The organism is Phocaeicola oris, from assembly GCF_021295095.1.
In the GTDB taxonomy this organism is placed as follows: Bacteria; Bacteroidota; Bacteroidia; order Bacteroidales; family Bacteroidaceae; genus Phocaeicola; species Phocaeicola oris.
Window position 1 is genome coordinate 1 of sequence record NZ_JAJLQX010000003.1, and the last position, 57,671, is coordinate 57,671.

The 57,671-nt window shown below is 40.5% G+C and carries 44 protein-coding genes, 1 tRNA gene, 1 pseudogene and 1 CRISPR repeat array (1 of these 47 running past the window's edge); of the genes and pseudogenes, 27 read left to right on the forward strand and 19 right to left on the reverse strand.

Annotated elements, in window-relative coordinates; all coding sequences use genetic code 11:
- Positions 1-139 precede the first annotated feature (139 nt).
- The 5 genes and pseudogenes from LO761_RS12575 to LO761_RS02585 all read right to left on the reverse strand — a co-directional run.
- Positions 140-382: pseudogene (locus LO761_RS12575) on the reverse strand (transposase); the annotation flags it as partial.
- Between the two features lie 488 nt (positions 383-870).
- On the reverse strand, positions 871-3,237 hold the full coding sequence (locus LO761_RS02570; RefSeq protein ID WP_272816761.1) for a TonB-dependent receptor: 2,367 nt from the start codon (positions 3,235-3,237) through the stop codon (positions 871-873).
- A 27-nt stretch (positions 3,238-3,264) separates the two neighbouring features.
- Positions 3,265-3,756: a DUF4625 domain-containing protein gene (locus LO761_RS02575; protein WP_272816762.1), complete on the reverse strand. Its 492-nt coding sequence runs from the start codon at positions 3,754-3,756 to the stop codon at positions 3,265-3,267.
- Between the two features lie 28 nt (positions 3,757-3,784).
- Positions 3,785-4,897: a DUF4625 domain-containing protein gene (locus LO761_RS02580; protein ID WP_272816763.1), complete on the reverse strand. Its 1,113-nt coding sequence runs from the start codon at positions 4,895-4,897 to the stop codon at positions 3,785-3,787.
- Between the two features lie 75 nt (positions 4,898-4,972).
- Positions 4,973-7,114, reverse strand: coding sequence for a TonB-dependent receptor (locus LO761_RS02585; protein WP_272816890.1), 2,142 nt, complete (start codon positions 7,112-7,114; stop codon positions 4,973-4,975).
- A 787-nt stretch (positions 7,115-7,901) separates the two neighbouring features.
- Between LO761_RS02585 and cas12a the strand changes: the two genes are divergently transcribed.
- The 4 genes from cas12a to cas2 are packed head-to-tail and all read left to right on the forward strand — an operon-like array spanning position 7,902 to position 13,464.
- Positions 7,902-11,651 (forward strand): type V CRISPR-associated protein Cas12a/Cpf1, encoded by a 3,750-nt coding sequence (gene cas12a / locus LO761_RS02590; protein WP_272816764.1) that lies wholly within the window; start codon positions 7,902-7,904, stop codon positions 11,649-11,651.
- On the forward strand, positions 11,651-12,217 hold the full coding sequence (cas4, locus tag LO761_RS02595; protein WP_272816891.1) for a type V CRISPR-associated protein Cas4: 567 nt from the start codon (positions 11,651-11,653) through the stop codon (positions 12,215-12,217). The genes cas12a and cas4 overlap by 1 nt, the downstream gene beginning before the upstream one ends.
- Positions 12,204-13,184: a type V CRISPR-associated endonuclease Cas1 gene (gene cas1, locus LO761_RS02600; protein WP_272816765.1), complete on the forward strand. Its 981-nt coding sequence runs from the start codon at positions 12,204-12,206 to the stop codon at positions 13,182-13,184. Before cas4 ends, cas1 begins: the two co-directional genes overlap by 14 nt.
- Positions 13,185-13,191: 7 nt before the next feature.
- The gene (gene cas2, locus LO761_RS02605; RefSeq protein ID WP_272816766.1) at positions 13,192-13,464 is read left to right on the forward strand and encodes a CRISPR-associated endonuclease Cas2; all 273 of its coding nucleotides are present in this window, start codon (positions 13,192-13,194) and stop codon (positions 13,462-13,464) included.
- A gap of 176 nt (positions 13,465-13,640) precedes the next feature.
- Positions 13,641-14,255: a CRISPR direct-repeat array (repeat unit 36 nt; unit sequence GTCTATGAGACTCATTTAATTTCTACTATTGTAGAT).
- A 214-nt stretch (positions 14,256-14,469) separates the two neighbouring features.
- Here the strand turns inward: cas2 and LO761_RS02610 are convergent.
- Both LO761_RS02610 and LO761_RS02615 read right to left on the reverse strand, forming a co-directional pair.
- Entirely contained in the window at positions 14,470-15,939 is a 1,470-nt protein-coding gene (locus tag LO761_RS02610) for a Gfo/Idh/MocA family oxidoreductase (RefSeq protein WP_272816767.1), read from the reverse strand.
- 337 nt (positions 15,940-16,276) lie between these two features.
- Positions 16,277-17,170: a DNA/RNA non-specific endonuclease gene (locus tag LO761_RS02615; protein WP_272816768.1), complete on the reverse strand. Its 894-nt coding sequence runs from the start codon at positions 17,168-17,170 to the stop codon at positions 16,277-16,279.
- A 195-nt stretch (positions 17,171-17,365) separates the two neighbouring features.
- Here LO761_RS02615 and LO761_RS02620 point away from each other — a divergent pair, with 195 nt between their 5' ends.
- The 3 genes from LO761_RS02620 to LO761_RS02630 are packed head-to-tail and all read left to right on the forward strand — an operon-like array spanning position 17,366 to position 19,183.
- Positions 17,366-18,115, forward strand: coding sequence for an MBL fold metallo-hydrolase (locus LO761_RS02620; RefSeq protein WP_272816769.1), 750 nt, complete (start codon positions 17,366-17,368; stop codon positions 18,113-18,115).
- A 47-nt stretch (positions 18,116-18,162) separates the two neighbouring features.
- Complete coding sequence (locus tag LO761_RS02625; protein WP_272816770.1) at positions 18,163-18,714, forward strand: glutathione peroxidase; 552 nt, start codon at positions 18,163-18,165, stop codon at positions 18,712-18,714.
- A 19-nt stretch (positions 18,715-18,733) separates the two neighbouring features.
- Positions 18,734-19,183: a MarR family winged helix-turn-helix transcriptional regulator gene (locus tag LO761_RS02630; RefSeq protein WP_272816892.1), complete on the forward strand. Its 450-nt coding sequence runs from the start codon at positions 18,734-18,736 to the stop codon at positions 19,181-19,183.
- 244 nt (positions 19,184-19,427) lie between these two features.
- Here the strand turns inward: LO761_RS02630 and LO761_RS02635 are convergent, their stop codons facing one another.
- From LO761_RS02635 to LO761_RS02655, 5 genes are read right to left on the reverse strand one after another with little or no spacing between them, the layout of a single operon-like run.
- The gene (locus LO761_RS02635) at positions 19,428-20,513 is read right to left on the reverse strand and encodes an ABC transporter permease (RefSeq protein ID WP_272816771.1); all 1,086 of its coding nucleotides are present in this window, start codon (positions 20,511-20,513) and stop codon (positions 19,428-19,430) included.
- Entirely contained in the window at positions 20,513-21,598 is a 1,086-nt protein-coding gene (locus tag LO761_RS02640) for an ABC transporter permease (protein ID WP_272816772.1), read from the reverse strand. The genes LO761_RS02635 and LO761_RS02640 overlap by 1 nt, the downstream gene beginning before the upstream one ends.
- Positions 21,599-21,600: 2 nt before the next feature.
- Positions 21,601-23,061, reverse strand: a complete 1,461-nt coding sequence (locus LO761_RS02645) for an ATP-binding cassette domain-containing protein (protein ID WP_272816773.1) — start codon at positions 23,059-23,061, stop codon at positions 21,601-21,603.
- Positions 23,058-23,951, reverse strand: coding sequence for an HlyD family secretion protein (locus LO761_RS02650; RefSeq protein ID WP_272816774.1), 894 nt, complete (start codon positions 23,949-23,951; stop codon positions 23,058-23,060). The genes LO761_RS02645 and LO761_RS02650 overlap by 4 nt, the downstream gene beginning before the upstream one ends.
- Positions 23,952-23,955: 4 nt before the next feature.
- Positions 23,956-25,227, reverse strand: a complete 1,272-nt coding sequence (locus LO761_RS02655; protein ID WP_272816775.1) for a TolC family protein — start codon at positions 25,225-25,227, stop codon at positions 23,956-23,958.
- A 158-nt stretch (positions 25,228-25,385) separates the two neighbouring features.
- Here LO761_RS02655 and LO761_RS02660 point away from each other — a divergent pair, with 158 nt between their 5' ends.
- Positions 25,386-26,282: a helix-turn-helix domain-containing protein gene (locus tag LO761_RS02660; protein WP_272816776.1), complete on the forward strand. Its 897-nt coding sequence runs from the start codon at positions 25,386-25,388 to the stop codon at positions 26,280-26,282.
- 67 nt (positions 26,283-26,349) lie between these two features.
- Here the strand turns inward: LO761_RS02660 and LO761_RS02665 are convergent, their stop codons facing one another.
- On the reverse strand, positions 26,350-26,784 hold the full coding sequence (locus LO761_RS02665; protein WP_272816777.1) for a Fur family transcriptional regulator: 435 nt from the start codon (positions 26,782-26,784) through the stop codon (positions 26,350-26,352).
- A 717-nt stretch (positions 26,785-27,501) separates the two neighbouring features.
- Between LO761_RS02665 and LO761_RS02670 the strand changes: the two genes are divergently transcribed.
- The 7 genes from LO761_RS02670 to LO761_RS02700 all read left to right on the forward strand — a co-directional run bounded on the left by LO761_RS02670 (position 27,502) and on the right by LO761_RS02700 (position 36,633).
- Complete coding sequence (locus LO761_RS02670; protein WP_272816778.1) at positions 27,502-29,871, forward strand: TonB-dependent receptor; 2,370 nt, start codon at positions 27,502-27,504, stop codon at positions 29,869-29,871.
- A 17-nt stretch (positions 29,872-29,888) separates the two neighbouring features.
- Complete coding sequence (locus LO761_RS02675; protein ID WP_272816779.1) at positions 29,889-31,127, forward strand: YncE family protein; 1,239 nt, start codon at positions 29,889-29,891, stop codon at positions 31,125-31,127.
- A gap of 183 nt (positions 31,128-31,310) precedes the next feature.
- Positions 31,311-31,700 carry a hypothetical protein gene (locus LO761_RS02680; protein WP_272816780.1) on the forward strand — a complete coding sequence of 130 codons (390 nt, stop codon included), beginning with the start codon at positions 31,311-31,313 and terminating at the stop codon, positions 31,698-31,700.
- Between the two features lie 124 nt (positions 31,701-31,824).
- Positions 31,825-32,421 (forward strand): outer membrane beta-barrel protein, encoded by a 597-nt coding sequence (locus tag LO761_RS02685; RefSeq protein ID WP_272816781.1) that lies wholly within the window; start codon positions 31,825-31,827, stop codon positions 32,419-32,421.
- A gap of 68 nt (positions 32,422-32,489) precedes the next feature.
- Positions 32,490-33,104 (forward strand): TetR/AcrR family transcriptional regulator, encoded by a 615-nt coding sequence (locus LO761_RS02690; RefSeq protein ID WP_272816782.1) that lies wholly within the window; start codon positions 32,490-32,492, stop codon positions 33,102-33,104.
- A gap of 25 nt (positions 33,105-33,129) precedes the next feature.
- Positions 33,130-34,884: an ABC transporter ATP-binding protein gene (locus LO761_RS02695; protein ID WP_272816783.1), complete on the forward strand. Its 1,755-nt coding sequence runs from the start codon at positions 33,130-33,132 to the stop codon at positions 34,882-34,884.
- A 21-nt stretch (positions 34,885-34,905) separates the two neighbouring features.
- On the forward strand, positions 34,906-36,633 hold the full coding sequence (locus LO761_RS02700) for an ABC transporter ATP-binding protein (RefSeq protein WP_272816784.1): 1,728 nt from the start codon (positions 34,906-34,908) through the stop codon (positions 36,631-36,633).
- Here the strand turns inward: LO761_RS02700 and LO761_RS02705 are convergent.
- Both LO761_RS02705 and LO761_RS02710 read right to left on the reverse strand, forming a co-directional pair.
- Positions 36,572-36,820, reverse strand: a complete 249-nt coding sequence (locus tag LO761_RS02705; protein ID WP_272816785.1) for a hypothetical protein — start codon at positions 36,818-36,820, stop codon at positions 36,572-36,574. The two genes, LO761_RS02700 and LO761_RS02705, sit on opposite strands and share 62 nt — an antisense overlap.
- Before the next feature lie 192 nt (positions 36,821-37,012).
- Entirely contained in the window at positions 37,013-37,390 is a 378-nt protein-coding gene (locus LO761_RS02710; RefSeq protein ID WP_272816786.1) for a hypothetical protein, read from the reverse strand.
- Between the two features lie 352 nt (positions 37,391-37,742).
- Between LO761_RS02710 and LO761_RS02715 the strand changes: the two genes are divergently transcribed.
- The 8 genes from LO761_RS02715 to LO761_RS02750 all read left to right on the forward strand — a co-directional run bounded on the left by LO761_RS02715 (position 37,743) and on the right by LO761_RS02750 (position 48,688).
- Positions 37,743-40,103: a TonB-dependent receptor gene (locus tag LO761_RS02715; RefSeq protein WP_407951536.1), complete on the forward strand. Its 2,361-nt coding sequence runs from the start codon at positions 37,743-37,745 to the stop codon at positions 40,101-40,103.
- Positions 40,104-40,138: 35 nt separating this feature from the next.
- Positions 40,139-41,395 carry a hypothetical protein gene (locus LO761_RS02720; RefSeq protein WP_272816787.1) on the forward strand — a complete coding sequence of 419 codons (1,257 nt, stop codon included), beginning with the start codon at positions 40,139-40,141 and terminating at the stop codon, positions 41,393-41,395.
- Between the two features lie 351 nt (positions 41,396-41,746).
- On the forward strand, positions 41,747-44,188 hold the full coding sequence (locus tag LO761_RS02725) for an efflux RND transporter permease subunit (protein ID WP_272816788.1): 2,442 nt from the start codon (positions 41,747-41,749) through the stop codon (positions 44,186-44,188).
- Positions 44,189-44,596: 408 nt separating this feature from the next.
- The gene (locus tag LO761_RS02730; protein WP_272816789.1) at positions 44,597-45,370 is read left to right on the forward strand and encodes an outer membrane lipoprotein-sorting protein; all 774 of its coding nucleotides are present in this window, start codon (positions 44,597-44,599) and stop codon (positions 45,368-45,370) included.
- A gap of 2 nt (positions 45,371-45,372) precedes the next feature.
- Complete coding sequence (locus LO761_RS02735; protein ID WP_272816790.1) at positions 45,373-46,680, forward strand: DUF1302 family protein; 1,308 nt, start codon at positions 45,373-45,375, stop codon at positions 46,678-46,680.
- A 280-nt stretch (positions 46,681-46,960) separates the two neighbouring features.
- Positions 46,961-47,497, forward strand: a complete 537-nt coding sequence (locus LO761_RS02740) for a ClbS/DfsB family four-helix bundle protein (RefSeq protein ID WP_272816791.1) — start codon at positions 46,961-46,963, stop codon at positions 47,495-47,497.
- A 92-nt stretch (positions 47,498-47,589) separates the two neighbouring features.
- Positions 47,590-48,315 (forward strand): class I SAM-dependent methyltransferase, encoded by a 726-nt coding sequence (locus LO761_RS02745; RefSeq protein WP_272816792.1) that lies wholly within the window; start codon positions 47,590-47,592, stop codon positions 48,313-48,315.
- Between the two features lie 10 nt (positions 48,316-48,325).
- The gene (locus LO761_RS02750; RefSeq protein ID WP_272816793.1) at positions 48,326-48,688 is read left to right on the forward strand and encodes a VOC family protein; all 363 of its coding nucleotides are present in this window, start codon (positions 48,326-48,328) and stop codon (positions 48,686-48,688) included.
- A gap of 48 nt (positions 48,689-48,736) precedes the next feature.
- Here the strand turns inward: LO761_RS02750 and LO761_RS02755 are convergent, their stop codons facing one another.
- From LO761_RS02755 to LO761_RS02770, 4 genes are all read right to left on the reverse strand, one after another.
- Positions 48,737-49,327: a hypothetical protein gene (locus LO761_RS02755; protein ID WP_272816794.1), complete on the reverse strand. Its 591-nt coding sequence runs from the start codon at positions 49,325-49,327 to the stop codon at positions 48,737-48,739.
- A 606-nt stretch (positions 49,328-49,933) separates the two neighbouring features.
- Positions 49,934-50,006, reverse strand: a tRNA-Thr gene (locus tag LO761_RS02760).
- Between the two features lie 88 nt (positions 50,007-50,094).
- Positions 50,095-51,633 carry an alpha-N-arabinofuranosidase gene (locus LO761_RS02765; protein ID WP_272816795.1) on the reverse strand — a complete coding sequence of 513 codons (1,539 nt, stop codon included), beginning with the start codon at positions 51,631-51,633 and terminating at the stop codon, positions 50,095-50,097.
- A 19-nt stretch (positions 51,634-51,652) separates the two neighbouring features.
- Positions 51,653-51,805, reverse strand: a complete 153-nt coding sequence (locus tag LO761_RS02770) for a hypothetical protein (RefSeq protein WP_272816796.1) — start codon at positions 51,803-51,805, stop codon at positions 51,653-51,655.
- A gap of 86 nt (positions 51,806-51,891) precedes the next feature.
- Here LO761_RS02770 and mltG point away from each other — a divergent pair, with 86 nt between their 5' ends.
- The 4 genes from mltG to LO761_RS02790 all read left to right on the forward strand — a co-directional run.
- Complete coding sequence (gene mltG, locus LO761_RS02775; protein ID WP_272816797.1) at positions 51,892-52,926, forward strand: endolytic transglycosylase MltG; 1,035 nt, start codon at positions 51,892-51,894, stop codon at positions 52,924-52,926.
- Positions 52,927-53,273: 347 nt separating this feature from the next.
- Positions 53,274-53,603, forward strand: a complete 330-nt coding sequence (locus tag LO761_RS02780) for a hypothetical protein (RefSeq protein WP_272816798.1) — start codon at positions 53,274-53,276, stop codon at positions 53,601-53,603.
- A 681-nt stretch (positions 53,604-54,284) separates the two neighbouring features.
- Positions 54,285-57,578 (forward strand): SusC/RagA family TonB-linked outer membrane protein, encoded by a 3,294-nt coding sequence (locus LO761_RS02785; protein WP_272816799.1) that lies wholly within the window; start codon positions 54,285-54,287, stop codon positions 57,576-57,578.
- Between the two features lie 11 nt (positions 57,579-57,589).
- On the forward strand, positions 57,590-57,671 hold the beginning of the coding sequence (locus tag LO761_RS02790) for a RagB/SusD family nutrient uptake outer membrane protein (RefSeq protein ID WP_272816800.1). Its footprint extends 1,400 nt past the window's final position; the window shows 82 of its 1,482 coding nt (coding positions 1-82); its start codon is at positions 57,590-57,592; its stop codon lies off the right edge, out of view.

Genomic DNA, 57,671 nt, shown 5'->3' on the forward strand with positions numbered 1-57,671 from the left:
GAGGTTAATAAAAAGAAGTTCATAGATGGGTTCCTGAATATAAAAAAGTAGGCTGGAATTACCAGCCTACCAAATGTCCATTACTAAAACACGAGAGGTTTTCAGCCTACCAAATGTCCATTACGCCGCTTTTTATAATGTATTCTATGTGCCATACATTCTTGAACGGTCATCATTGACCGTATCAATGGTAAACCTTTTACGTAACATGATTCTGTTCTGCAATAGTGTGATGAAATCTTTCATGTTCTTGCGTAATTTTGTCATCAGACGTATATCGTCAATGAAAAGTTTTTCAAATGAACTTTGTAATATGTATCTTTTATCAGCATACAACTTCACCGAAAAGTTTTTCGGTGAAGTCCATGACTTTCAATAAAAATGGAATTATTATTGTATCTTATTAATTGTCAACTATAAAGACACTAAAAGCATCGCGCTCCTATAACTTTTCAAATAGATTTCTTATATCGAACTCAGTTGTTTTATAGGTTTTCTTATAATAACTAATGCAAAATTAAACTAATTTTTTCTTCTTTACAAGAAAAAAACAGAAATTATGCAAAAAATATTCTTATTAGTTGCGTTATAGAGTTAACTAATAAGCGCAAATATATAGGAATAGTATTTGAAAAACTCCTTGTTTAGAGTAGATACTTTCGCTTTCATCAATATATTCCATACCTTTGTTCACAGGTTAAGTACTTATTTTCACTACAAAGAAATAAGGTGAATCCGGTAAATTGAAAATAACAAAAGCCGTGTATCATTACTTCTCTGTAAATGAATACACGACTTTTTATGCATCTTATAGACACACAAAAAGAAAGTGTGCCTATTTAGACACACTCTCTTTTAAATACATCATAATTAATAGCTTATTTTTGCGCCAACAAAATAGCTTCTTGGTAAAGACGGACCATAAATATATCCGGAGTCACGATTCCAACCTTTATCAAAATCTTTTTGATAAGCATTGGTGATATTCTGTATTCCCGCATTGACTTGTAAAATAGTTTGTTTATATACCGGTATATCATACGCAACTTTCAGATTCAACGTAAAGAAATCAGGAGTAGTAATGGCAAGAGGATCACGTTTTCCAGGACCTTCTTCAATACCCGCACGTCCAACCAACATCTTTCCCGTATATGTACCCGACAGAGATGTACTCAAACGTTTCATTGGCTTAATTGTTGTAGTAAAATATCCGTAAATATCAGGAGTACGCATCATCTTTTTCTCTTTAGGCGCATTTTCATCCCATTCTACCGCTTCGTCATATCGGCTTTTCTGGAATGTAATTCCACCTTGAAGTTGGAACCATGATGTAAACGCAACTTTTCCTTCAAGGTTTAATCCCCAGACTTTTGCTCCGTATGCATTGTAACGTTCAAGAATATCATTGCCTTGAGCATCTTTTTTATCTAACTTTCTGGAGGCAAACACGTCATCTAATATAGTATAAAAACCTTCTATCAACAGATTAGTCTGTACTTTTCCAAAAGAATGATATAAATCAGTCGACACACTGAAACTGTTAGAACGTTCTTCTTTCAAATTCTCCGCTAAACGTGTCACAACACGGTCTCCTCCGACAATGCCCACATGCAAATCCTCATCGAATGCTTGTGGAGCACGGAATCCTCCGGAATAACTTGCGCGGAAATTAACATTCTTACTTGGATTAAAGCGTAAGTTTACTCTTGGTGAGAATATGGCTTTACTTACTAAATTATGCTTATCCACACGTCCTCCCACAAGGAAGCTCCATTGTTCATTCTTCCATTCATTTTGAAAGAAAGCACTGGCAATACGTATCTTCTGGTCCATGTTTCTTTGATAAGCTAAGACTTCATCTTTCAAACCGTCATAATTATATTCTGCTCCTACTGTAAAGTCGGAAGGAAGAAATATTAGTTTATCAAACGAATGTATATATTGTGCTCCACCCACTAATGTAAGATCGCTGCTAGTTCCATAGGCTTTTTCCGCATTTTCTTTATCTTCTTCGGTAATGCCTTCACCCGTTCCACCATAATAACTCTTTCTGTCGGTATTTTGGAAAGAGAAATACACATTCAATCTATTCTTTTCATCCGGAGCGAAATAATCATAGCTTATTCCTCCACCATTGATATTATGTTCTATCTGTTCTGTAATATTAGACTCGTGGGGTGGACGCTTTAGCATATTCCCACCACGACGGAATTCATTAATGCTATGATACTGCAATGTTATTTTTGAAAATGGGCTAAGACGTAAGAAAGAACGTAAGCCGATCGTTTGATTCCGTAAGTTAGGAAGTTCTGTATATCCGTCTCCATCATGGTCGTAACCGGAACGGTAACGGTTTTGTCCGTAAACAAAGAATCCTGCCCTATTATCTTCCGTAACTAAAGAAGCATTCAAGGTCGTATTGTTTTCAAAAGAATTACTTCCACCTAAAGACATCAACGAATGAGCAGCCTCTGCCGAATTGTGAGTAGGTTCTTTTGTGATGATATTAATTGTACCTCCAATGGCTGACGCTCCAAAAAGAGCGGATCCGCCACCACGTACCACCTCTACACGTTCAATCATACTTGATGGTATTTGCTCCAACCCGTATACTCCGGTTAACGCGGAGAATATAGGACGTGAATCCATCAATATTTGTGAATAATGCCCATCCAATCCGTTGATACGAACCTGAGTAAACCCACAATTCTGGCAATTATCCTCCACACGTACCCCCGGCTGGAAGCATAAGCCTTGCGCTAAACAAGTAGAATGAGTGTTTTCAAAAAGCTTTGAATCTGCTACACTGACTAAATTAGGAGCAATCCTACGCATTGTTTCCATTCGATTGGCAGAAACAACCACTTCATCCAATGCAATGTCGTCTTCTTCCAACTCGAAATTAAGCTCTTGAGTAGTATTCTTTTGAGTGACCACTTTCTTCTGTATTGTGCGGTATCCGATATATTTCACCTCAATGGTTAATGTACCAACAGGTAAATTCTTTAAGAAGTAATGTCCTGTTGCATCTGTCGTTGTACCAATAGTAGTACCTTTAACTAATATATTAATGTAAGGTAAATGTTCTCCACTTTTTTTATCTTTTACATGTCCGTATACATTTGCATCCGTACCATTATTTGGTAATGGAATATTATCGTTAGCAAACAATGGAGTAAAAAGTAATTGTAAAATAATAACTATATAATTTATTCTTTTATGTAATATATTTCCCATCAAATTAATGTTTGGTTATATGTGTTTCTAATCCTTTTTATCTAAAATCTTTATGCTTACAGCCTTCAGCTCCTGCCATCCTGATTTATCGGTTACCCTAACCATAAAATGATAGTCTCCCGAGTCAATATTTGCAGGAATAGGGATATTAACCTGAGCATTGTATCGTAAAGAATTCTCTTGAATAAAGAAATCTTTGTTATATACCCACGGTTGCACGGGTTTCTTCTTTTCATCTAAAGAACAATCTCCTGCATCGGTACTATGGGTATGATGATCGAAATTATTATGTATTTCAATATTGTAACTCCCTAAACCTTCGTTATCAGTGAAAGTATATCTAAAAGGTATTTCTTCTCCTTTATAGAATACTTGGCAGTTTTGAGGTACTGCATCACTATTTGTTTCTATTACCGGTTTTTCCAAGTCTTTGTGGCTTTCCTCCTTGCTACAACTTGTAACAAGGAGGAATAAAAGCAAATTCAAGCTATAAATTACTAAATGTTTATTACTTATCATACTATATACTTTATTATTAAATATTAATTTATTTTTTTGTTATACTAAATTTCTCTTTGAATATCTTACTTGCTCCTTGTGCGTATTCTATTCTAATCTCAAGAATATATTCTCCTGCAGGAGCATATTTACCATCGTCAGATTTAGCTTCTAACTTTTGATTAAAAGCATATTCCTTTAATTCTTTATTAGCAAATTCCTCTTTTAATGTATGATTATAAAAATATTCTTTTGGAGCATCTTCTTTATAAATTCGCATACGAATAGAATGTATATTACCTTCAGCTTTTACATTGAACTTGGTCATAATATCTGAAGCCACAGCTGAATGTTTCGTACCGATTTCAATATCCGATAATGTTGCGTCACTCTTTTTGAACATAACGCCTTCAATAGCATGTTCCGATACTTCTCCTTGCTTATCATATACATTAACATGCATGTGATATTCTCCTACAGGAGCTTTGTCAGAAATAGCAATGTGCTTATGTTGCCCGTTAATGCCCCACTCTTTTTCACCTTCGAATGTGAAAGTCGTATCTACTTCAAATGCCGGTGTTCCTTCTTCATTATGAATGTGAACAACAATTTTATCAAGTCCGTTTTCTGCTGTAATATGAGCCGAGACCAGTGGCTTTGTCCCTATATAGCCAATTTTATTATCAGGAAAATCATGCGAAGCTCCAAATTTCAGATCTTTTACTGTGATATGCTTAGACGCCTCTTTTATCATTAATTCAGATTCCTTCATTTCCGTTTGCCCTAATTGGTCTGTTACGGTAAAATGCAAATGATATTCTCCGGAAGGAGCATCTGCAGGAATATCAATATGCTCATGAAACTTTACATTCTTTACACCGATATATTTACCGTCAGTAAAAGATTGTGTTATTTTAAAATTACCACCTTTCTTCTGATGAATTTCTATATCAATACGTTTTATTAAACTTTCGGCAATGATTTCACCTTCAAGATGAAGGTCACTCCCCGCAGTTACTGTTTTACTATTTTCCGCGCCAACCTCTGTCAAATTAATAACCGGTTTTGCGTTATCATTTGGATCATCTTTTTTACAAGATGAAAAAATAAACATACATAAACTAAATACGAATGTTGTTATAAATAATAAATTCTTTTTCATAATTGTTTTATTAAATTAATATTTTTCTCTATTCACTTATTATACGATATCTTCTTTTTAGTTGCTATCTTTATTTTAAAAAACAACTCCTATCATTAAAGAGAAGTTACGACCCGGTTCAGGCACATCGATTAATCGATAAAAACTGGTGTGGTCATAATATCTCTTGTTTAACAAATTTAATCCTTGCAGATTGAGCTTTAATCCATAACTTTTCCATGTAAAAACTTTACCAATGCTCATGTTCAGCACACTATATCCTTTTGTCGCTTTTTCAGGAGGAACGATTTCATTCTGATCTCCGACAACTTTATAAGTGATTGAAATAAAACCGCTCTTTTCTTCCTGTTCCGGCGAAAGTATATATTTTAGTTCCGTACCAATTGACCAAGGAGGCGAAAAAGGTAATGTATATCCTTTCTTATCACCTGAAAGTTGTTCTGCATATAAATATTCTCCTTTTAATCCGGTCTCCCACTTTCGTGAAAACTTATAATTTGCTTCTGCTTCAAATCCATAACGAATAACTCTGCTCTGCGTATAATAATAAGTCTGCAACCCTTCTGTATAACCGGAAGTCGGATTCAAATAGATATAATTGGGAAAATAATTCAGATAAGGATCTAACTGGATGTTAATAACATCATTATGCCAATTGATTCCCGCGTCAAACTGATAAGATTCTTCCGGAGACAACTTAGATTCTCCTTTCTCATAACGGAATATGTGATAATTAATACCATCAGCACCTAACTCTTTCGGAATGGGCGCACGGAAACTTTTCCCTAAATTTGCTTTCAGTATCCATTGCCCTACATTATAATTGACGCCAAGAGACCATGTAAGACTATTAAATGAACGTTTTAAATCGGCAGAACGTTCTTTATATATAGAATCCAATCCCTCAACAGGCGTTTTATACCAATCGCTATAGTGATGAATATGAGTATGTATTTTATCAAGACGTATACCGGCACTCAAAATCAAATCTTCAGTCAGATGATACCGATCATATACATATCCTCCGTAAGAAGTTGTTTCAAAATCCGGAATGATAAATCCCCATCCACCTCGTTTATTATGTTGATATTCAATATTTAATCCCGCTCTCAGACTATGCTTTTCCGCCAATAACGTATTCATGCTTACATTAGCAGTATAAGTATTCTTGACATACTTTCTTTCCAATGTATTGGGCGGTATAGGCATATAACCATGCGATATGGGTTCCGATTGTTCCTTACGAAGATTATTCTGGAAAGAAAGATCACTTTCCATGTGTATCTTTCCCCATCGCCAAGCCGAGTGGTTTATTATCTTCAAATGATTAACTCCATGAAATGGCAAATCAATATCTCTCCGAGAACGATCATAGTCTATGTCCGACATTCGCACTTCCAATCCATGTGCGTCAGCAAAAAAACCGCTTTTTGCATACGTATCGGAAATTCTTATACTGGAAGAAAAGTTATCTCCCAGATATCCAAATGTGAAACTTCCGTCATATTCTTTGCCGGCAGTATTACGTAAACGCCTATTCTTTAATTTTATATAGTAAGAGTAGTACTGAATACTATCGGCAGGAACCTTGTAATCGGCATAGTCAATCAGTGTCAAGTTTGCCCGATAATAAAAATGCTTGTTCTTTCCGGCTAATTGAGCAGAAAGTCCAACTGATTCATTATTGCTTCGTGCGAATAAATCAATTTTTCCTTCATATCGTTTGATAGGAATATAATTACTGTACAGGTTTATGACGCCTCCAATAGCATCTGAACCATAGAGTAAAGTAGAAGGGCCTTTTATCACTTCAACTTTATCAATGGAAAACTGATCTATTTCAAGACCATGATCTTCTCCCCATTGCTGTCCTTCATGTTTAATGCCGTTTTCTGTTACTACCATCCTGTTAAAACCTAACCCGCGTATGGCCGGTTTTGATTGCCCGGAGCCTATATTCATAGCTTTGACTCCCGGTATCCCCGCCAAACTTTGCATCAGGCTACCGGATATATTGGCATCTATATAGGATTTCCCTATGCTCACAAGATTCTGAGAAGATTTCATCATAACGTCTCTCTTGTTATTGTTTCCTATAATAACAACTTCATTCATTGTTATGCCATCCTTTACCATGCTTTTGACAGTGTCCTGCTGTTGAGCATGAGATAAAACGACCAGCATGAATGATACAGCTGTTACAGCCATCCTTTTCATCATAGCACTTTACTTATTCAACATAAATAGTTACTGAAATAGTATTTTGTATTTCAGTTAGCCGGTCAATAATCAATGTATATTACGGGTGAAAACAAAACAAAACAATACATCCATATTGCTTTGGTAGCATAATACATACCACTGCTGTTTTCTGCCTAATAACTTGTAAACCGACAAAAAGAGATAAATAAGGTTTTTACCTTAGATTAATTAATATATAAAAGATAAAAAAGGAGGCGCTCGTAAACATTGTGAATAAGTAGGTCTAAACCTTAACCTATTCAGATGAAAAATCGGTTCGAAAAGAAAAACAGGGATTATACAACAAATCTGAACTGTTTCAACTTGAGTAAAAGGAGAAAGAGTAAACTGGCAAATTAAACATTCATCATTCGAAGTCGGAACAGATCCTTTTTCTGAATGACTAATAACTATTTTTTGTTCATTGTGATGATGAATACCCTTCACAACGAACAAAGGCATAAGCGCAAAAAGCAATACCCATGCAATAGTTATTCTTCTTTTAGCCTTTACTTTCACTCTGTTCTTTTATTATGGATTGCGAATATATGAACTTTTATCTGTTCTATATCATGTTTTTATGTTAATTTTTGTTTTATCATGTATTTATACCTATAAATAGGTATCCCGCTAAAACATTAAAGAGAGCCCAATTTTTATATAATACAAAGCCAAAATCAAATTCAGCAATTAAATTTATATACTATCATATACTTCTTAATAAAATTTACTAAATTTGTATTGTTAACAAAAATATAAAGATATGAACAATACACTAAAAACATTCACAAATTTGTATCCACTGAGTAAGACCTTGCGTTTTGAATTGAAACCTATAGGCAAAACTGTAGAAAATATGAAGAATGCTGGCATTTTTCAAGAAGATGAACACAGAGCAGAAAGTTACAAAAAAGTTAAGAAAATCATTGATGAGTATCACAAAACATACATCGAACATGCACTTTCTGAGTGTAAACTTGTATATGAAAATGAAAACAAGCAAAATTCACTTCAAGAATATTACAATCTTTATATCTTGCACACAAAGACTGAAGTACAGAATAAAGAATTTGAAAAAGTCCATGAGAATCTTAGGAAACAAATAACCTATGCATTAACCAATGATCCCAAATTTAAGACTATTAATAAGAAAGAGCTTATCAAGAAAGATCTTCCCACATTTGTAACCAAACCTGAAGATATGGAACTTGTTAAAGAATTCAGCGATTTTACAACCTACTTCACCGGTTTTCACCAAAATAGAATGAATATGTATTCTTCTGAAGCTAAATCGACAGCTATTGCTTACCGTTTAATTCACGAGAATCTTCCAAAATTCATAGATAATATCAACACTTTCCAAAAAATTGCTGAGAGTCCTATTGCTGAGAAACTTGCAACTATTTACATGGTATATTCCGAACAAGGGTATTTGAATGTCAACAATTTAAACGAAATATTCTCTCTTAATTATTATAGTACGGTACTCACTCAAACACAAATTGAAATCTACAATGCAGTCATCGGAGGCAAAATAGAAGAAGACGGAATCAAAATTCAAGGAATTAATGAGTATATCAACCTCTATAATCAGAAGCAGGAAAAGAAAGAAGATCGTCTTCCAAAGCTGAAACCTCTCTTCAAGCAAATACTCAGCGATAGAGAACAGATTTCATGGTTACAAGAAGAATTCAGTAATGACAATCAAGTACTTTCCTCCATTGACGATTTCTGCAAGTTGCTTGCAGATGATATTCTCGATCGAACTAAAATACTCCTTCAATCTGTTGCCGATTACGATCTTAGCAAAATATACTTAAATAACGACCTCCAATTAACAGATATTTCACAGAAGATATTTAGCGATTGGAGTATTATTAAACAGGCTATTGAAAAGAAATACGAAACAGATTATCCGCAAGGAAAAATCAAAGAAGAGGTTTATGAGAAACGCAAAGCAAAGTATTTCAAATCATTTAAAAACTTTAGAATCAGCTTTATCAATGAATGCCTACAGCTCCTCGGAGATGAATATCACAAAAAAATTGAAAACTACATTGCAAAAATAGGTGCATTAAACACAACAGAGCAACAGACAGTTAATTTCATCACCCAAATAACAATCTCTTATAATCAAGTAAAAGACTTTCTCAGCAATGAATATCCGAAAGATAGAAATCTTGTACAAGACAAAGATTCTGTTGCTCAACTCAAGAACCTACTTGACAATATCAAGAATCTCCAGCGTTTCATCAAACCTCTACTCGATAACGGTGAGGAACCTGACAAGGACGACAGATTCTATGGTGAACTTGCCTATGTTTGGGATGTGATTGACAACATAACGCCTCTTTATAATAAAGTACGCAACTACCTCACTCGCAAACCTTATTCTATTGAGAAGATTAAATTGAACTTTGAAAATTCACAGCTACTTAACGGTTGGGATATGAATAAAGAGACAGACAACACAAGTATCATTCTACGTAAGGGTGGTTTATACTATCTTGCCATTATGAATAAAAAGAATAACAAAATATTTGAAGGTAGTATTCCCACAGAGGAACCATGTTACGAGAAAATGAATTATAAACTACTGCCAGGTGCAAGTAAAATGTTCCCAAAAGTATTCTTACCACATTCTGATATTAAAAAATTTGATCCAAGTGACAATATAATATCAATTTATGATAAGGGTACCTACAAAAAAGGAGATAACTTCAGTCTAAAAGATTGTCATGACTTAATAGACTTCTTCAAAGCTTCAATCAACAAATATGAATCTTGGAAGAACTTTGATTTCAATTTTTCTGATACAGAAACGTATGAAAATCTAAATGATTTCTATCGAGAAGTTGATAACCAAGGGTATAAAATCTCTTTCCGCAATGTATCTGTCAACTATATCAATTCACTTGTGGATGAAGGAAAACTCTATCTCTTCCAAATATATAACAAAGATTTCTCACCATATAGCAAGGGGACTCCTAACATGCACACACTGTATTGGAAGATGGTATTCGATGAGCGCAATCTTGCAGATGTAATTTATAAGCTGAATGGTCAAGCCGAAATCTTTTTTCGCAAATCGAGCCTGCATTACGATCGCCCTACACACCCTGCCAATCAACCTATTAATAATAAAAACATAGAAAACTCTAAAAAACAAAGTGTATTTGATTACGATCTTATAAAAGACAAGCGATATACAATAGACAAGTTCCAATTCCATGTATCTATTACAATGAACTTTAAAAGTACAACATCCGGTAATATCAACTCACTTGTAAATAAGTATATCAGGTCAACTAAAGATTTGCATTTCATTGGCATCGATCGTGGTGAACGCCACCTCTTGTACCTCACAGTTATTGATTCTAAAGGTAATATCAAAGAACAATATTCACTTAATGAAATTACAAACAAGTATAACGGTAATACTTATCACACCAACTACCATGACTTGCTCAATAATCGTGAAGCTGCACAAAAGAAGGAACGCCAAAGTTGGCAAACAATTGAAAACATCAAAGAACTCAAGCAAGGTTTTCTTAGTCAGGTAATCCATAAAATCGCACAACTCATTATAAAGTACAATGCTATTGTTATACTCGAAGACTTGAGCATAGGTTTCAAACGAAGCCGACAAAAGATAGAAAGTTCCGTTTATCAACAGTTTGAGAAAAGCCTTATCGATAAACTGAACTACCTCGTTGACAAAACGCTCCCTGCTGAAGCCTATGGTGGTCTGCTTCATGCCTATCAGTTGACCAACCAATTTAAAAGTTTTCAAAATATGGGTAAGCAAAACGGCGTTCTCCTCTACATTCCTGCATGGAATACCAGTAAAATAGATCCCGTAACTGGATTTGTAAATCTTTTTAGTACTCGTTATGAATCAATTATTAAAGCACAAACCTTCTTCAGTAAATTCGATTCAATTAAATACAATTCTTCAAAAGGTTGGTTTGAATTAAAGTTCGATTACAATAACTTCACTCAGAAAGCAAAAGGAACACAAACAAAATGGACACTCTGCACATGGGGAACACGAATCAAAACATTCCGCAATTCAGACAAAAATTTTTCATGGGATAATAAAGAATTCGACCTCTCTAAGGCATATCAGAAACTTTTCGAAGATTTCAATATTGACATCAAAAACAATAATCTGAAAGAAGCGATTGTGAAACAAAACTCAAAAGACTTTTTTGAAAGGCTTCTTTGTCTGCTAAAACTCACATTGCAAATGCGAAACAGCATGACAGGCACAGAAATTGATTATATTGTATCGCCTGTAGCAGATACAAATGGAAATTTCTATGATAGCCGCACTTGTGGGAGTAACCTTCCAATGAATGCCGATGCCAATGGTGCATACAACATTGCCCGTAAAGGACTATGGATGGCAGAGCAGATACGAAATACGCAAGAAGATAAAAGTCCAAAACTTACTATTTCAAATAAGGAATGGTTGCTATTTGCTCAACAGAAACCTTATCTCCCAAAGTAATGCAAGATTATATATCCATATCAACTCTCAATGATTTTATCTTTTGCCCGTATTCCATATATCTACATAATATTTATATGGATACGGACGAAACGATGTATCATGCCATTCCACAGACTAAAGGCAAAATTGCTCACGAGCCAACTGACCATAAAACATCAAGTAACAGATCCGATGTCATTCTGAGTCTACCTGTCTATTCTGAACGTTTTCACATAATGGGTAAAATTGATGTGTATAAACGTAAAGAAAAAATACTGATAGAACGAAAATACAACTTAAAGAAAATATATCGTGGGCAAATATATCAACTATGGGCACAAATGTTCTGTTTACTCGAAATGGGATATGAAGTAAATGCTATAGCTTTTTATGAAATATCTACCAATAAAATGATTCCAGTCGAAATACCAACTAAAGTACAAGAAAGAGAATTTGAAGACTTTATCAATCAGTTTCAAACTTATGATCCTTCTCTTCCTATAAGTATCAATCCAAATAAATGCACTCATTGCATATATTGTAATCTTTGTGATAAAACTAATTCGGAAAATGTTTACACATAAGGACATAGAATATCGTACCATCTTCGTCATCAACTGCATTAAAGAACGCTCATTACGTGTTAGTAATGGTGAGCTTTTGCTTGAAGAACAAAAAGAGAATTCTGACAAAATGAAGACCCTAACCAAACTTCCTTTTCAGAAAATACTTATACTATTCATCGTTGGCCATATTAGAATAACAACTCCCTTGATAGAGAAATGTAAAAAATATGGTGTCGCACTTATAGTCGTCAAGCCCAATTTTAGACCCGTGTTCTTTTGGGCCAATTATGCCGAAGCAAATTTTCTCCTGCATCAGCGTCAATATCAACTTGATAAAGAAGATATTGATATCGCAAGAATACTTGTAATAAACAAAATACAAAACCAAATAAAAACACTTCAATGCACAAGGAGGAAAGATGAACTAACAGAATATGCTAAAACGAAATGTAAAGAATGTTATCAAAAAGCAGTTTCTGCATCAGAATACACTCAGCTCATGGGCATTGAAGGACTTGCATCCAAAACTTTTTTCTTAGCATTCTTTCAAGACTATAATTGGAAACTACGTCGACCAAGAACTAAATGTGACGCATTGAATACTACACTTGACATCGGCTATACAATATTATTTAACTATATAGAATGTTTCTTGAGAATGTTTGGATTTGATTTATATGTTGGCGTTTTTCACAGAATGTGGTTCAAACGCAAATCATTAGTCTGTGATATCATGGAACCATATCGTTGCATCATAGACAAAACAGTTCGAATTGCATATAATCGGAATCAGTTTTCTGACAAAGACTTCGTGATTCATAAAGGTGAATATATGCTAAAACACGAAAAAAATCAAGATTATTGTAAAGTCTTCTTTAATGCGCTCATTCCTTACAAAATAGAAATATTTAAGTATGTCCAAAAATACTATCGATGTTTTATGCAACAAAAGCCTGCATCTCAATATCCACAATTCTTCATTTAGTTTACTTATGCTAATAATCAGTTATGACATCAAAGACGACAAGCTGCGAACACGTTTTTCTAAAATGCTTACTAAAAATGGAGCTATAAGACTCCAATTCTCTGTATATGAAGTAAATAATAGTAATAGAATATTAGACAATCTTGTCATAAAGATAGAAGATGAATTTACAAAGTTGTTTGAAGGTGGTGATAGTGTCATTATCTTTGATGCTTCTGGAATAAAACTTAGAAAATATGGTAATGCTATACATAGGGATGTCGACATAGTCTATTTTTAGATCGCAAAGCCAGATCTATACACAAACTTAAAATTTGGTCTAAACGTATTAACTTCAGCACTTTATAAACGATTTTTATGAATGCCAATATCATATGTGGGTAAAACATCTATAATAAAAAATATATATAAGTATTTGATGCTTAATAATAAAACTACTATCTTTGTACTATTGGAGTCTATGAGACTCATTTAATTTCTACTATTGTAGATTTCGATTGCGTCATCACCAATTATGAGTCTATGAGACTCATTTAATTTCTACTATTGTAGATGCGGTATTGCAAGAAGAAAGTCTTGTGTCGTCTATGAGACTCATTTAATTTCTACTATTGTAGATAGAACCTCGAAGTCGGGATAGTTCGGATGTCTATGAGACTCATTTAATTTCTACTATTGTAGATGGGGTAATGGATAGCGGACAAGCACTAACAGTCTATGAGACTCATTTAATTTCTACTATTGTAGATATAAAGCTATACCGGCTCCAACATCTTCCGTCTATGAGACTCATTTAATTTCTACTATTGTAGATTCAATACACAGATGAAGTCATCAAAAAGTCTATGAGACTCATTTAATTTCTACTATTGTAGATAAGAAGAAAAAAGTCTTAGCTTCATACCTGTCTATGAGACTCATTTAATTTCTACTATTGTAGATAGCATAGTAACCACTGCTTCCGATTTTAGGTCTATGAGACTCATTTAATTTCTACTATTGTAGATTGTTATTACGAAAAAGATAATCTGTTTTGTCTATGAGACTCATTTAATTTCTACTATTGTAGATATTTAATCGAATTCATCTTTTCAATAGAAAAATTAGGTGTATCACCTGCATGAATCAAGTGTATCACGCACGTGAGACATGTGAACCACGCACGTGAGACACATGAACCACGCACGTGAGGAATACAAAACTTCTGATAATTTTGCCACTTCAACAAAAAAAGACGGCTTCTATTAAATAGAAACCGCCTTTCTTTTCTGTTTGAAATTCTTAATTATGGCATAGCCGGTAATGACCAACCATTACGATAAGTATGCTTGATAAGCTCTTCGGCAAACGACTTTGCGTTAACTTTCTCAGTATCCTTACCAAATGTAGGATGACCATCCTTAACCGAGAAGTTGTCCTTCTTAGTCATTTCAATAATATCGGAATCATTGATATTCGTGAAACGCATATTCTGACCATCCCAATTGAGAATACGATGTAAGCCTTGCAGTCTGACAGCCAACACGCCCATAACAACCATTTCATTGAACGGACCGGCCTCAGAGAAGTTTGAAGCAGTCTGTACACGGGTCTCCGGATTCTCTTTACAAGCGCGAACCCAATCCATTTCATGACTAACCGTAATTTCACGCTGAGTCTTCGGACAATTAGGTACTCTACCGGATAGCAACCAAGGATCACGACCATAGCAACCGCAAACCAAGGTATCCTTAGTTCCGTAGAAAATAACCGGACCGTCAATATCTAATTGCTTATCTGCGGGGAATCCTTCAGGTATTTCAGGAGTAATACCACCATCAACCCAACTAACTTCAACTTCCGGCAATTTAATCTTACATCTCTTATCTTTTGACTGACGAGCAGGGAATGTCAGTTTAATGCTTTGCGCAGAAGGAGCGCAATCGGACATTAATAATGTAGAGCTACCCTGAACTTTCGTCGGATAACCTAATTGCAAAGCCTTGAAGATAGGATGCATAACATGGCAAGCCATATCGCCGAGAGCCCCTGTTCCATAATCCCACCATCCACGCCAATTCCATGGATGATAAATTTCATTATAAGGTCTCATTTTGGCAGGACCGGTAAACAAATCCCAATTCAAAGTGTCGGGAACCCACTGTCCGGCAGGAGTTGGAAGACCCTGTGGCCAAATAGGACGGTTCGTTCCGCAAACAACTTTTTTAACTTCACCAATCTCACCATTCCAAATCCAATCACAAGTCTGGCGAACACCGGCAGCCGAAGAGCCCTGATTCCCCATCTGAGTGGCTACGTTATACTTCTTAGCCAAGTTTGTCAACAAACGAGATTCGTAAACAGAGTGTGTCAAAGGTTTCTGAACATAAACATGCTTACCCAAAGTAATAGCATGGGAAGCAATGATACAGTGAGTATGATCTGCAGTAGCAACGATGACACTATCAATAGAATCGTGCATTTCATCCAACATTTTACGCCAGTCCCAATAACGCTTTGCTTTTGGGAACTCTTCAAACACGCCTTTCGCGTAATTCCAGTCGACATCACAAAGAGCAACAAGATTCTCTGTCCCCTTAACCTGATTGATATTAGCATGACCCATGCCGCCTATACCAACGGCAGCAATGTTTAATTTGTCACTCGGAGAGATGTGACCATGGCTCTTACCTAAAATGATATTCGGAGCAATAGTAAATGCTGCCGCAGCCATTGAACTTCTTTTAAGAAAGTCTCTTCTTGAAATTTTAGACATAGTATTACTTTTTATTACTAATAATATAATTTGTTCAATGGCTAAAATTACATAAAAAGTTTGCATCTCAAAAGATTTTCCTTAAAAATTAAAAGAAATATTCTTTGAAACGCGAATTGAATACAAACAATCTATCTGAAAAGAAACAAAATGTTTACATTCATCTCAACGCTTTACAGCTGTATCTTCCAAGTTTTTTATGCTGAAAGCATGAATAAACGTATTTGTCAAACATTCCCTCAATCACTCGATAGCCGCGAAAAAGTATAAATTTATAAAATAGCATAGCTTTTAATTATCTCCTTTTCTTTTGAACGTTGACAACTTTAACAGTCAACTAATGGAATATATCCGGTATTTTTGTTTCTATCCTATTCTCTATTTCATCGGGCATGTACGAGAAGAAGTCCATTCCTATTAAACTTTCCACTGAATCGACAGACACAGCTCGGTCTTTCATTTTCTTATGAGAAGCATTATTATCGAAAAGGAAGCCAACACATACAGGATTATCCTTACCTTTATTAAAAAGTACCACTTTAAAGAACGCATCAGGCACTGCCACCTTATGGGTACCGATTCGTTTAGGATTCTTAGTTTTATAAATCGGTCCGCAACACACCCATACTTTTCCATACTTCTTAGCCCAATAACGAGTTTGAATCTCTAAATCATTCCAATCGCCTTTATTCAACTCATGGTTCTGCGGACAGATATTCGTCATATAAAAAGTCTCTTCTTCCGATTTGCTACTCCATTTCATATCACCGGCCGGAGCCATGTGACCACGATCATAGCCGGAGCGTGTATAGTCTTGAGAAAAAACTTTGCTTCCCTTTATGTTGGGATCCGGAGTAAACTCCGTCGGACGCTGTGCATTATCACTCTTTGCCTCATTACGAGTTATTTCCCAAGCCACCCATCGTGGGGTTTTAAATTCAGGATCATAATAAATAGTGTAACCCATACGATCCATACGCTCTCCACCGGCATAATGATAGACTACAGGAATCTCCATCTTATCAACTGAATAAGTTGGCTTTTTCGTCATCGAGGTATTCTCTGGCTCCCAAAACTTAGTATTTAACGTATCAGAAGTTAATTGATCCGTCAGTTTCTCTTCCTTTGCGTTAATATTCGTGGTTTGCTTATTATAATTCTGATACACCACCAAAAGCATCGCGATCAATATTACCATAGAGCCTAAAAGACTGCTTTTCTTCTTATTCATTATATTAAAATTCTTTATCCTCACAAATATATATATAAATTATTGATACAACACATTTTATTAAAACAAGTTAAGATGTTGTATATATCGCTTGAGATATAAAAAAGATATACTACATTTGTCGCGTGAAAAAAGAAATGAAAATACTGTAAAGCATAGTCCATAAAAATACTAATAACATAAAAGAAAAAAATGATGGAAATTAAAGCAATTAGAATGTATGATCATGGTTTTATGAATCAGGCATTTGCCTTCGGTGGTGAAGAAGGAAAGGATAAATTTGACGAACAAATTATATACCGCAGTAGTCTTCAAAATTTTTTAATTGATACCGGCAGTGAGGTTATTCTTATTGATACCGGCTTTCAGAACGGATTTGTTGCTCCTGCAAAGAAACTTGGAGCACCATTATATATGGGTGAATCTATAAAAGATTATATGGATGCTTTCAGCGAAATGGGATACCGTCCGGAGCAAGTTAGCAAAATTCTTATTACACATAAACATCCCGATCATACAGCAGCTTTACCATATTTTCCCAACGCAAAAATATACATATCAGCTGAAGATGCTGACGCGATGAAATTAGAAGGAGAAAACATCGTACGAGTTACATACAAGGATGGTCCCTATCATAACTTTCCTAAGTCTGAGAAGATTGCCGACGGTATATATTACATTGAAGCAAAAGGGCATACAAAAGGCAATAGTATCATCATTGTCGAAAAAGACGAATTGTTTTACATGATTCATGGTGATGTAACTTACTGCGATGCTGCTCTCAAAGCAAATAAACTCAGCATTGTGTTCGAAGATATTGTTGCTGCGCGTGAGACACTCGACAGAGTTCGGGAATTTATCAAGAATAATCCTACCGTTTACCTTTCTACTCATTGCCCTGAAGGATATGAGAATTTAGAAATGAAACGTGTAATGAAACTATAAAGGAAGAATGTGTCCTTTGAAATAAAAACAAACAAATATATTAAATTATGAATACCAAAACAGTTTATGATTTTAGTCTAAAAGACAAAAAAGAGAATGAAGTCAGCCTTTCACAATATAAAGGTAAAGTTTTACTTATTGTAAATACGGCTACAGGATGCGGATTCACTCCACAGTACGAAGAATTGGAAGCCATGTATCATCGTTTGAAAGATAAAGGTTTAGAGATTCTCGATATTCCTTGCAATCAGTTTGGACATCAAGCTCCCGGGACAGACGCGGAAATCCAAGAATTCTGCCAACTGAAGTTTGGGGCAGACTTTCCACAGTTCAAGAAGAGCGATGTTAACGGAGCAAATGAACTTCCACTGTATACCTGGCTGAAAAGTGAAAAAGGATTCAATGACTCATACGATGCCAAATTAGCCGGGATTATGGAAAAGCTCTATAACGAAAGCAACCCCGAACCGCGCAAAAAAGATGATATTCAATGGAATTTCACTAAATTCCTTATCAATCGTGAAGGACAAGTCGTAGCACGCTTTGAACCAACGAAAGATTTGAAAGAAGTCGAGGAACGTATAACAGCCATTCTATAATTTCAACAAAATGATTAATATGTCGTATGACCAATTAAAGCTTCAGAATCAACTCTGCTTTCGTCTTTATACGGCAAGCAGGTTGATCACTCAAGCTTACGAGCCATACTTCAAGCCTCTGGGGATTACCTATACCCAATATCTGGTGTTGTTAGTATTATGGGAAAGTGATGAACAACCTGTCAATGATATCGGAAAGAAATTGATGTTAGGTATTAACACAACCTCTCCGCTTATCAAAAGAATGGAGAAACTCGGTTTGGTTACCCGTCGGAATGGGGAAAAAGACAAACGTCAGCAAATAGTCTACCTCACTCAGAAAGGAAAAGACTTGAAACAAAAGGCAGTCAAGATTCCAAACTGCTTGATTCATAGTATAGAGAACAGCGGATTACAATTATCGCAATTGACGGCTATGGTTCCTACTTTAGATGAATTCATTGAAAAGATGAGCGAAAAGGAGAAATAAAAATAGATATAAACGAATAAAGCTCAAAAGGAACTCTGAAATGAAACTCGGAGTTCCTTTTTTATTGCCCGACAGCAAATAATATCTTAAATATGAACAGGCAAAGTGCTCAACAATAAAAAGTCATCTCATCAAACGATTTACTCATTTCATGTCCATGAAACGTGTCAGTGATGTGCAACATATTCTCCAAACTCTTGATGACTTTTTTACCTCAAACAGATCTATGGACGAAAGAATCAAATCAACTATTCTTTTTATAACTCAACACTGCCCAACTGCCTGTAACAAGAACAAAAGCAGAAAGGACGCACACCTCTCTGATAATACTGACGAAAGCTCCTCCACGGATAAAGATAGTTCTTAGTGAATTAACATAATACACCATCGGATTGAAGAAATTAATTCGCTGTGCCCACTGGGGCATAGAACGTACAGGCGTGAACAATCCGCTAAGCAATATCATACATACCACAAGAAACCACATAACAAATATGGCTTGCTGCATGGTATGGCTGTAATTGGATATAATAAGTCCCACTGAACTGAAAAACAATGACATAAGAAGAGTGGTAAAGACAACATAAAGAAGGTTCCCTTGACTGGTAATGCCATAGATAGCCCAAGCAAGGAGGAAACAAACCATCATGACAATGATGCCAATCATCCAATAAGGCGTGAGTTTAGCCAAAATAAATGTCCACTTCTTCACCGGAGTGACATTAATCTGCTCAATGGTTCCCACCTCCTTCTCACTCACAATGTTTAATGCAGGAAGAAAACCGCAAAGCATCATCACAAGCAAAGCCATCAGTGCCGGAATCATATAAAGTTTATAGTTAAGGCTACGGTTATGCAAATAGAAAACCGACATCTTAGATGTCAACGAAGACAAGTCGGAATTCGTATTCGCAGTAACTATTTGAGTGATATACGCAGTACCCATAGCCCCTTTGGTTCCATTCACCGCATTGGCTGCAATCAGCACTTGCGGCTTCTTCCCATTAACAATATTCTTTTCATAGTCTTTTGGAATCACTAAGACCAAATCGGCATTACTCTTTTCAATATCTTTCAGAGCCTCGTTATACGAACTTTTCTGTCCGTTAAAGATAAAATAGTTCGATGCTTCTATGCGATGAATCAACTGGGAAGAAGTGGTGGAATGGTCATTATCGACTATATCGACCACAACATTTTTTACTTCCATATTCGCTACCCATGGCATGACACACATAATAATGATAGGATACATGAAAATCAGTCTTAAAAGGAATGGATTCCGCTTAATCTGAAGTATTTCTTTTCGCAACAGATACTTTATGATCATTATTCTAATCGTTTATTAAATTTAAGTAAAGCTACAGAAAGCAAAACAGCTGTCATCACGCTTAATACACCCACTTCATAAAGTACGCTGTCTATTCCAACGCCCATAATCATCAACTTCCGCATAGCAGAAATATAATAACGATTGGGTATAATCGCCGTAATATATTGCAGGATATCAGGCATACTCTCTATCGGGAACATCATTCCGGAAAGAAAAACACTGGGGAGAAGAAGAACCATTGCTGATCCTAAAAGAGCTTCTAACTGTGTATTTGCAATGATACTGATGAGCAAACCCAACGAAAGAGAAAGTAGAATATACAACAAAGAGACAGCGCCAATCCAACCGATACCTCCGGCAATAGGAACAATCAATATATAATATGAAATAAAAAGAATAGTAACAAGAATAAATATGGAAAGAAGCATGTATGGGACAGCCTTAGCGATTATAATCATTAAAGGTTTTGCCGGACTGACAAGCAATACCTCCATAGTCCCTCTCTCTTTCTCCCGAACGATGCTGATAGATGTCATCATGGTACAAATAAGCAACAGCAGCATACCCATAATACCCGGAACAAAGTTATACGCGCTTTTCGATTGTGGGTTATACAACATCTTAGAACTAACCAAAGGCACATTATTATTCCCTGCGACTGCCTGCATAATGACAGATTGCGCATAATGAGCATACATCTGAGCCATATTCGGATCGGTGCCATCAGTAATCAATTGAACAGCTGCTTTCGAATCGTAACGTTTATTGGCAAAATCTCCGGTAAACACCACAGCCATCTCTGCTTTCTGGTTACGAATCATCTGCTTAGCATCTTCGGCAGAAGATGCCAATGCGTTAATCGTAAAATAATCGGACTGGCCAAGACGCTCTATAATCTGTTGAGTAAGGTGATCGGTGGTAGATGTGACAACTATAGTCCGCACATTACGCACATCGGTAGAAATAGCAAAACCATACAACAACATCATAACCACAGGCATACCAAACAGAATCAACATTGTCCGCTTATCCCTGAAGATATGCTTACCTTCTTTGATAATAAAAGAAATGAATTGTTTCATAACTAATCCGATTTACGTGTTGCCTGACGAGCTAAATAAGTAAATACATGATCCATATCCGGCAAGTGGAACTTTTCTTTCAGTTCTGCCGGTGTTCCGATGGCACGAATCTTTCCGTCCACCATAATAGATATACGATCGCAATACTCAGCCTCATCCATATAATGCGTAGTAACAAAAACAGTTATTCCTTTAGCAGCCGCATCATAAATCAATTCCCAGAACTGTCGTCGCGTAGCCGGATCAACTCCACCTGTCGGCTCATCCAGAAATACTACACTCGGCTCATGGAAGATACTTACCGAGAAAGCCAGTTTCTGCTTCCATCCCAACGGAAGAGACTTGACAATAGTATCTTTATGCTCTACAAACTTCAGTCTGACAAGTAATTCCTCTGTCTTGCAGGCTATCTCATCATCTCTCATACCGTAGATTCCCGCAAACAAACGAATATTTTCTTTCACCGTCAAATCCTCATACAAAGAAAACTTCTGACTCATATAACCGATATGCTTCTTTATTTCTTCATATTGAGTAGAAATATCATATCCGGCAACAACACCATGTCCACCGGTAGGCTGATTCAACCCTGTCAGCATGTGCATTACCGTAGTTTTCCCTGCGCCATTTGCGCCTAAAAAGCCAAATATCTCACCTCTTTTTACAGAAAACGAAATATCATCTACGGCATAGAAATTACCAAAGGCCTTTGTCAAATGCTCCACATGAATCACTTCATCATTCACATTCTTACGTCCTCCAATATGTTCCAACATAGGCGGATTAAAGATATCTGCAAATCGAATCAGAATTTCATTCGCAGTTCCAATGCCCTGAATCTTTCCTTTATGTAGAAAAGCAACGCTATCACACCGACGAATTTCATCTATATACGGAGTCGCAACTACAATAGTAATGCCTCGTTCTTTTAACGATGCAAGCATCTCCCAGAATTCCTTTCGTGAAACAGGATCTACACCGGTAGTAGGTTCGTCAAGGAAAAGCACACTCGGCTGATGCACCAAAGCACAACTCAAAGCCAGCTTTTGCTTCATTCCGCCCGACAAAGCGCCCGCTTTTCTACCTTTGAACGGTTCTATCTGTGAATAAATTGCTTTTATAACATCATATCCTTCCTCTATCGTAGTATTAAACAAAGTAGCAAAGAATTTCAAATTTTCTTCTACGGTAAGGTCTTGATAAAGAGAAAACTTCCCCGGCATATATCCTACCCTACGACGAATCTCTTTCATCTGTTTGACAACATCAAAACCATCGACAGCCACACTTCCTGTTTCAGACAATAAAAGAGTAGCCATTATTCTGAAAAGAGTCGTTTTTCCTGCCCCATCCGGACCAATCAAGCCAAACACTTCCCCTTTATTCACAGAAAAAGAGACATTATTCAAAACAATATTCTTACCATAATGCTTCGAAACACTATTTACTTCGATAGCTTTCATAGCTTCACCCCACCATACATTCCTATCTTCAAATAACCATCATTCTTCACTGCAATTTTTACTGCATATACCAAGTCGGCACGCTCATCATTGGTAAGAATCGTCTTAGGAGTAAACTCGGAACGATTGGAAATCCAAGTAACTATTCCATCATACACTCTGCCTTTATTATCACCATAGTCGCTCATAACCTTTACCTGCTGACCAACTTTTACTTTCTCCAATTGAACTGAAGTGATATAAGTTCGAATAAACATATTATCAGTATCGGCTATCTTAAACAAAGGCTTGCCCGTAACGGCAAATTCTCCGGGCTCAGCATATTTATCTAAAACAGTTCCGGCAATAGGTGCCTTTATATGACATTTATCCAATTGATCAAGAATTTGATAACGCTGAATATCCGCGGCACTCATCTGACTGTTTAAACTTCGTGTATTATTACCCAATGAAGAAATTTGCGCTTCCAACTGACGACGCAACACCTGAACGGCATTCTTTGCGTCATCCAATTGTTTTTGAGTTGCTGCATTGTCCGCAACCAAGCTTTCAAATCTACGTTGTTCCGTTTCCACTTTCAACAATTGCTGGCGTGTAGCTGCAATCTGCTTTTGTAAATCAGGACGTTGATTTGCATAAATATCTTTTGTGACACCCAACTGTCGGGCTTTCAAATAAAGCTGAACCGTATCAATCAGTCCAACTTGCTCTCCCAATCCTAATTTACTGCCTTCACTTAAATCAAGCTGAAGAAGACGTCCTGTCTGCTCAGCAGAGACAGTCACTTCGGTAGCCTCAAAGACACCGGTTGCGTCATAATTCCTTTTATTGTTATTGCATGCTGTCAGAGCTATTACAGCTATAACGAATACACCTTGTAATGCTTTCATATCCTTAATTATTTGTTGTATACTTTAAATCATATATTTGTTTCAGCATCTCTATCTCATGTATAGACTTAGATACCTTAGCATTATTTTCTTTATTGATTTCCATAAGCAAATTATTCGTATCTATCATACCGTGCTTCAACTTCGACTCAGACGCCTCACGAACAGAAGAACGCAGATGGATAATCTCATCGTCATCGGTCATCAACTTCTTATACATTTCGATACTTTCTTCTTGTTGAATCTGCTGCAGATTATTATTAAAAAGAAAGACATCGCGATAATTCTCCCACTGTTGACGTTGTAAATCAATCTTAAAGTTATCATTCTTATGAGTATAAAGACTCCCTATGTTCCAAGTCAAACGAGCGCCAACCATGCCGTTCCAAGAGAAATCATGATGCATCATATCATTAAACATATTAAATCCCGGATAACCATAATATCCTTGAGCAAATACACTTAACTTTGGAAGGAGATTAGAGATAAGCATTTTCTCCTGAGCATTAATAAGTTTCAACTGAGTATCCGCTAACATCAACTCCGGACGATTATTCTTCATAACACGAGAGATAACATCGGGTTTCCGCAAAGACAGAATCTCCTTTCCACAGAAAACAGATAATATATGCAATAAGCTCTGTTTAAACGACAGAAGTTCGGTATATTGTTGCATTACATTTAATCGCTCAGCTTTAACAGAATTCACGTCACTCTCTGTAGCTGTTCCGTTTTTTAACATGGAAATCAGTTTATCCTCATTCGATTTCAACACAACTTGCATATCCTCATTCAACTTTATTCGATCATCTGTCAGAAGAATACCAAAGAATAATTCATTAACCCTGCCACGAATAGCATACATATCTATATTATTCTGAACAATCTGCACTTCTCCTTGAAGTCGGGTTATGTTCTTCTGATTTCTTATTGTTCCACCATCAAAAACTATTTGATTTATATCCAAACCTATCTTATACTGATCTTTTTTCACCCCCCGCATATCCAATCCCATCTGCTGAAACACACCATGAATTCCATCGGGCCACGAAGTTACTTTATTCTGATAAGTAGCTTGAGCAGAAACTGATATCTGAGGAAGCCAACGTTTACTAATGTTACTTACCGAATAATCGGTAGTCTGACTAATCAGGTCATACTTCTTAATTAACGGATAATTCTCTTGAGCCGCCTGCTGACACTCATCCAGTGTTACCTGCGCTTGAAGCAACAAAGGCAACATAAACAAACTGAGAATTGTTTTTAATCTATTCATACTCGCCGGTATATTGTTTTCGTTGCAAAGATATCGGTTCTATTCATGTTATAATTATCAATTATGAGTGATAGATGTTCTAATTGTACAAAATATCAATTTTAATTGTACAAATTGTCCCCAAATTATTATCTTTGAGTCATAAAATAAGATTAAACATGAATAAGAAAACAATCAAGAAACTCACATTTTCTTTGCTGAATAAGGCAATAGAAAAACAACAAATGAAATATTCCGACTTTTATTTGGATAATTCCATTGGTATTATCAATGGCGGAAAATTTATCTTCAAAGATGTTCTCTATAAAGAAAATCCATACGAAATGGAAGACGCACGAGTAGGTATATGCAAACAAGGGAATGCACATATCATCATAAACTTGATTGACCATCAATTTATACCTGGAGACTTAATTTATTTAGGAAAAGGAAGCATCATACAAATTATAGAATTATCTTCCGATTTAGAGATAATAGGCATAGCCGTAAGCGAGGATATTCTGAATATTGCTTTCAGAGGGCAGATTCCATACATATTCAATGGTCAACTGAAAGATTTTCATATTCATATTGCAAAAGAAAAGGTAGAATTTATAAAGGGATTGATTATTACCGCGCTTCTTTTAACAAAGCAAAAAGACTTTGATAAAGAGGTGTTAAATTATCTGATAGCAACTTACTACCGATACATATACTCTGTCTATTCCAACTCATCAGGAACAAAACAACAGATTTCACATAATCAGGAGACGTTCAACAAATTCATCCAATTAGTAAATCAAAATTGCAAAAACAAACGGTCGCTCGCATTCTATGCCGATAAGATGTGTATAACCCAACGATACTTGGGAACGATTGTAAAATTGGTAAGTAACGAAACTGCAAAAGACTGGATAGATAAGGCTGTCATCATGTCCGCAAAAGTAATGTTAAAGCATTCTGACTTACAAATTTCTCAGATAACAGATAAATTGAACTTCTCAACAGCCAGTTTCTTTTGTAAATACTTTAAGCACCATACAGGAATGACTCCTCAAAAGTACAGGGAATCATAAGTCGCTACGACCACGATGTGCATGCCCCCTTCTTTGCTATTTCCAACTTCTCCCATAAAATTCTTTTTTATATATTTTCGTGGATACGATGGTTTATAGAACAATTCTTACATATCCCTTTTATCATATAGTTAACGAAATGCATTTCAAAGCCTTCCGGTATTTGAATAATAGGAACCGGCACATCTTTCAAACAAAACGTCTGATGACAGATTTCACAATAAAAGTGAGTATGCATGTCATCACAATAATCTTCTCCCTCGCAAACCTCATATTTCAATGCGCCACTACCATCTTCTATCGCATGAATAAGATGATGCTTTAAAAATAAAGTCAGTGCACGGAAAACAGTCGATTTATCCACTGTGTCCAACTGTTCCTCGAGTTCGGAAAGTGAAATAGGGCGCTGCTCTTTAAGCATCTCATCCAATACCAGAATACGTGTAGCTGTAGGATGTATGCCATGCTTTGTCATTCTTTCAACACTACTTAATGATTTCATTGATTCTCTCTTTATCTGATTTACAAAAGTAAGGAAAATAAATGGCAATCCGGTTATAATCTGTAAGAAGAAAGAAAACTTTTAGGAATTAGCAAAGAGTTCGGCATGATATCAAGTGCTCTTATTCTGTTTACCGCTAAAATTTTTAATCTTGCTTTTATACATTATGAAGAGTTGGAAAGCAACATTCCAATAGTCGGACATCACTTTATAAAGTCATACGGATGAGTTGCAAAAGTGATGCGTATGAATCACTCAACTCATACGCATGAGTTGCTCAACTGATACGGATGACTTGTCAAACTCATACGCATGAGTTACTCAAAACTTTTGATGAGTTCACTATCTCATACGAATCACTTCATTATAAGATCAATACTATCGAGCTTAATGATAAAAGAAACAATCGAAAAATCCCCATTTCTCGGTATTGTAAGTATAGAAGACACCTCATATCTTTGTGGAAATAAACCGGTACTCGGCAAATTATGAGCAAGATTACTTTGCATTCGTTTATATTTACTTTGCAAAGGTAAAATAAAAGTGTATGATAAAAGATAAATACTACATAAAAAGGATTATAATAAGATTACTGAGAAGTGCACCATTCATCATAGAACGGTGCACTTTTTTTATGAACAAAACTAAATGGTGTTCATTTTTGAAAAATAATTGAATAAAATAACATACGAAATTATATGGATAAAAAAAATAATCATGAGCGATAAAAATATACTTCACAACCTTCTATTAGTGTTGATTTGCCTATTTACATGGCAGAATATGTACGCTCAAAAAATAGTTTATGGTCGAATCACTGATGCGCTGACTCACAAACCTTTGGAGGGTGCCACAGTTATATTAGAAGGCACTGGCGTAGGGACAGCCTCCGATGAGGCAGGCACATTTAGAATGCATCTTCCCTCAAGTCGCGACAGAAGGATTAAAGTACAATATATAGGATATAAAAGTCGTAATATAGCCTTCAACCAGAAATCATGCGTCAATGACAGCATTTGTTGTAATGTGGAATTACAACCATTAAATAATATCTTATCTGATATAGTTATAGTTGGAAAAAGTAAGGCACAAGCGCATCGTGAAGTTCCGTCCGCAGTTACCATCATCGACGGCCAATCTCTTAGATACAAGACTGCGACCTTAAACGAGATACTTGACAATGCAGCCGGTATCAAGGTGGCTCGACAAGGAGGATTAGGTAATGCTTCGCGCGTCATCATACAAGGGATGGACGGTAAGCGCATCGGTATTTTCATCAATGGTATGCCTATGGGAAATTCCGACGAGTTTCAACTCAGCAGTATTCCTATCGACATGGTTGAGGAGGTGGAGATATATAAAGGTATCATTCCTGCATGGCTGGGCGGTGATGGATTAGGCGGGGCTGTGAACATCCTGCTGAAAGACTTCAAGACAAATCATTTAGAGGCAGCATTTGAAGTAGCATCTTACAACACGTATATTGGCAGTTTACAGCTGAAGCGCTATTTGGGCAAAACTTCGACGGCTCTACATGCCGGTGCTACGATGAACTACGCGAAAAACAATTATAGTTTTTCTTCTCCATTCGAGTTAGGACGCATCATCCATCGCGACCATGATGCCTATTTACATGAAGGTTTCAATGTAGGTATAAGCAGCCAACAATTGTGGTTTGATCAATTTGACATTACGTTGAGCGCTGACTATTACCGCAAAGAGATACAAGGTGGACTGATGAACGTTCAAAACAACATACAACATGCTTTTACACGAACACGCTCTGCAAGTTCGGCACTGAGTCTTGAAAAAAGATTCTTAAAGGACAAACTCACAGCGCAACTCCACTCCATAGTCAGCTTCAATCTTGTCAATCAGGTGGACACATCGCATTACTGTTACGATTTCATCGGGAATAAGTTTCCAAGTGGATCCGAGCGTGGAGAAATAGGCTCCGTTCCAAACGATTCACACGATAAACATACAACTATCCGCGAATTACTCAACCTGACTTATAAGGTTGGCAACCATCAACTTATTACATGGAATACCAATTACCGCTATGGGCGCAAAATGCCAAAAGACGAACTTGCCGATCGCTACTCGCGTCTGCCTACCAGCGGATACCCGAGCAAATTACATACCATCGTGTCTGGACTGACTCATGAATGGAAACTATGTCATGACAAACTCACAAACGAACTGGGGATAAAGCTCTTTAATCACCATTCAAGAGTCCTTCCGTTTGCAGAATCCATCATGTTGCAAGAACAGCTTAAAACATCGACCAACCACAGTACCATAATAGGCTGGAGCGAGGCAATGGCATTACATCTTCTTCAAAACAATGCTTTGACACTGAAAGCCTCCGTGCAATCAACAGTCAGAATGCCGATAGCCGATGAACTGTTTGGTGACGGTGTGTTGCTGATCCCGTCTGAAAAGCTTCGCCCTGAGCGTAGTTTTAATATTAACGCAGGGGCAATATGGCTTATCAATGCCGGACGTTATCCGCAATTACGAATAGGAGTGAATACATTCTATATGAGCGCAAAGGACATGATTAAGTTGATGTATAGTTCCATGAACATGGCATACGACAATATCGGCAAGGCTCGCGTGATGGGTATAGATATGGAAATGGACGGCAAGTTAAACCGCTGGTTGGATATGCAGGGAAACATAACGTGGCAAGATGCCCGTGATATGAGAAAGGAAGCCGTAGGCGGTGGAGAAAACTTTCATTACCGCTATCGAATCCCCAATATGCCTTATCTGTTTAGCAACATCGGACTACGTCTGCACAAAGACAGATTATTGGGGAAATCTTCATCCTCGGCCTTTGTCTCTTCTTTCGGATATACCAAAGAATTCAGTTACAATTGGGAGGCAAGTAACAATAACACTATGCTTATACCGGCAAGATACAGTTGGGATGTCGCCGTTCATCATTCTTTCAACAAACATTGTCAGCTTAGTTTTGAAGTACAAAATATACTCAACCGTGAGAACTGGGCGGAATTCCGATATCCGATGGAAAGGCGCACGTTTCACTTAAAGATAAAATACATTATTAATAAAATATAACCATAAAACAAAAAAGTATGAGAACAAACAAATTTCTATGGGCATTGCCCTGTCTGACTATGCTGTTTGCAGCAACGATGGTGTCTTGTTCAGATAAGAACGAAGACCATCCCCTGCCTGAAACCAAGCATCATTTTCTAATGTCCGCGCAATCGGACAACAGTTTTTTTATCACCAGCTTCGAAAATTTCAACGAAGGTACGTCCGTGTCTTACGATAAAGCCATAACGCTTCCCACAGGACACCTCTTCATGGAGAAATATGGAAAGTACGTCTATCTTCAGTCCGGCTCGATGTATGGTTACGGAGGCGAGCAAACTCTCCACAAATACGAAGTGAACGCCAACGGGCAACTTTCTGCTCATTCTGTGGGTACACTATCTTTCCCCGGCTCACCCAATGTGGTTGAAATAATCTTTGCAAGCGATACGAAAGCTTATGCTGTCACGTGCGCAAGCCGCGGACAACTGATAGTATTCAATCCATCTACAATGACTGTAACAAAAGAGATAGATCTTTCCCCCTACGCAGAAGGTGATAAAGATCCTGACGGAGGTAACGGTATGGTACGCGACGGCAAATTGTTCCTTCCGCTCAACCAAGCGAAGTCCATGAAGGAAATCCTTGCTACACCTGCACAGGTAGCTGTCATTGATGTGGCTACCGACAAGGTGGAAAAGGTTATAAAAGATGACCGCGCAACAAGTCTCGGTATGGTCGGACATACATCGCCTGTTATGGACGAAGCCGGTAACATCTATTTCCACACGGGACCTCGTGCGGCGATAATGTGTCAGTTTATGCCCGGCAAGGGATACAAAGACGGACTGTTGCGTATCAAGAAAGGTGAAACAGATTTCGATAAGGATTTCTACATGAGTCTGCAAACAACCGATGGAGGAGAAGTTGGTTCCTACGGTATGTCTATGGCCTATGGTGGCAATGGGAAAATCTACATATTCCTTTATAAGCCCTCACTCGTGAAGGATCCCAACGATCAGACCTATATCGTCAACAAATGCTATGTTCCCTACGAAATAGATGTAAACAAGAAGACAGGACGCATACTTCCTCTTCCCGCTTCATGCGGCTGGGCTTCCAATGCTGTTATCAAGGTGGGAAGTTCCATTTATTTCGGTGAACATACCGACAACGGCATAGGCTTCTATCGCTACGACATGGAAACGGGAAAAGGTTCCACGCAACCAAGCGTGAAGACGCCAAGCGGTGCCTATAAAGTGATTTCACTCGACTAAACGAGTTGATGGTGTGTCAAGAAAGTTGGCACATCCTCTTAAACGAGAGAAAAAAAGCTGTCCCACATCGGGACAATGCTTTTCGGAGAGAAAAAAGAGCTGTCCCGCTTTGAACAGCACTTCATTAGGAAACTTGCCGGATTCGTCCGGTAATTAAACATTCAAAATTAAAAACATATAATGATGAAAAAGAATTTTAAAATTTCAATTCTATGGGTTGCCATAGTCGCAGGCATGTCCGCGCATTCTCTGACAGACATGATACCTCTTTTTTGGAACGCCAACATTGCTGTTTATAACGACGGCGTAGCACCGATGTCTATGCTCGTATTGATGGCCGTTGTTTCACTCACAATACCGATGATAGGATTGCTCCTTTCGCTCTATGCCCGCAAACGCTGGCATAAGACGGTACATTTCTGTCTCGCCGCTTTCACGGCCCTGTTCTGTACGATACATAGCACGGAACTGATAGTCAGCTTTGAGCTTCCGCAACTTTTTATCCATCCTATGCTGATCATAGTGAGCATTGCGCTTGCTTGTGAGGCGTGGAAATGGAATAAAAAAGAATAAATCATACCAAACATTCATTCAACAAGCAAAAAAACGCACTTATCACAATGATATAATGCGTTTTTTTGCCTAACGAATTGAATGACGTTCACTTTTCATGTAACTCCAACAAAACTCATTGACAATGAAAAAGCAGCTATTCACATTTATCTTATCCCTCGTTCCATTCATCGGCTGGGCGCAAGAGCAAATCACATTGCCTTTTCAAGAAGACGACCACGAAGAGGGATTGTTCATAGGCGGCACCGTTACATATTGGAACAATACGAAGACCAAAGCTACCACGTTGCAGTTCTATCCCGAAATAGGCTGGCACTTCAACGATACATGGGCAACAGGCATTATGTTGGGCTATGCCTTCAACTCCGAGCGTGGCGATAACGGACGCGAAAGGTCGCATGCCCTTAAAATATCGCCTTTTGTACGCTACTATTATCTGCACAAAGGGCCGTTCAACCTCTACTTAGACGGTGGCATCGGCTACAACTACATAACTCCAACCGATCCGAACAAAACAGACAAACATCACGGCTTAGAAATAGGGTTGCGTCCGGGCGCGTGCGTAGATTTGACCAAAGGACTGTGTCTTTGTATGCGTATGGGCTTCGCAGGTTACCGAAAGAATTATTTCTCAGGCGAGGAGCAGGAAATCGGCAATGACGGCTTTGGTCTCCACTTTACTCCCGAGGAGGTGATGATTGGTTTAGAGTTAGAGTTTTAAAGAAACAGTAATTTCACCGATTACCTATATGATATGAACGATATAACATTCTCATTTTTTATTAGATTATGCAGACTTTGAAGACAGATATTGAGCAACGCATATTGGAAGTAGCGCATCAGGAGTTCATCGAGAACGGGGTGCAGCGAACGTGCATCCGTAACGTGGCACGCAAGGCAGGTGTGACCGTGGGCAACCTATATCATTATTTCGACAGTAAGGACGCGCTGTTTTGCGAGGTTATGCGACCGTTACTTACCGCGCTCGACCGATACATCCTCTCGCACAACGACGAGGAGCGTCTCTCGCTCGACGTGTTCGAACTTCGGCAACAGCACATTGACTACATGTTTTCCATGTTCGCTATTGTCAAGGAATTCCGTCCAGAACTGCGCTTGCTGCTCTTCAATGCCGAAGGAACTTCATTAGAGGGGTACAAGAACAAAGTCATCGACCACCAGATGCAGGTAGGCGTGGAGTATCTGCGACTGATGAAGGAACGCTATCCGCATCTCAACATCAACATATCGCCGTTCCTGCTCCATCTCACCTGCTCGTCGTGGATGACCCTCTTCTGCGAACTCGTGGAACACGAGGATTATAGCGAGGAGGAAATCAAGCTGGCACTCAGGCAGTATGCCAATTACGGTATAGCAGGGTGGAAAGAATTGATGAAACCATAGAATAATTTTCAAAACATATAAAGGTATGATAAAAACACTCAAACGCTTAGGGGCTTATATGGGAAGGCGCAAACCCTTGCTGCCCTGCTCTGTCGGGCTGTCGGCAGTCAACGGGCTGCTCTCGCTCGTCCCATTTATTCTTATGTGGCTCGTGGTACGCACGCTGCTCACCACGGAGGGCAGCCTTACCGACGCGCCCGTATGGGGCTATGCTCTTGCCGCTTTCATTGTGTCGGTACTTAATGTATTGCTCTACTTCGCGGCACTCATGCTCTCGCATCTCGCTGCGTTCCGTATCGAAACCAATATGCGCCGCAGCGCGATGGAACGGCTCATGCGTGTGCCATTGGGATTCTTCGATACACAGAATACCGGACGCATGCGCAAAATCATTGACGAGGACTCCGCGCAGACACATACATTCGTGGCGCATATCCTGCCCGACGCGGCGGGAAGCATTGTCACCCCCATTGGTGTCATCGTATTGCTGCTTGCGGTCGATTGGCAGTTGGGCTTGGCGGCCATGCTGCCCATAGTCTGCGCCTTCGGCATCATGGGCTATATGATGAATCCAAAAAACAACAACTTCCAAAAGCAATATCTCGACGCGCAGGAAAAGATGAGCGGCGAGGCAGTGGAATATGTACGCGGAATTCCGGTGGTGAAGGTTTTCCAACAGACCGTCTTCTCGTTCAAGCGGTTCCACGACAGCATCATCCGCTATCGTGACCTTGTTATTCAGTACACCTTGATGTGGCGCTCTCCGATGTCGGCCTACACCGTTGCCATCAATGCCTTTGCTTTCTTCCTCGTGCCGGTGGGCATCATCCTGATCGGGCATGGGGGAAGTGTGCCGGTGGTCATTGCCGACCTGTTCCTCTTCGTCGTCATCACACCGGTCATTGCAACCAATGTGATGAAGATGATGTATCTCAGCCAGAATCTTTTCTTGGCAAACGAGGCGGTAGACCGATTGGAGAAACTGACCGACGTCTCGTTGCTTCCCGATACGAATGCACCTCAAACATCCCCAACCTTCGATATCCGTTTCAATAACGTTTCGTTCAGATATGAGGGAATGGAGAAAGATGCCGTCAGCCACATCAACCTCACCATTCCCGAAGGAAAAACGGTGGCGCTCGTGGGAGCTTCGGGCAGTGGAAAAACGACGATGGCACGGCTTATCCCGCGCTTCTGGGACGTGCGCGAGGGTAGTGTGAGCATCGGCGGAGTGGATGTCCGGCAGATGGATAAATCGGAACTGATGCGCCATGTGTCTTTCGTTTTCCAGAATACCCGCTTGTTTAAAACCTCGCTGATGGAAAACCTGCGCTACGGCAATCCCGAGGCAACGGCGGAACAGATAGACCGAGCGATAGACCTCTCGCAAAGCCGTGAAATCATCGACCGTCTGCCCCAAGGTTTAAACACTGTTATCGGAACGGAGGGGACTTATCTCTCCGGTGGCGAACAGCAGCGCATTGTCCTCGCGCGTGCCATTCTGAAAGACGCGCCCATCGTGGTGCTCGACGAAGCTACTGCCTTTGCCGACCCGGAGAACGAGTACCTTATCCGTCAGGCACTCGCACACCTGACTCACGGAAAAACCGTTTTGATGATAGCTCACCGACTGACCACCGTACAAGATGCCGATAACATTGTGGTGGTGGATAACGGACAGATAGTCGAACAGGGTACGCACAAGGAACTGCTGGCTAAGCAGGGACTCTATTACAACATGTGGAACGAATACCGGAAAGCGGTGGCATGGAAACTGTAAACATTCAAATGACATACAAAGATGATTAAATATTTTCAAAACCGTTTCGCCCTTTCGGAAAAAGGGGCAAAAGACTTGCGGAGGGGGATAGCCTTCTCAACGCTGCTCAACCTTGCGCTGATGTTGCCGCCCACCTATCTGTTCCTCTTCCTCATGGAATACTTGGAAGTTATTCCCGATACCAATCGACATGCATTGGGGTTCTATGTGTTATTGGCAGTTGTGCTGATGTGCGTGATGTTCGTCATCGCCCGATGGCAGTACGACAGTACCTACACCACCATTTACAATGAGAGCGCGCAACGTCGTATAAGTATGGCGGAGAAACTGCGCCGTCTGCCCCTCGCGTTTTTTGGTGAGCGGAATCTTTCCGACCTTACCTCTACCGTTATGGAAGACTGCACTTCGCTGGAGCAAATCTTCTCTCACGCTGTTCCTCAACTGTTCGCTTCGGTGCTGAGTATGCTCATCATTGCCGTCGGTCTGTTCTTCTACGACTGGCAACTGGCTGTCGCCCTCTTCTGGGTAGTGCCATTGGCTTTAGCAACTTTGCTGTTGGCAAGACACAGGATGAACAAATCTTTCGTGCAGAATTACCGTGTTAAGCGTGGTGTAACCGAACATATACAGGAGGGATTGGAATGTGTGCAGGAGATAAAGTCGTACAATGGCGAGGACGAATACAACCGCCGTTTCGACAATCGGCTGACAGCGTATGAGAAAGAATTGGTCAGCGGCGAATTAGTGGCTGGCGTATTTGTCAATCTCTCTGCCATGCTCCTGAAATTAGGTATGCCCACCGTCATTCTCTTAGGTGCATGGTTGCTGCAAAGGGGCGAGGTTAGCATATTTGTTTATATGGCATTCCTCCTCATTTCGGCCATGGTATATAACCCCATTCAGGAAGTATGCAACAATCTCGCCATACTCACTTTCCTTGACGTTCGTATCAACCGGATGAAAGAAATAGAAGCGATGCCGGAGCAGAAAGGAACCAAGGAGATGAAAGTAGATAATTATGACATCGAGTTCCGCGACGTCAGCTTTGCCTACGAAACCGAAAGGCAGGTATTGAGCCATGTCTCGTTCACTGCCCGTCAGGGAGAAGTAACGGCACTCGTCGGTCCGTCGGGAGGCGGCAAAAGCACCACCGCCAAACTTGCCGCACGATTTTGGGACATCGACAGTGGCATGATTCTGCTTGGTGGAAACGACATCTCACACATCGACCCAGAGACGCTGCTTCGCAACTATGCCGTGGTGTTTCAAGACGTGCTGCTCTTCAATGCCTCTGTCGCCGACAATATCCGCATCGGCAAGCGCGATGCCACCGACGAGGAAGTGCGGCGCGTGGCACAGCTGGCACAGTGCGACGACTTCATCAGTCGTATGCCTCAGGGCTACGACACCGTCATCGGCGAGAACGGCGAAACCCTTTCGGGTGGCGAGCGACAGCGCATCTCCATTGCCCGAGCCCTGCTGAAAGACGCTCCCGTCATTCTCTTGGACGAAGCCACCGCCAGCCTCGATGCCGAGAACGAAACCAAAATTCAGGCAGGTATCTCCGAATTAGTGCGTAATAAGACCGTCATCATCATCGCCCACCGCATGCGCACCGTACGCAATGCCAACCACATCGTGGTGCTTGGCGGCGGAACGGTCATCGAGCAGGGCATGCCCGACGAACTCATGGCTCAGGGCGGCGAGTTTGCCCGGATGGTGGCATTGCAACAGGGAAATAAGTCATAATGAAAAGAACATACTTGCGCATGGCGCGCCATGCCTCGTCGCGCAGCGCGTCAATCCCAACGGCGTGTCCGGGTTTGGTGTCGGCCAATGGCAGTTTCTCGGTTTCCGCGATGACGAGTTTATGAAATCCGAAATCTTCTTCCACACGGAGACGTGTGAGGTCGAGTTTTTGAATGCTTTTAATCATAATCATCGTGTTTTATAGGTTAATTTATAAAAAAAGTACAGTCGGAGTTCCCGATAACACTTTTTTGTTCGTAGAAGTGCTTTCGGGGTTCCCGACAATGCATTTTTTCTCGTAAAAGAGGTTTCGGAGTCCCCGACAGCACTTTTTTCTTCGTAAGAGCACCGTCGGGAGAATTTTCTTGCCTCTTTCCGATTATTCGAACGGTACAGCAGGGTAGCCTCCCCAACGGTAACTGATGGTCATGTGTATACAAGAGTTGGTGTACAACAAGCAGTACGTAGTTACACCATTGTCAGAGCAGGCACCCGACGACCAATAGTAGCAACCGCTGCCAACTTGGTTGAGCGTGTCTTCGCGGTAGTAGCCAAGAGCAGGTAGGAAGAAGTAGTTAGCCTGCTCGAAAGCAGCAGGAAGGATGTCGTTTTTAGTGATGGTATAGGCTTTATAGGTTATACGCACGTCAGTGCTGCCGTCAGCAGATACATATTTCAATTGATCACGGAAACGACCTACGGACTGAGCTATCTTCTCAATCTTCTTAAACCATATACCGCCTTTGTAAAATGCCATTTGTTATTCCTTCGTTATTTTCTCGTTTATAAGAATACGGCAATTCTTTGAGAGTTCCCAAACTGCGATTTGAGTTTAATGTACACTCGCGAGAATAGAACAAAATACCCAATATTGGGTATTGCCGTTTCTGGCATTTACCTCTACTTTTGCACCGTCGAAGTCGAAGAGAAAACAGATGGTTCCATACACTATCACTTCGTATTCATAAAAACATATAGGAAAAACATAGTGATACAGCCACATCAAGGCATGAAATCATTAAGATAGAATTTTTGATTAAATCTCTTTGGCTTGATTTGCCCTTATAGGGCACGAATCAAGTTATAATATATAATATAAATAAGGAAAGATGAAAAACGGTAAACGATATATCCACATATTATTGATGGCATGGATCTGGATGATGGCAGGGGCTTCCGGCTCTGCTCAGAAAATGATTTTATGCGGTCATGTTACCGACCAGCTCTCGGGCGAACCTCTCATCGGAGCCACCGTAAAGGTGATGGAAACAAGCACAGGAGGAATAGCCAACGACAACGGATTCTATAGCGTAGGCATACGACGAGGCAGCAGGGTGAGGGTGCAATGTTCTTTCGTGGGTTATCAGACGGCAACGGTTACACTCGAACAAACCAATGCCGATAGCCTGAGGCATGATTTCAGTCTTGTGCCATCGGCCAACAGACTCGATGAGGTGCTAATAACCAGTCGGAGCGAGATGCGCCAACTGAGAGAATCGGGCATGCCTATATCGGTCATCGGTCAGCAACAGCTACAGGGCACTGCGTCTAACATCAACGATGTATTAGCCCGCACGGTGGGTATTACTATGCGCAACACAGGCGGCATGGGCAGCGCGTCACGCATATCCGTGCGAGGACTGGAGGGCAAACGCATGGGGCTGTTTATCGATGATTCTCCTTTAGGGAACGTGGGTAACTTTGTAGCTCTGAGCGATATTCCCACGAGCATGATAGAACGAATAGAAGTGTACAAGGGTATCGTACCTTACAAGTTTGGCGGTTCGGCATTGGGCGGAGCGGTGAACGTAGTAACTAAGGAATACCCGCCCACATATTTGGATGTGTCGTACGAGATAGCCTCGTTCAATACCCATCAGTTTTCGACAGTACTCAAGCGCACCAACCATAAAACGGGACTGCAGTTTGGCGCAGGCGGCGTGGTGAGCTATTCTGATAACGACTATACCATGAAACTCACCACGCTTGATGGGCGCACAGTGAGACGCGACCATGACAGGTTTCGCAAGTACATCGGCGGAATATCGATCAAGGCTACGGAATGGTGGTTTGACGAGATGAAATTGGAACTGGAAGGAGTTTCTACCAACCAACAGATACAAGGCTTTGAAACCGATATTCGTGAAGCGTACAACCATTCGTCGAGCCTGATGTCGTCGCTTACGCTCAAGCGCCAGAACTTCTTTGCCGACGGACTCGATTTTGACTTCGACCTTGCGTTTGTGCTGGGTAAGTACGGACTCGTGGACAAGGCCTTGCGCCGCTACGATTGGGACGGCAACAGCTTTCCGGCCGTATCGCCCTACGGAGGCGAGCAAGGATCATACCCTTCCGATGCCGACAACAGGAGTATCGACCTGAACGCCAAACTCAACATGAACTACACTCTTGCCCGTCACCATGCGGTGAACCTCAATGTCTGCGCTACCAATACCAATATGTTTCCCAAAAATGACCTGATGGACAAGGCTCTGGGATTCATAGCTAATTTCCACAGTCGCATGAGCAATCTCACGGTGGGGCTGTCTTACGACCTCTCGCTTTTCGACAACAAGCTGCAGAACGCACTCACTCTGAAGGAATACTTGTACAGCTCCCACTCACGCAACATTGACGGTTATTCCATCTCTTCTCCCAAGCCTGTAAGAATGTCGAAAAACTATTTCGGCTTCAGTGATGCCATCCGCTATGCGTTTACGCCCGATTTAATGGTGAAAGGCTCGTTCAATTCGGAAGTCCGCATCCCCACAAGCGAGGAACTGATAGGCAATGGATACTCGGTGTTGGCATCGCCTGCCCTGAGGCCGGAACGCGTCAAAGGTGTTAATTTGGGACTTCTCTATCGGCATCAGAAAAAAGATGGCGGCATTCTCGAAGCCGAGCTCAACGCGTTCTTCAACACTTTGGAAGACATGGTGCGTTTCGTGCCGGATATGGTGCCGAGTCTGGCCCGTTACCGTAACTTCGGCACGGTGCGCACAAAGGGAGTGGAACTCGAGCTCAAAGGAGATGTGCATCCGCTGTTGTATCTCTATGCCAACGGAACACTGCAAGACTTACGCGATGTGCGTAAGACTGTGCCGGAAACATCGGTGCCCAATCCCACAAGGAACATGCGCATACCCAACGTGCCCTACCTGATGGGCAACTTTGGCGCGGAATTTCATAAAGCCAATCTGTTTGGAGGCAAACGACAGAATACGCGTATCCTCTTCGACGCGTCGTACGTACATAAATACTTCTACGATTTTGAGATGAGCAAGAATCAGGAACGCAAAATTCCTACCTCCTTTACCATGGATACCGCAGTGGAACACGCCTTTATGGACAACCGGTGGACACTTACGCTGAAGATGAAGAACATCGCCGACAGGCGTGTCATTTCAGAACTTAACTGTCCATTACCCGGTCGGTCTGTATGGTTTAAGGTGCGCTACCTACTGAAATAGTTAACAATATTGTTTCATTTTAATATTTTTATTTTATGAAAATCAGAACTCTTTTTTTTTCATTCATCATGATGACCCTTGCTGCCGGTTGTGGCAGCAAGGACGATCCAACACCTAATCCTCCTACCCCAACCCCTACTCCTACGCCGAAAGCTGAGACCTTCAAAGGCGTACTCTTTGCCGCCAGCGTAACCAATGCTGAAGGCAACTCGGGCACCGTACACCTTCAGGCTGTTCCCGATTTCACGCCCGGCAATTACGATAACAAGAACAGCATACCCATGGGATTCGGCGTGATGCCCATCGCCACCAACCGAGGCAACATATATACGCTGCCCGACTACATGGGTGGCGGCAAGTCGGAAATAGTGCGCTATACGCTCAACGACAAAGCAGAGTGGCAGAAGCAGGGAGCACTTGCCGTGCCTGCGAAATCATCGCCAGCCAACATCGTGGAACTGAACGATGAAAAGGCATTCCTCACCTTACAGGGTACAGGAAAGATTATGGTATTCAACCCCAAGACCATGACCAAGATTGAAGATATCGACTTGAATGCCTTGAGCTACGAGAATACCAATGTCTCTCCTGCGGCCATGGTTATACGCGACGAAAAACTCTATGTAGGACTCAATCAGATGGGCGCCCGCTATATGCCGGTGAAGAACACGGTGGAGGTGGCCATTATTGACGCCAAGACCAACAAACTGCTCAAGCACATCGTCGACGAGAAGCCCGGCTTCTGTTTTGCCACACGCCCCATCGATCCCAGATCTATCTTTGTAGACGAACACAATGACATTTATATCAACTGTATCGGAGCTTTTGGATTCCTTCCCGACTTTCCGGGAGGCATTGTACGTATAAAGAGCGGACAAGACGAGATAGACCCAACCTATAAGATGGACATCAGCAAGATCAAGGTGGAAGGTCTGTCGTGCGAATATGGCGAGTTCCTCTCCACCGTCTGCTACGACAAGAACGGTTTACTCTACGGCTACCTCAATGCCTATAAGTTAGACCCAACCGGTATGGAACATGCCTATACCTGCCTGACAAACGTAGCCGTATGTATAGATCTCAAGGCAAAAACCATCAAAGCAATCAAGGGTTTGGATGTATCGAATCCGCATGGAGTTGCCGTTGGCAAGCATAAGAATCTGATAGTATTCGGCAATGCCGGCAAAAAGACAACGGGATTCTTCTCTTACGAACCAACTACCGGAAAAGTAGAAGGTCCCGTGATGAACATCACAGGCAATCCATTCTTCTTCTATAGCTACGCGGAGTAAGGAGAGAGAGTTCCACAGGTAAATCCGCGACACTTCCACACGAAAAGAAAATACCAAATATTAGGTATTGCCGCGTTCAGCATTTACCTCTACCTTTGCGATTGCGAAGATTGACTGCACTCGAAAAGTTGAAAGTCGGCTTTCATTATACTCGTTTGCGCTACCTTTGCGAGCATATCATCAGTATATGATAAGAAGAAGAAAACATCACGGACAGTTGGAAACTGTCGTTTCATATTGGGCGCGCCGTTCAGACAATGAGCGGTGCGCTTTTTTTGTGAACAAATCGAAACGATGTTCATTATATAAGCGTGTATTTGAGTAATTGTAATCATATAACATATAACATAAATGAAAATCGAAAGCATTAATAGAAAATTCAGGCAGATGTCGGTGTGGATTTTACGCCACCGCCTATTGGTAGTAGCACTATTCGCCGCTCTTGTCGCCTTCTCGTTCATGGGAACGAAACGTATCGTGATAAAAACCTCGTTCGACGACTATTTTGTGAGCGACGACCCGATGCTGCTCAAAACAAACGAGTTCAAGTCCATCTTCGGAAACGACTACTATGTGGCGGTATTGGTGAAGAATAAGGATATATTCTCCAAGCGTAGCCTGACGCTTATTCGTGAATTGAGCGAGGAGCTGAAAGACAGCCTGTCGTATGCCGACAAGGTTACGTCGCTCACCGACCTTGAGTTCACCGTGGGCACCGAGGAGGGCATGACCATTGAGCAGATTGTGCCCGACGAAATACCTTCGGACGCGGCTTCGCTGAAAGAAATCAAGCGCAAGGCATACAGTAAGCCCTATCTTGCCAAGAAATTAGTATCAACCGACGGCACCATGACATGGATCATGGTAAAGCTGCGTCCTTTTCCCGAAGACAGCGTGTGGAAGAAGACGAGCGACATTGCCCCCGACATGCTCACGGGCAAAGAAGCCGGACACATCATCGGCAAGGAAAAATACGCGGAACTCTCGCCAGACGCCGCTGGAATGCCCTATCTGAGCTACGAGAAGTTTGTCTATCTGACCAAGGAGATGGGGCGTCTGTTCCTTATTGCCTTCATCGTTGCCATCATAGTCATGGTCGTAGTCACTCGTTCGCTACGAGGCGTCATCGCCCCGTTGCTCACCTCCGTGGTCGCCCTGCTGATAGGTTTCGGCATTATCGGCTGGATAGGGCTTTATATAGACATGACCACCGCCATGATAGCCGTCATACTGACCTTTGCCTGCTCCATTGCTTATAACATCCACCTGTATAACTTCTTCAAGACAAAATTTATCGAGACAGGCAGGCGTAAGGCTTCCATCACCGATGCCGTAGGCGAGACAGGCTGGGGAGTGTTGCTCTCGGGACTGACTACCATAGCTGCCATGATGACTTTCCTCTCCATGAAGATTGTCCCCATGAAGGCTATCGGCGTGAACACCTCGTTGTGTCTGCTGTCGGTATTGCTTACCTGCTTAATCGTTACCCCTGTGATACTATCATTCGGAAAAGACAGCAAGTCCGGCATCGACATTTCCAAGAGCCTCGAAGGATATGTAGGAGGACAATTCGAGCGGTTCGGCAGTTTTATCCTGCGCAACCACCTCACGATATTCATTGCTTCCATAGCCATAACGCTTTTTTGTGGTATCGGCATGTTCTCCATCGAGCCGGCTTTCGATATTGAGAAGACCATGGGACGCAAGGTGGAATACGTGAAGAAATTCCTCGACCTCTGCGACACGGAGTTAGGAACCATGTACTCCTACGACCTGATGGTTACCCTGCCACATGCCGATGATGCGAAGAAGCCCGACAACCTGAAAAAGCTTGACCAATTGGCAACCACCTCGGAAAGCTATCCGTTGACCAAGCGGCACAATTCTGTTACGGACATCGTAAAGGACATGAACTGCACGCTCAACAGCAATAATCTGAAGGAATACCGGATTCCCGGCAATGCCGACATGGTGGCGCAACTCCTGCTGCTCTACGAGAATGCCGGCGGAACGGAATCGGAATACTGGATGGACTACGACTACCAACGACTGCGCCTGCAAATTGAGATAAAAGACTACAACTCCAACGAGGCAGAAAAGGAAATGGACGATTTGCAGAATGAGGCTCGAAAACTGTTTCCAGATGCTCATGTATCGGTGGTGGGCAATCTGCCGCAGTTTACCGTGATGCAACAGTATGTGGAGCGCGGACAGATGTGGTCGATGCTCCTCTCGGTGTTGGTTATCGGCGTCATACTCATTCTCATATTCAGGAGCTGGAAAGTGGGACTGGTAGGAATGATTCCGAATATCGCCCCTGCCATTATCGTGGGAGGTATGATGGGCTGGTTGGGCTATCCGCTCGACATGATGACCGCCTCGCTCATCCCTATGGTACTCGGTATCGCCGTCGACGACACCATTCACTTCATCAACCATTGTCATGTGGCACACGACCGCTACAACGACTATAACACGGCCATACGCAAGACGTTCCGCACAGAGGGACTGGCGATAGTGATGTCAACAGTTATCATCTCGGCAACCTTTGCCGGCTTTATGTCGTCCGACGCCACGCAGACGAAGAACTGGGGCTTATTAGCGGTGGCCGGTATGGTTTCGGCATTGTTGGCGGACTTGTTCCTCACGCCCATCCTCTTCAAATATCTTCGGGTATTCGGAAAGGAAAAGCAGGGACAACGCTTCCATGAAGAAAAAAGCACCGTCCCACATCGGGACAACGCTTCCATGAAAGAAAAAGCACCGTCCCACATCGGGACAACGCTTCCATGAAAGAAAAAGTACCGTCCCACATCGGGACAACGCTTCCATGAAAGAAAAAGCACCATCCCATATCGGGACAACGCTTTTACGAGAGAAAAAGCAGTGGCGACACCCGACGACAGCACTTTTTGGAAAAAAAAATGCATTAGCGAGCAGCTCGACAGCGCTTTTTGGAAAGAAAATGCATTAGCAAGCAGCTCGACAGCGCTTTTTGGAAAGAAAATGCATTAGCGAGCAGCTCGACAGCGCTTTTTGGAAAGAAAATGCATTAGCGAGCGGCTCGACAGCGCTTTTTGGAAAGAAAATGCATTAGCGAGCAGCTCGACAGCGCTTTTTGGAAAGAAAATGCATTAGCGAGCGGCTCGACAGCGCTTCTACGAAGAAAAATCGAATATCAACCTTATAAAACAAGCAAAAATGAAAAGAATATCAATGATGATGATGGCTTTGACGGTAGCTTTCTCCGCACAAGCCGCAGATCTCACAGGAAGAGACATTATGCAGAAAGTGAAGAACCGCGCCGATGGTGACACCCGATATGCCACCGTTGAAATGACGCTTATTCAGAAAAGCGGGCACAAACGCGTGCGGAAACTCGAATCGTGGGCTATGGACATTGGCGAAGACACAAAGAAAATCATGTTCTTCACTTATCCCGGCGATGTAAAAGGAACAGGCTTCCTCACTTGGGACTATGACAACGTAAACAAGGTAGACGATAAGTGGCTCTACCTTCCGGCGATGAAAAAGACGCGTCGCATCAGCGGAAAATCGTCGAAGACCGACTACTTCATGGGCAGCGACTTCACCTACGATGATATGAGCACACGCAGCGTGGATGAGGAAACACACAGTCTGCTGCGGGAGGAAGTTATGAGCGGGCAAAAGTGTTGGGTTATACAGTCTGTTCCCAAAGACAAAGGAGAAATATATTCAAAGCGCATCACATGGATCAGACAAGATTGTTTAATGGTAATCAAGGCGGATTACTACGACAAACTTGATAAATTACATCGTCAGCTGACAATCTCCAACATAGATAAAGTACAAGGCTTCTGGACTATGCATCTCATGCAGATGGAGAATGTGCAAACGGGACACAAAACTATTATCCGCATGAACAATCAGAAGTTCGATATCAAGGTTTCGCCCAATCTGTTCACCGTTTCCAAATTGGAAAAAGGACTCTAACCATGAAAACGTCGCGATTATGGATGCTGTTGCTTGTGCCGATGCTCTTCTCGGTACAGGCTTTTGCACAGATAGACACCCTGACGGTAGAGAACGATGCTGTTGATACGGAATACATGCCACAGGAAGAAACGGACGACAACTCCCTGCGTGTTCAGGTAAAGGGCTTTCTCGATAATTACCACGCTGTCAGGACAGAGGGAAGGAACGACTGGATGGCTTCGAGAACTCGTGTACGAGGAGAGGTGAAACTTGAAAAAGGCGCCGCCTCGCTTTTCGTTTCCATGAACGCCACCTACAACGGCATACTGAAAGACCGTACGGGAATAGAATTGCGTGAGGCTTATCTCTCTTACGCAAAAGGAAACTTTGACCTTCGTGCCGGACGGCAGATAGTCGTGTGGGGAGTCGCGGATGCATTGCGTGTTACCGACTGCGTGTCGCCGTTCGATTATACTGAGTTTCTCGCTCAGGACTACGATGACATCCGCATGCCTGTCAATGCCCTGCGTGCAAAATATACTTGGCGGTCGGTAACATTTGAAGCGATATGCAATCCCGTGGCAGACTTCTTCATCTTGCCGACCGACGAACGCAATCCGTGGGCGTTACGCCTGCCATCGGTGACATTTCCCTATACCATAGATTTGGAAAGCGGCAAACCGGAGAAAATACTTCGGAACATGGAGTTCGGCGGGCGGATAACCGCCAACCTCAGCGGAGTGGATTTCTCCCTGAGTGCCCTGCGCACGTGGAACAAGCTGCCCGCCCTTTCTCTTACCTTGGCCGACGATCGAAATTCGCTTCATGTCAAAGGAGAATACCGTCGCATGACGATGCTCGGAGCCGACTGCTCACTGCCTGTCGGCCAGTTTGTGCTTCGCGGCGAGGCGGCCTGCTATTTCGACGAAGCACAAGGTAGAGGATTGGGACAGGACGCGGCATGCCGAAACACCTACAATGCTCTTGCCGGCGCGGACTGGTATCCGGGCAACGACTGGAACTTCAGCGTACAATACTGCCATAAATATACATCGGGCAATCTCGATGGACTGTCAGTCTACCGCAATACCGGACTTGCCACGGCCCGCGTCTCGAAGGAACTAATGCGGAACTTGCTGAAGCTCTCTACATTCGCGTACATAGACGTAACCAACGGCGGTATTTTCAACCGCTTCTCAGCTTCCTACTCCCTGAACGACCAAATCGAACTCACCGCCGGCTATGACTACTTCCATGCCGACAAAGGCAAGTTCCGGATGTATGACCGGAATTCCGAAATGTGGGTGAAAGCAAAGTATAGCTTCTGATAAAGTCAACAACTGTGCCGGAGCATCGAAAAAGGAAAGACTGAACTGGTGGTTTTGGAAAGACTGAGAAAACAGTCGTCATATTCTCGCAAATATGACGTTATGTTTTTGTATATTTGCCAATGAAAACCTAAAAAATATGCCAGCCGACAAGGGAAAGCCCCAACCAAGCGGTGGAGGCGGAAGCGAGGAACCGTAAAGTTATTTCGATTGTGGAGCGGCTGGCGTTATGTAGCGTCGCTCCGCTATCGTATGTCGAACAACCTTTAAATTTGAAAATATGGCACGGGCAACAACAAAGACAGATTTGATTACATCTGCAAACGGACAATTTGACAAGATGTGGAAACTCATCGAAACGATGAGTGAGGAACAACAGAACGCAACATTTGCCGAAGAAATAGCAACGGCTGGCAAGGAGGCTCATTGGGGCAGGGATAAAAACCTGCGTGACGTGCTTGTACATCTGTACGAATGGCATCATCTGCTGTTGGATTGGGTACAAGCCAATAGTAACGGTGAGCATAAACCCTTTCTTCCCGAACCATATAATTGGAGAACATACCCGACAATGAACGTGGAATTTTGGAAAAAACCCCAAAGTACACCGCTGACGGAAGCAAAGGTGAAATTGAAAGAAAGTCATAAAGATGTAATGGCACTGATAGAGAGTTTCTCCAACGACGAACTCTTTGCCAAAGGTGCATTGGATTGGACGGGCACTTCTCCACTTGGCGCTTACTGTGTTTCAACCACTGCAAGTCATTACGACTGGGCAATGAAGAAGATAAAGGTGCATATCAAGAACTTGAAATGAGGGTGTGGAAAAAGTAAAATCACATCCATGAGAAGATACCCGAATTGTATGATTTTTACAAGAATAGATTTGTGAAATAATGGATGTTACGCATGGAAAATAACTGGAAAGAATGCTTGTCAGCATATATCAATAGGACAATTAGTCCTGACGGTAGGGATACTTTTGAATCCACAGAGACATTAAGTGAGCGAATTTTTGAATTTGCAAGTATCAAGCAAGGAGAAAAGGTATTGGATTTGGGGTGTGGCTGGGGAAAATCTCTGCCACCTTTCATTCCTCATTTTTCATCCGCTTTGGGGATAGATATGAGGCGAGAGAATATTGCACAGGCAAGAGATACCTATGTGGATTATAGCCATGTTTCGTTTCAGTGCGGTTATATCCAAGACTTGGATTTGTCGCCTGAGAGTGTAGATTTAATTATTTCCTCGCTTGTTCTGCATCAAGTGGAATGGATCGGGCAAGAAGGATTGTTTAACGCTGTGAAGCGTGTACTGAAAGCAGATGGCGAAATGGTGATGGCAGACGAAATCATCTTGTTCAATCCGGACACATCTCCCGAAAGGTTCAATGAAGTCTATCGCTATCTGTTGGAACATACCACTCCGAAAGAAGTCTATGAAAATCATATCAAGCCATACCTGCAAGAGGGATGTATCTATACTTGGCAAGACATGAAAAAGAATACGCCTCCTGAATATTGGTTTTATTCTATAGAAGATTTGAAAGCCGTATTGAGAAAAGCAGAATTGAAAATTGTAGATGTTCAAGAAATAACCCCGTTTTTCGGTCTGTTGAAAATAAGACACCAATAGCATCAAAAGAATGAAACCAAACAAGATATATGCCTGTTGGATTTATGTCAGTGATTTACAGAAGTCCAAACAATTTTATCAGAGTATAGGCTTCGAAGTAAAACTAACAGACGGAGATTGGATAGAGTTTGATTTAGGTGAGACTTCATTCGCTATATTGAAAAGACCTGCCAACAAGGGCGATGTGATTGCAAGCAAAACAAGGATTATGTTTGAGACTGACAATATAGAGCTTGTGTATGAGGAATTAAAAGGGAAAAGAATAAAAACGATTGGAGAAATACGAACAGAACCTTACGGAAAGCTGCTGACTTTTGAAGATCCTGACGGACATTGGTTGGAGTTTTATCAAAAACTTCCTTGTAGTGATTAAAAGGAATATGAGTATTTTATAATGGCTTTTTGTTACTTTTGAGCCGTCTCAACTCATTGTCAAAAGTAACGATGTGTTTTTCATTAGGGTTTCTTTGCTCCTTTCTTTGTCCGCCCGAAGCTCACGAAGGAAAGGAGCGGTCGGCAAATTTGCCGACCGCTTTACTCCGTCTATTCTTCTTGAATGGTTATTCGCCCCGTTTTTGCATCGGGATAAATCATCTTGTTTGATTTTATGCGGATTCCAGAGATGAGGGAGTTTGAGTTCAACTTTTTCTTTTTCCCTGCATCTCGCATATCCAACATTTTTATCTTTGACTTTCCGCTGCGCGCCGCCGATTTTCAATTCCGTCGGGTCGATCGTTTTCGTTTCAGTAGCGTAAATAAGGTAGGGCTTAGGACAAACAAGGTTTACGGCAAGAATACTACCTGCAATGAAAATGAAATAAGCAGTGTGGAGATTGTCGTCTAAACGGCTTGCCGTCCCGACCTTTTTTGTCCGTAAAAGCCCGAAACTACCTTTGCCGCTGACAACGAACAACCGATCCCGACATGATACACGGGCACAAGTAGAGGATGTGCAGGTAGAGAAGCTGGGTGAAAATAAAAAACGCAGTCTTCGGAGGCTGCATTTTACCATAAGAATAGAATACACGGAAAAAAAGTAGCCCCAACGGACGGATCTACGAAAAAAATGGAGAAAATTCTTTTTTCTCACGATATACCCTTATTATTTGCATCAAATAAAATAGTTCTTTGAAATGGCAAAATAAGGTGGAATATAGAAGCTCACTGGTTTCTTTATCGTTACCTGCTTTCATTAACAATCAATTTAATCTATTGAGTATTTGATATTTACACAATTCTCTATACCTTACAATGTGCATGGATAGAGGTTTGTTAATTCCTGACATGTTTTTGATTTTCTTAAGCCGGTAATTCATGACCTGATCAGCCGGTACCCAGAATTCGTAAACGAGAATTTCAACAGGCTGATCTTTGTAAATGATCGCCCTTTTTCGTCTGTCAAAAATAGGTTTTAATTTGTAATTTGGCATAAAGCATTTAATTCAGATGCGCCCTTTATCACTGCTGTACCAACCTCAAAAAGTGGTACAGCATTTAGCACTAATTTGAGTTAAAACGGGCACATAACAAGTTAATATTAATTTTATCAACTTGCGCCAAACATGCTTTAATACGCTATAATGGGGTTATAATCGGTGTTAACGAGCTTTAAAAAGAGAGCCGAATCCCGGACTCGAACCGGGGACCTATTCATTACGAATGAATTGCTCTACCAACTGAGCCAATTCGGCAAGAACTATATTTGCGCCTTTTTGCAGAAACGATGCAAATATAGTTCTTTCTTTACGAAATCAAAAATAAAAGATTAACTTTTTTCCATCAATCCAATGTTAAAGTAACGACCGATTTTGACGGCAAAACAACTTTCAGATTTCCATTCTGAACTTTTGCACCATTGAATGTTTCCGGCTTTACCATATTCGGCTGCTCGAAAGTATTATGATCGTTAATGTGATTAACTGTCAGAATTCTACCACTGACACCTTTCACTTTCAGATTATCAAGGCTGATTTCGATCGTTTGATCATTCTCCAAATCAATATTAGCCAAAGAGATATGAATGACTCCATTCCCATCCTTCGATGCCGTCGCGCTAACCAAAGGAACCACACGGTCGTCACGAACAGCTTTCTTCGCTGTTGTCAATTCGAACGGCAAGAAAGTAGCATCCTGATGAATCTTATACATCTCGAATACATGATAAGTCGGAGTTAATACCATCTTATCATCTTTCGTAAGAATCATCGACTGCAGCACATTGGCTATCTGAGCAATATTTGCCATTCTGATTCTATCGGTATATTTATGGAACACATTCAAAGAAAGCGCGGCCACCAAAGCATCACGCATGGTATTCTGTTGATAAAGATGCCCTCGTACTGTCCCCGGTTCCTCATCCCACCAAGTCCCCCACTCATCAACCAATAAGCCAACCTGTTTGTTCGGATCGTATTTATCCATAATAGCACAATGTTTCTTTATAACCTGTTCTATTTCAAGACACTTTCCTAAAGTCCAATAATAATCATCGTCGGTAAAGCTGATTGCGGAACCTTTACTTCCACTCCAACCGCTACAAGTATAATAATGTAAAGACAACCCATTCATCCGATGTCCTACATTCTTCATCAGCACCTCTGTCCAATTATAATCATAATCACTGGCACCACTGGCTACCTTATATAGATGATTCCCATTATATTCGCGACAATAAGTTGAATAGCGTCTGTACAAGTCGCCGTAATATTCAGGTCGCATGCTTCCACCGCACCCCCAACTCTCATTACCCACACCGATAAACTTCACTTTCCATGGTTTCTCCCGACCATTTTCTTTGCGTAACTTAGCCATCGGACTACCTTGTTCTGCAGTCATGTATTCCACCCATTTAGCCATTTCCTCAACCGTTCCGCTACCAACATTTCCACTGATATACGGTTCGCAGCCAAGCATTTCGCACAGATTAAGAAACTCATGCGTTCCGAAACTGTTATCCTCAATGGTGCCTCCCCAGTTGTTATTCACCAATCTTGGACGGTTCTCTTTCGGGCCGATGCCATCTCTCCAATGATATTCGTCAGCAAAACATCCACCCGGCCAACGTAATACCGGGACTTTCAGGTTCTTCAAAGCCTGAAGTACATCATTCCTATAACCTTTGGTGTTTGGAATTGGTGAATCCTCTCCAACCCACAGTCCACCATAAATACATGTTCCCAAATGCTCGGCAAACTGCCCGTATATTTCTTTGTAAATAATCTGCTTTCCATCCTGTGGATGAATAGCCATGGTTGTTGTTTCTTGAGCACACAATGGCATCGCGGCAAATAATGCGATCGAAATCAGTTCTTTCTTCATATTCATATATTTTTATTAGTTATTTCCCAACTACTTGAAGATATCCCTGAGTCGGAATGGATGTACTCTGCCAAAGAATCTTTTTATTTATCCACCTACTCTCCGGAAACTGTTCTTGAGCTAACAGAGATAATGAAACTGCCGGAAACAATCTCAATATGATTTTTTTCATTATTCAAGAAAGCATTTAATCTTCATATTCTACTTATGCAAAATAAAAAAATTAAATTTGCATTTCAAATCAAAACGATTGAAATTATGAAGAAGCAGAAAAGAAACATTATAATAGGTATTGTATGCGGAATGATTATCATCGCATGTGGTACTGCTGGCTACGTATACCATGAACTCTTTTCTCCAAGTCTTCACAACTCCAAAACTGCCTATATTTATATTGACAGAGATGATAATGCCGATTCCATCTTTATAAAAGTACAGCAAATAGGGAAAGTTAAAAACATGAACTTCTTTAAACTGCTTGCCAAATATAATCACTTAGAACAAAAAATACATACCGGACGATACGAGGTAAAGCCGGGCGATAATATAGTGAATCTATATAGAAAACTGATTCACGCGCAACAAACACCAATGATATTGACCATTCCCTCTACCCGAACCATCGGGCAACTCTTCAAAGCGTTAGACCGGCAACTAATGCTCGACTCTGCCGAGATTATAAGGCCATTCAGAGACTCTCTAATCGTCCAACAATTAGGTTTTAACGAACAAACACTTCCGGCTTTCTTTATTCCCGATACCTATCAGTTTTACTGGAATGTTTCGGAAGAAGCTCTGCTTAAAAAGCTAAAGCAAGCATACGATAATTTCTGGAATCAAAAACGAATAGAGCAAGCCAAAGCTATCGGACTTACTCCCACAGAAGTCTCCACACTGGCTTCCATTGTGGACGAAGAAACTGCCAAGAACGAGGAGAAACCCGTGATAGCGGGATTATATATGAATCGATTGCACAAAGGAATGTTGTTACAAGCCGACCCGACAGTTAAATTCGCTCAACAAGATCCGTCGATTAAAAGAATTCTTTTCAAGCATTTGGAAATAGATTCCCCTTACAATACCTATAAGAATCCGGGACTTCCTCCCGGTCCGATTCGGATTCCAAGCGTTCAAGGATTGGAAAGCGTATTGAATTACGCTCATCATAACTATTTATATATGTGCGCAAAAGAAGATTTTTCCGGTTACCACAACTTTGCCGAAAATAATATCCAACATGCAGCTAACGCACGCCGATACCAACAGGCACTTAACCAACGGAATATTAAATAACGTTTCGCCTTAAGAGAATACTATCGAAAATAAATAATTCAATTTAGATATTGGCTTTTAATCATTTCTTTCATATCTTTGTAGGACGTCCAGCCAAAAATAGCAGAATTTCAACTTAAATATCAAGAATATGGAAGAAATATATTCTTGACATTTAGATAATAATATACATTATGGACTAACAGAAAAGAATAAAGAAGGAAATCTCAATATAAATATACTTATAGAATTCAAATAAGCCCAATGAGTGATGCATTTTCACGATCTATCAATTTCTAAAAATTATGAAGTCTCTTATTTCTTTAATTTTATTATGTTTCTGCTTATGCTCATGTGAAAAAAAGCAGATGGATACTGAAACAATAATTCTTGGAAAGACCTTTAGCAATCAAAGTCTATCTCTTACCTTTGAAGACAATGATTCGGTTTCTTTCCAAACCAAAAATACTTTGTATATTTTGAAAGGAAGGTCAAAATATGAAATAGATAATGGTAGAATTATAATAAAAAGTCCTTACGGAAAAAGACTTGAACCCAACGAAACAACAAACTGTTATATTTTAAGTTTTATAGGTTCTTTAAAAAATGATAGAATAGATGACGCTACATTTTCTATCATTAGTTCGTATGAAAAAGAACAGTTTTTTGGAGATGAAATAACTTTATTTCTTGAATAAAAAAGAGGGCATGTCAATTATGACACACCCTCATTATAAGGAGCCGCATTAGTGATGCGATGAAACTCCGAATGACAGGATTTGAGTGCCCTCCAACCTTTGTAATCCACCGGCATCTCTGCTACCCGAAGGCGTGGCCCGCCATTGGAAGAAGAAGCTTGTCTCGGAATTTTTTATAATTTGATGAGTTTCCCAATACAACTAATGCGGCTTGTTCTCAAACTTCATCCGCACAAATATATATATTAATTATAATATTTGCAAATAATATGAGTATTTTTATTTTTATAATAAAAAGAAAGAGTCAGGCAAGTAAGCTATATATCATTGATTTCTCATAGCAGTTACCATCCCGATATATATAAACCAATAAAGTGATGCGGTTGAATTCTTGCATTTATCAGAAGTTTCTGTTTGGTCATGCGTATGAGTTAGCAATCTCTGAAAATCGATTTAAATTATATATATAGATGATACATCTGCAAGAGCCTTAAAACATGAAAAGTGTAATTCTATATGTTAATATATTAGCGTTATTCCTGTCTTCTATTAAAATATATCAAATAATATATTTTTTAAGTACTTATTACGATTTTCTGTGTCTTATCGAATAAAAGGATGCAATTAACATCTAAATAATACTAAAAATCTATGCTTAAAATTCACCATGATTTAAAATGTATGCTATGGACAATTTTATTATGTCTTTGCGCTACTGTAGGTTATGCTCAAGAGAAACTCGTAACTATCAATGTCAAAAATGCTTCTTTGGTACAAATCTTTGAGATAATAGAGAAACAGACTGATTATCGATTTTCGTATCGTAACGTAAATATTGATAATCGTCATGACATTTCACTATCTATCACACGAGGACGAGTACAAGATGTTCTCGACCATGCCCTTACACAAAGAAACTTATCTTATACGATCACTTCTCCTAAGTCTATTGTTATTTATAAGAAAAGCACCGCGAATGATGAGTCTAAAGGAAACTCACGAGCGACGCGTCAAGTATTCGGCACTGTAAAGGATATGCATGGAGAACCTATTATCGGCGCAAGCATCTTAGAAAAAGGAACACAAAACGGTGTTGTTACCGATATAAACGGGGAATTCAAAATCTCTGTACAAGAAGGGGCTTCCCTTACCATTAGTTATTTAGGCTTTGTCACTCAAGACATAACCATAAAAAAAGATGAAAATCTAAAAATCATGATGGTGGACGACCAAAAATCTTTAGACGAAGTCGTTGTTATTGGATATGGAACTTCCCGAAAAAGCGATTTAACAGGAGCAGTATCTTCTGTAGCAGAAGGACAATTCGTTGAAGGAGTAACAACAAACGCATTTCAAATGATTAATGGTAAGGTAGCCGGTGTAAATGTAAGCCAAACAAGCTCAGCGCCGGGAGCTCCTACAAAGATTCAGATTCGAGGGGCTGGATCTATTAATAGTAGTAATGCCGCTTTGGTTGTTGTTGACGGAATGCCGGGAATAGATCCTTCGTCTATCAATACAAAAGATATTAAATCAATTGAAATTCTGAAAGACGCGTCAGCAGCAGCTATCTATGGTACGCGTGCCGCCAATGGTGTAGTACTTATAACTACCAAGCGTGGTTCCAATTCTCCGTTACGAATTCAATTTGGAGCAGAGGTAGGTATACAATCTGTAGCCAAACGTATGGATGTGCTGAATGGACACGAATATATGGAAACATTAAACGCAATTAGATTAGAGTCGAAACATCCTGACGGCGCATTGTATTCGAAAGAACAAATCGCACAAGTGGGAAATGGCACCGATTGGCAAGATGTAATATTTCGAAACGGCGCTCCTGTGCAAGACTACAAGATAGGATTCTCGGGCGGGGGAGCGAAACATAATTATTATGTAGGACTTGGTGTTATGAATCAAAAGGGATTGGTCAAACATTCCGATCTTACAAAATACAATGCCAGAGTCAATTTTGATTTATCCCCTATGAAATTTATGAGGTTGAAGTTCAATCTTAATTATACTCGGAAAGACGGCTCATCTATTTACGAAGGCGAGGGGGTAAATGAGGCTGCCGGTGTCATCAACTCGGCTATTCAATTTGACCCGACACTGCCAACCGGTAAAAATCCAAAAACAAATCGCTATTATACAAATGATTATATTTCATTAGATAATCCACAAGGTCTTTTAAACGGAATGGAAATTAATAATCATTCCAATAATACGTATGGAATCCTTGCATTAGAATTAGAACCGCTAAAAGACCTTGTGTTCACGGCACGTGCAGGCGCGACCGTCAATACGTACATGAACAACTTTTACCGATCAAGGGACACCATGACAGGACTTGCCTCCGGCGGAGTTGCCAACAAGAAAAGTGGTGAAGAAAGCCACTGGCTTGCAGAGTTTATCGTGAACTATAAGCGTTCGTTTAAGAATATACATCATTTATCAGTAATGCTCGGTACAACTTTCGAGCAATTCCAGTCAGATTATCTAATGGGTAATGCGACAGGTTTCTTATCCGATTTACTGAGCTACAATAATATGCACGGAGGAGACACTCTTAATGGTGACGACGTCTATTCTTATAAGAGCCAGAACCGCTTAAACGGATTTTTAGGAAGATTCAACTACAACCTAATGGATAGATATTTGTTGACAGCATCCGTTCGCTACGACGGAACCTCCAGATTCTCTATTGACAAGAAATATGCGTTCTTCCCTTCTGCCGCTTTTGCGTGGAGAGTATCCGAAGAACCATTCATGAAAAAGTTTTCAAATTTAAGTAATCTTAAATTACGACTTGGTTATGGCCAACTTGGAAACCAAGGTATTAACAATTATGAAACATTACAAACTTTAATTACAGAGGGAGCTGCCGTCTTTGGAGACAAACTCTCACAAGGCGTAGTTTCCGCACGCCTCCCTAACAGTAATCTGCGATGGGAAACGACCGAGGAGTTCAACATAGGTATTGATTTCGGATTCCTTGGGAATCGCATTTCCGGAAGCATGGATTTTTTCATTAGAGATACCCATAATCAGTTGTTCAATAAACCTTTGCCGGCATCAATTGGCTTCCAATCCATAAAAGTAAATGCAGGAAATGTCCGCAACGAAGGAATGGACTTTACCCTAAACACCGTGAACATTGATACAAAGAGGTTCAATTGGAATACCTCCTTTAACCTTTCGCTACTCAAAAACAAAGTATTGGAACTTCCTCCTTATATGCCCCGTCTGATAACCGGTAACATCACCTCTTTCGTTTCAGGTTTCAATATTACGCGCGTTGGAGACCCTATCTACTCCTTTTATGGCTACCAAGTTGATGGCATATTCCAAAAAGGAGATGACATTAAACACTCAGCACAACCGAATGCTAAACCTGGTGATTTGAAATTTTTTGATGCAGACCATGACAATAGCATTACTTCCGCAGACCGCGTCATATTGGGAAAGCCTTTTCCAGATATCACATTCGGTCTAAGTAACACGTTTAAATACAAAGGATTTACGTTTGATATATTTTTACAAGGAGTCTATGGTATTAGTACATTGGATGTTAATGTGTTAGAGACAATGTACCCGACTAATGAATATCGCAACCATATTGGTCGTTATTACAGAGAGCGTTGGACAGAGACAAACCCTTCAACCAAGTACCCCAGTGGCGTAAATCCTACCGATTATGGAGGACAATATATTGTTAACTCTATGACCGTAGTAGATGCTTCTTTCCTAAGAATTAAAAACATAAGTTTATCATACGATATTCCATTAAAGAAAAAGGATGTGATACAGGCAGTACAAGTATATGCGGCTGCTGATAATTTATGTACGTTCTCTAAATACGATGGCTTCGATCCGGATGCAAGCGCAACGGGAAGTAACAGCATCGCAAAAGTGAATTACAACAGCTATCCGTTAGCTCGTGTTTTTCGATTCGGTATTAATCTTACTTTCTAAAATATACAATTATGAAACTTTATCATATCACTTTAATATTGACAACCGTCCTTATACCGCTTTTTTCGAGTTGCAATGATTTCCTCGAAGAAA

What these genes read in the sequence shown, in the direction of transcription:
- LO761_RS02755 (WP_272816794.1), bottom strand. Translation starts at nt 49,327, where the DNA reads ATGGTAAAATGCAGCCTCCGAAGACTGCGTTTTTTATTTTCACCCAGC.
- cas12a (WP_272816764.1), top strand. Translation starts at nt 7,902, where the DNA reads ATGAACAATACACTAAAAACATTCACAAATTTGTATCCACTGAGTAAG.
- LO761_RS02665 (WP_272816777.1), bottom strand. Translation starts at nt 26,784, where the DNA reads ATGAAATCATTAAGTAGTGTTGAAAGAATGACAAAGCATGGCATACAT.
- LO761_RS02730 (WP_272816789.1), top strand. Translation starts at nt 44,597, where the DNA reads ATGAAAAGAATATCAATGATGATGATGGCTTTGACGGTAGCTTTCTCC.
- LO761_RS02765 (WP_272816795.1), bottom strand. Translation starts at nt 51,633, where the DNA reads ATGAAGAAAGAACTGATTTCGATCGCATTATTTGCCGCGATGCCATTG.
- LO761_RS02700 (WP_272816784.1), top strand. Translation starts at nt 34,906, where the DNA reads ATGATTAAATATTTTCAAAACCGTTTCGCCCTTTCGGAAAAAGGGGCA.
- LO761_RS02630 (WP_272816892.1), top strand. Translation starts at nt 18,734, where the DNA reads ATGTCGTATGACCAATTAAAGCTTCAGAATCAACTCTGCTTTCGTCTT.
- LO761_RS02650 (WP_272816774.1), bottom strand. Translation starts at nt 23,951, where the DNA reads ATGAAAGCATTACAAGGTGTATTCGTTATAGCTGTAATAGCTCTGACA.
- LO761_RS02570 (WP_272816761.1), bottom strand. Translation starts at nt 3,237, where the DNA reads ATGGGAAATATATTACATAAAAGAATAAATTATATAGTTATTATTTTA.
- LO761_RS02620 (WP_272816769.1), top strand. Translation starts at nt 17,366, where the DNA reads ATGGAAATTAAAGCAATTAGAATGTATGATCATGGTTTTATGAATCAG.
- LO761_RS02675 (WP_272816779.1), top strand. Translation starts at nt 29,889, where the DNA reads ATGAGAACAAACAAATTTCTATGGGCATTGCCCTGTCTGACTATGCTG.
- LO761_RS02740 (WP_272816791.1), top strand. Translation starts at nt 46,961, where the DNA reads ATGGCACGGGCAACAACAAAGACAGATTTGATTACATCTGCAAACGGA.
- LO761_RS02770 (WP_272816796.1), bottom strand. Translation starts at nt 51,805, where the DNA reads ATGAAAAAAATCATATTGAGATTGTTTCCGGCAGTTTCATTATCTCTG.
- LO761_RS02680 (WP_272816780.1), top strand. Translation starts at nt 31,311, where the DNA reads ATGAAAAAGAATTTTAAAATTTCAATTCTATGGGTTGCCATAGTCGCA.
- LO761_RS02720 (WP_272816787.1), top strand. Translation starts at nt 40,139, where the DNA reads ATGAAAATCAGAACTCTTTTTTTTTCATTCATCATGATGACCCTTGCT.
- LO761_RS02735 (WP_272816790.1), top strand. Translation starts at nt 45,373, where the DNA reads ATGAAAACGTCGCGATTATGGATGCTGTTGCTTGTGCCGATGCTCTTC.
- LO761_RS02725 (WP_272816788.1), top strand. Translation starts at nt 41,747, where the DNA reads ATGAAAATCGAAAGCATTAATAGAAAATTCAGGCAGATGTCGGTGTGG.
- LO761_RS02785 (WP_272816799.1), top strand. Translation starts at nt 54,285, where the DNA reads ATGCTATGGACAATTTTATTATGTCTTTGCGCTACTGTAGGTTATGCT.
- LO761_RS02615 (WP_272816768.1), bottom strand. Translation starts at nt 17,170, where the DNA reads ATGAATAAGAAGAAAAGCAGTCTTTTAGGCTCTATGGTAATATTGATC.
- LO761_RS02660 (WP_272816776.1), top strand. Translation starts at nt 25,386, where the DNA reads ATGAATAAGAAAACAATCAAGAAACTCACATTTTCTTTGCTGAATAAG.
- LO761_RS02705 (WP_272816785.1), bottom strand. Translation starts at nt 36,820, where the DNA reads ATGATTAAAAGCATTCAAAAACTCGACCTCACACGTCTCCGTGTGGAA.
- LO761_RS02670 (WP_272816778.1), top strand. Translation starts at nt 27,502, where the DNA reads ATGAGCGATAAAAATATACTTCACAACCTTCTATTAGTGTTGATTTGC.
- LO761_RS02780 (WP_272816798.1), top strand. Translation starts at nt 53,274, where the DNA reads ATGGATACTGAAACAATAATTCTTGGAAAGACCTTTAGCAATCAAAGT.
- cas2 (WP_272816766.1), top strand. Translation starts at nt 13,192, where the DNA reads ATGCTAATAATCAGTTATGACATCAAAGACGACAAGCTGCGAACACGT.
- LO761_RS02575 (WP_272816762.1), bottom strand. Translation starts at nt 3,756, where the DNA reads ATGATAAGTAATAAACATTTAGTAATTTATAGCTTGAATTTGCTTTTA.
- LO761_RS02580 (WP_272816763.1), bottom strand. Translation starts at nt 4,897, where the DNA reads ATGAAAAAGAATTTATTATTTATAACAACATTCGTATTTAGTTTATGT.
- LO761_RS02625 (WP_272816770.1), top strand. Translation starts at nt 18,163, where the DNA reads ATGAATACCAAAACAGTTTATGATTTTAGTCTAAAAGACAAAAAAGAG.
- LO761_RS02695 (WP_272816783.1), top strand. Translation starts at nt 33,130, where the DNA reads ATGATAAAAACACTCAAACGCTTAGGGGCTTATATGGGAAGGCGCAAA.
- LO761_RS02640 (WP_272816772.1), bottom strand. Translation starts at nt 21,598, where the DNA reads ATGAAACAATTCATTTCTTTTATTATCAAAGAAGGTAAGCATATCTTC.
- cas1 (WP_272816765.1), top strand. Translation starts at nt 12,204, where the DNA reads ATGTTTACACATAAGGACATAGAATATCGTACCATCTTCGTCATCAAC.
- LO761_RS02745 (WP_272816792.1), top strand. Translation starts at nt 47,590, where the DNA reads ATGGAAAATAACTGGAAAGAATGCTTGTCAGCATATATCAATAGGACA.
- LO761_RS02685 (WP_272816781.1), top strand. Translation starts at nt 31,825, where the DNA reads ATGAAAAAGCAGCTATTCACATTTATCTTATCCCTCGTTCCATTCATC.
- LO761_RS02710 (WP_272816786.1), bottom strand. Translation starts at nt 37,390, where the DNA reads ATGGCATTTTACAAAGGCGGTATATGGTTTAAGAAGATTGAGAAGATA.
- LO761_RS02645 (WP_272816773.1), bottom strand. Translation starts at nt 23,061, where the DNA reads ATGAAAGCTATCGAAGTAAATAGTGTTTCGAAGCATTATGGTAAGAAT.
- mltG (WP_272816797.1), top strand. Translation starts at nt 51,892, where the DNA reads ATGAAGAAGCAGAAAAGAAACATTATAATAGGTATTGTATGCGGAATG.
- LO761_RS02690 (WP_272816782.1), top strand. Translation starts at nt 32,490, where the DNA reads ATGCAGACTTTGAAGACAGATATTGAGCAACGCATATTGGAAGTAGCG.
- LO761_RS02750 (WP_272816793.1), top strand. Translation starts at nt 48,326, where the DNA reads ATGAAACCAAACAAGATATATGCCTGTTGGATTTATGTCAGTGATTTA.
- LO761_RS02635 (WP_272816771.1), bottom strand. Translation starts at nt 20,513, where the DNA reads ATGATCATAAAGTATCTGTTGCGAAAAGAAATACTTCAGATTAAGCGG.
- LO761_RS02715 (WP_407951536.1), top strand. Translation starts at nt 37,743, where the DNA reads ATGAAAAACGGTAAACGATATATCCACATATTATTGATGGCATGGATC.
- LO761_RS02655 (WP_272816775.1), bottom strand. Translation starts at nt 25,227, where the DNA reads ATGAATAGATTAAAAACAATTCTCAGTTTGTTTATGTTGCCTTTGTTG.
- LO761_RS02610 (WP_272816767.1), bottom strand. Translation starts at nt 15,939, where the DNA reads ATGTCTAAAATTTCAAGAAGAGACTTTCTTAAAAGAAGTTCAATGGCT.
- LO761_RS02585 (WP_272816890.1), bottom strand. Translation starts at nt 7,114, where the DNA reads ATGAAAAGGATGGCTGTAACAGCTGTATCATTCATGCTGGTCGTTTTA.
- cas4 (WP_272816891.1), top strand. Translation starts at nt 11,651, where the DNA reads ATGCAAGATTATATATCCATATCAACTCTCAATGATTTTATCTTTTGC.